This is a genomic window from Mycolicibacterium austroafricanum (assembly GCF_902705885.1).
Taxonomy (GTDB): Bacteria; Actinomycetota; Actinomycetes; order Mycobacteriales; family Mycobacteriaceae; genus Mycobacterium; species Mycobacterium vanbaalenii_A.
Window position 1 is genome coordinate 172200 of the sequence record NZ_CACSIP010000056.1, and the last position, 55252, is coordinate 227451.

Annotated in this window: 58 protein-coding genes and 2 tRNA genes (2 of these 60 only partly in view); 29 read left to right on the top strand and 31 right to left on the bottom strand. The window is 66.9% G+C overall.

The window, feature by feature from the left end; translation table 11 throughout:
• The 4 genes in view from BEMPMBAN_RS28965 to BEMPMBAN_RS28980 are tightly spaced (each overlapping or abutting the next) and all read left to right on the top strand, a layout consistent with a single transcriptional unit that may run on beyond the window.
• Positions 1-482 carry the final stretch of a phytanoyl-CoA dioxygenase family protein gene (locus tag BEMPMBAN_RS28965; protein ID WP_200846151.1) on the top strand. 682 nt of this gene lie to the left of the window's left edge, so only the last 482 of its 1164 coding nucleotides appear in the window; the start codon falls outside the window, past its left edge; its stop codon occupies positions 480-482.
• Positions 479-1507 (top strand): Gfo/Idh/MocA family protein, encoded by a 1029-nt coding sequence (locus BEMPMBAN_RS28970; protein WP_159234918.1) that lies wholly within the window; start codon positions 479-481, stop codon positions 1505-1507. The genes BEMPMBAN_RS28965 and BEMPMBAN_RS28970 overlap by 4 nt, the downstream gene beginning before the upstream one ends.
• Positions 1504-2376, top strand: coding sequence for a sugar phosphate isomerase/epimerase family protein (locus BEMPMBAN_RS28975; protein WP_234897757.1), 873 nt, complete (start codon positions 1504-1506; stop codon positions 2374-2376). The genes BEMPMBAN_RS28970 and BEMPMBAN_RS28975 overlap by 4 nt, the downstream gene beginning before the upstream one ends.
• Complete coding sequence (locus tag BEMPMBAN_RS28980; RefSeq protein ID WP_234897758.1) at positions 2373-3377, top strand: Gfo/Idh/MocA family protein; 1005 nt, start codon at positions 2373-2375, stop codon at positions 3375-3377. The genes BEMPMBAN_RS28975 and BEMPMBAN_RS28980 overlap by 4 nt, the downstream gene beginning before the upstream one ends.
• 242 nt (positions 3378-3619) lie before the next feature.
• Here the strand turns inward: BEMPMBAN_RS28980 and BEMPMBAN_RS28985 are convergent, their stop codons facing one another.
• The 4 genes from BEMPMBAN_RS28985 to BEMPMBAN_RS29000 all read right to left on the bottom strand — a co-directional run bounded on the left by BEMPMBAN_RS28985 (position 3620) and on the right by BEMPMBAN_RS29000 (position 7040).
• Positions 3620-4099, bottom strand: coding sequence for an SRPBCC family protein (locus tag BEMPMBAN_RS28985; protein ID WP_159234920.1), 480 nt, complete (start codon positions 4097-4099; stop codon positions 3620-3622).
• Positions 4100-4166: 67 nt separating this feature from the next.
• Positions 4167-4991 (bottom strand): ATP-binding cassette domain-containing protein, encoded by an 825-nt coding sequence (locus BEMPMBAN_RS28990; RefSeq protein ID WP_159234921.1) that lies wholly within the window; start codon positions 4989-4991, stop codon positions 4167-4169.
• Between the two features lie 4 nt (positions 4992-4995).
• Positions 4996-6054 (bottom strand): ABC transporter permease, encoded by a 1059-nt coding sequence (locus BEMPMBAN_RS28995; RefSeq protein WP_159234922.1) that lies wholly within the window; start codon positions 6052-6054, stop codon positions 4996-4998.
• Positions 6054-7040 (bottom strand): substrate-binding domain-containing protein, encoded by a 987-nt coding sequence (locus tag BEMPMBAN_RS29000; RefSeq protein WP_159234923.1) that lies wholly within the window; start codon positions 7038-7040, stop codon positions 6054-6056. Before BEMPMBAN_RS29000 ends, BEMPMBAN_RS28995 begins: the two co-directional genes overlap by 1 nt.
• Before the next feature lie 318 nt (positions 7041-7358).
• Between BEMPMBAN_RS29000 and BEMPMBAN_RS29005 the strand changes: the two genes are divergently transcribed.
• Positions 7359-8132, top strand: coding sequence for a TIM barrel protein (locus tag BEMPMBAN_RS29005; RefSeq protein WP_200846152.1), 774 nt, complete (start codon positions 7359-7361; stop codon positions 8130-8132).
• Between the two features lie 76 nt (positions 8133-8208).
• Here BEMPMBAN_RS29005 and BEMPMBAN_RS29010 read toward each other — a convergent pair whose 3' ends face one another.
• Entirely contained in the window at positions 8209-8982 is a 774-nt protein-coding gene (locus tag BEMPMBAN_RS29010) for a GntR family transcriptional regulator (RefSeq protein ID WP_272952258.1), read from the bottom strand.
• A 111-nt stretch (positions 8983-9093) separates the two neighbouring features.
• Between BEMPMBAN_RS29010 and iolC the strand changes: the two genes are divergently transcribed.
• The 6 genes from iolC to BEMPMBAN_RS29040 are packed head-to-tail and all read left to right on the top strand — an operon-like array spanning position 9094 to position 15020.
• The gene (gene iolC / locus BEMPMBAN_RS29015) at positions 9094-10092 is read left to right on the top strand and encodes a 5-dehydro-2-deoxygluconokinase (RefSeq protein ID WP_159234925.1); all 999 of its coding nucleotides are present in this window, start codon (positions 9094-9096) and stop codon (positions 10090-10092) included.
• The gene (locus BEMPMBAN_RS29020) at positions 10085-10969 is read left to right on the top strand and encodes a Cgl0159 family (beta/alpha)8-fold protein (protein ID WP_159234926.1); all 885 of its coding nucleotides are present in this window, start codon (positions 10085-10087) and stop codon (positions 10967-10969) included. Before iolC ends, BEMPMBAN_RS29020 begins: the two co-directional genes overlap by 8 nt.
• Complete coding sequence (gene iolB, locus BEMPMBAN_RS29025; protein WP_159234927.1) at positions 10966-11868, top strand: 5-deoxy-glucuronate isomerase; 903 nt, start codon at positions 10966-10968, stop codon at positions 11866-11868. The genes BEMPMBAN_RS29020 and iolB overlap by 4 nt, the downstream gene beginning before the upstream one ends.
• Positions 11869-11878: 10 nt before the next feature.
• Positions 11879-13828, top strand: a complete 1950-nt coding sequence (iolD, locus tag BEMPMBAN_RS29030; protein WP_159234928.1) for a 3D-(3,5/4)-trihydroxycyclohexane-1,2-dione acylhydrolase (decyclizing) — start codon at positions 11879-11881, stop codon at positions 13826-13828.
• Between the two features lie 2 nt (positions 13829-13830).
• Positions 13831-14844, top strand: coding sequence for a Gfo/Idh/MocA family protein (locus BEMPMBAN_RS29035; protein ID WP_159234929.1), 1014 nt, complete (start codon positions 13831-13833; stop codon positions 14842-14844).
• A gap of 29 nt (positions 14845-14873) precedes the next feature.
• On the top strand, positions 14874-15020 hold the full coding sequence (locus tag BEMPMBAN_RS29040; RefSeq protein ID WP_159234930.1) for a hypothetical protein: 147 nt from the start codon (positions 14874-14876) through the stop codon (positions 15018-15020).
• Between the two features lie 234 nt (positions 15021-15254).
• Here the strand turns inward: BEMPMBAN_RS29040 and trxA are convergent, their stop codons facing one another.
• Genes trxA through BEMPMBAN_RS29055 form a run of 3 tightly spaced genes read right to left on the bottom strand, consistent with a single transcriptional unit; the run spans position 15255 to position 18267 of the window.
• Positions 15255-15617 carry a thioredoxin gene (gene trxA, locus BEMPMBAN_RS29045; RefSeq protein WP_159234931.1) on the bottom strand — a complete coding sequence of 121 codons (363 nt, stop codon included), beginning with the start codon at positions 15615-15617 and terminating at the stop codon, positions 15255-15257.
• Positions 15618-15674: 57 nt separating this feature from the next.
• Positions 15675-16874, bottom strand: coding sequence for an NAD(P)/FAD-dependent oxidoreductase (locus BEMPMBAN_RS29050; protein WP_200846153.1), 1200 nt, complete (start codon positions 16872-16874; stop codon positions 15675-15677).
• 13 nt (positions 16875-16887) lie between these two features.
• Positions 16888-18267 (bottom strand): MBL fold metallo-hydrolase, encoded by a 1380-nt coding sequence (locus tag BEMPMBAN_RS29055; RefSeq protein ID WP_159234932.1) that lies wholly within the window; start codon positions 18265-18267, stop codon positions 16888-16890.
• A gap of 204 nt (positions 18268-18471) precedes the next feature.
• Between BEMPMBAN_RS29055 and BEMPMBAN_RS29060 the strand changes: the two genes are divergently transcribed.
• The 5 genes from BEMPMBAN_RS29060 (at position 18472) to BEMPMBAN_RS29080 (ending at position 21476) form a co-directional block, all read left to right on the top strand.
• Positions 18472-19065: a rhodanese-like domain-containing protein gene (locus tag BEMPMBAN_RS29060; protein ID WP_159234933.1), complete on the top strand. Its 594-nt coding sequence runs from the start codon at positions 18472-18474 to the stop codon at positions 19063-19065.
• A 5-nt stretch (positions 19066-19070) separates the two neighbouring features.
• The gene (locus BEMPMBAN_RS29065) at positions 19071-19970 is read left to right on the top strand and encodes a sulfite exporter TauE/SafE family protein (protein WP_159234934.1); all 900 of its coding nucleotides are present in this window, start codon (positions 19071-19073) and stop codon (positions 19968-19970) included.
• A 31-nt stretch (positions 19971-20001) separates the two neighbouring features.
• Positions 20002-20274, top strand: a complete 273-nt coding sequence (locus BEMPMBAN_RS29070) for a metal-sensitive transcriptional regulator (protein WP_159234935.1) — start codon at positions 20002-20004, stop codon at positions 20272-20274.
• Positions 20275-20394: 120 nt separating this feature from the next.
• Positions 20395-21144 carry a peroxiredoxin gene (locus tag BEMPMBAN_RS29075; protein WP_200846154.1) on the top strand — a complete coding sequence of 250 codons (750 nt, stop codon included), beginning with the start codon at positions 20395-20397 and terminating at the stop codon, positions 21142-21144.
• Positions 21144-21476, top strand: a complete 333-nt coding sequence (locus tag BEMPMBAN_RS29080) for a rhodanese-like domain-containing protein (RefSeq protein ID WP_159234936.1) — start codon at positions 21144-21146, stop codon at positions 21474-21476. The genes BEMPMBAN_RS29075 and BEMPMBAN_RS29080 overlap by 1 nt, the downstream gene beginning before the upstream one ends.
• Positions 21477-21540: 64 nt before the next feature.
• Here BEMPMBAN_RS29080 and BEMPMBAN_RS29085 read toward each other — a convergent pair whose 3' ends face one another.
• On the bottom strand, positions 21541-23715 hold the full coding sequence (locus tag BEMPMBAN_RS29085) for a glutamine synthetase III family protein (protein ID WP_159234937.1): 2175 nt from the start codon (positions 23713-23715) through the stop codon (positions 21541-21543).
• A 189-nt stretch (positions 23716-23904) separates the two neighbouring features.
• Here BEMPMBAN_RS29085 and BEMPMBAN_RS29090 point away from each other — a divergent pair, with 189 nt between their 5' ends.
• The 3 genes from BEMPMBAN_RS29090 to BEMPMBAN_RS29100 all read left to right on the top strand — a co-directional run bounded on the left by BEMPMBAN_RS29090 (position 23905) and on the right by BEMPMBAN_RS29100 (position 28266).
• Complete coding sequence (locus BEMPMBAN_RS29090; RefSeq protein ID WP_159234938.1) at positions 23905-26274, top strand: FdhF/YdeP family oxidoreductase; 2370 nt, start codon at positions 23905-23907, stop codon at positions 26272-26274.
• On the top strand, positions 26262-27086 hold the full coding sequence (fdhD, locus tag BEMPMBAN_RS29095; RefSeq protein ID WP_159234939.1) for a formate dehydrogenase accessory sulfurtransferase FdhD: 825 nt from the start codon (positions 26262-26264) through the stop codon (positions 27084-27086). Before BEMPMBAN_RS29090 ends, fdhD begins: the two co-directional genes overlap by 13 nt.
• A gap of 88 nt (positions 27087-27174) precedes the next feature.
• Entirely contained in the window at positions 27175-28266 is a 1092-nt protein-coding gene (locus BEMPMBAN_RS29100) for a glycosyltransferase (protein WP_159234940.1), read from the top strand.
• On the opposite strand, the gene clpX is transcribed toward BEMPMBAN_RS29100, so the two are convergent.
• Entirely contained in the window at positions 28263-29543 is a 1281-nt protein-coding gene (clpX, locus tag BEMPMBAN_RS29105; RefSeq protein ID WP_159234941.1) for an ATP-dependent Clp protease ATP-binding subunit ClpX, read from the bottom strand. The genes BEMPMBAN_RS29100 and clpX overlap by 4 nt on opposite strands.
• A gap of 328 nt (positions 29544-29871) precedes the next feature.
• Entirely contained in the window at positions 29872-30183 is a 312-nt protein-coding gene (locus tag BEMPMBAN_RS29110) for a hypothetical protein (RefSeq protein ID WP_200846155.1), read from the bottom strand.
• Positions 30184-30329: 146 nt separating this feature from the next.
• Here BEMPMBAN_RS29110 and BEMPMBAN_RS29115 point away from each other — a divergent pair, with 146 nt between their 5' ends.
• Positions 30330-30773: a TIGR03618 family F420-dependent PPOX class oxidoreductase gene (locus BEMPMBAN_RS29115; protein ID WP_159234943.1), complete on the top strand. Its 444-nt coding sequence runs from the start codon at positions 30330-30332 to the stop codon at positions 30771-30773.
• Between the two features lie 10 nt (positions 30774-30783).
• On the opposite strand, the gene clpP2 is transcribed toward BEMPMBAN_RS29115, so the two are convergent.
• The 4 genes from clpP2 to BEMPMBAN_RS29135 form a co-directional block, all read right to left on the bottom strand.
• Positions 30784-31449: an ATP-dependent CLP protease proteolytic subunit ClpP2 gene (gene clpP2 / locus BEMPMBAN_RS29120; protein ID WP_159234944.1), complete on the bottom strand. Its 666-nt coding sequence runs from the start codon at positions 31447-31449 to the stop codon at positions 30784-30786.
• Positions 31446-32030, bottom strand: a complete 585-nt coding sequence (locus tag BEMPMBAN_RS29125) for an ATP-dependent Clp protease proteolytic subunit (protein ID WP_200846164.1) — start codon at positions 32028-32030, stop codon at positions 31446-31448. Before BEMPMBAN_RS29125 ends, clpP2 begins: the two co-directional genes overlap by 4 nt.
• A 123-nt stretch (positions 32031-32153) precedes the next feature.
• Positions 32154-33608, bottom strand: coding sequence for a trigger factor (tig, locus tag BEMPMBAN_RS29130; protein ID WP_159234946.1), 1455 nt, complete (start codon positions 33606-33608; stop codon positions 32154-32156).
• Positions 33609-33646: 38 nt separating this feature from the next.
• Positions 33647-33723, bottom strand: a tRNA-Pro gene (locus tag BEMPMBAN_RS29135).
• 130 nt (positions 33724-33853) lie between these two features.
• On the opposite strand from BEMPMBAN_RS29135, the gene BEMPMBAN_RS29140 reads away from it, so the two are divergent.
• From BEMPMBAN_RS29140 to BEMPMBAN_RS29155, 4 genes are all read left to right on the top strand, one after another.
• Positions 33854-33927, top strand: a tRNA-Gly gene (locus tag BEMPMBAN_RS29140).
• Between the two features lie 568 nt (positions 33928-34495).
• Positions 34496-35752 carry an NRAMP family divalent metal transporter gene (locus tag BEMPMBAN_RS29145; RefSeq protein WP_159235000.1) on the top strand — a complete coding sequence of 419 codons (1257 nt, stop codon included), beginning with the start codon at positions 34496-34498 and terminating at the stop codon, positions 35750-35752.
• 186 nt (positions 35753-35938) lie between these two features.
• A complete protein-coding gene (locus BEMPMBAN_RS29150) occupies positions 35939-36250 on the top strand; it encodes a hypothetical protein (RefSeq protein WP_159234947.1) in 312 nt (103 codons plus the stop codon).
• Positions 36251-36357: 107 nt separating this feature from the next.
• Complete coding sequence (locus BEMPMBAN_RS29155; protein ID WP_159234948.1) at positions 36358-37146, top strand: DUF1542 domain-containing protein; 789 nt, start codon at positions 36358-36360, stop codon at positions 37144-37146.
• Positions 37147-37168: 22 nt separating this feature from the next.
• Here BEMPMBAN_RS29155 and BEMPMBAN_RS29160 read toward each other — a convergent pair whose 3' ends face one another.
• Both BEMPMBAN_RS29160 and atzF read right to left on the bottom strand, forming a co-directional pair.
• A complete protein-coding gene (locus BEMPMBAN_RS29160) occupies positions 37169-37963 on the bottom strand; it encodes an Fpg/Nei family DNA glycosylase (RefSeq protein ID WP_159234949.1) in 795 nt (264 codons plus the stop codon).
• 4 nt (positions 37964-37967) lie between these two features.
• Positions 37968-39632, bottom strand: a complete 1665-nt coding sequence (atzF, locus tag BEMPMBAN_RS29165; protein ID WP_159234950.1) for an allophanate hydrolase — start codon at positions 39630-39632, stop codon at positions 37968-37970.
• 127 nt (positions 39633-39759) lie between these two features.
• On the opposite strand from atzF, the gene BEMPMBAN_RS29170 reads away from it, so the two are divergent.
• Genes BEMPMBAN_RS29170 through BEMPMBAN_RS29180 form a run of 3 tightly spaced genes read left to right on the top strand, consistent with a single transcriptional unit; the run spans position 39760 to position 42472 of the window.
• A complete protein-coding gene (locus BEMPMBAN_RS29170; protein WP_234897760.1) occupies positions 39760-40776 on the top strand; it encodes an ABC transporter substrate-binding protein in 1017 nt (338 codons plus the stop codon).
• On the top strand, positions 40773-41645 hold the full coding sequence (locus BEMPMBAN_RS29175) for an ABC transporter permease (RefSeq protein ID WP_159234951.1): 873 nt from the start codon (positions 40773-40775) through the stop codon (positions 41643-41645). The genes BEMPMBAN_RS29170 and BEMPMBAN_RS29175 overlap by 4 nt, the downstream gene beginning before the upstream one ends.
• Before the next feature lie 26 nt (positions 41646-41671).
• On the top strand, positions 41672-42472 hold the full coding sequence (locus tag BEMPMBAN_RS29180; protein WP_159234952.1) for an ABC transporter ATP-binding protein: 801 nt from the start codon (positions 41672-41674) through the stop codon (positions 42470-42472).
• Between the two features lie 6 nt (positions 42473-42478).
• Here the strand turns inward: BEMPMBAN_RS29180 and BEMPMBAN_RS29185 are convergent, their stop codons facing one another.
• From BEMPMBAN_RS29185 to BEMPMBAN_RS29210, 6 genes are all read right to left on the bottom strand, one after another.
• Entirely contained in the window at positions 42479-43168 is a 690-nt protein-coding gene (locus BEMPMBAN_RS29185) for a GntR family transcriptional regulator (protein ID WP_159234953.1), read from the bottom strand.
• Positions 43169-43220: 52 nt separating this feature from the next.
• A complete protein-coding gene (locus BEMPMBAN_RS29190) occupies positions 43221-43694 on the bottom strand; it encodes a ribose-5-phosphate isomerase (protein ID WP_159234954.1) in 474 nt (157 codons plus the stop codon).
• 109 nt (positions 43695-43803) lie between these two features.
• Positions 43804-44763 carry an isopenicillin N synthase family dioxygenase gene (locus tag BEMPMBAN_RS29195; protein WP_159234955.1) on the bottom strand — a complete coding sequence of 320 codons (960 nt, stop codon included), beginning with the start codon at positions 44761-44763 and terminating at the stop codon, positions 43804-43806.
• A 9-nt stretch (positions 44764-44772) separates the two neighbouring features.
• A complete protein-coding gene (locus BEMPMBAN_RS29200; RefSeq protein ID WP_159234956.1) occupies positions 44773-45216 on the bottom strand; it encodes a nucleoside deaminase in 444 nt (147 codons plus the stop codon).
• Positions 45213-46607 carry a purine-cytosine permease family protein gene (locus BEMPMBAN_RS29205; protein WP_159234957.1) on the bottom strand — a complete coding sequence of 465 codons (1395 nt, stop codon included), beginning with the start codon at positions 46605-46607 and terminating at the stop codon, positions 45213-45215. Before BEMPMBAN_RS29205 ends, BEMPMBAN_RS29200 begins: the two co-directional genes overlap by 4 nt.
• A gap of 75 nt (positions 46608-46682) precedes the next feature.
• The gene (locus tag BEMPMBAN_RS29210; protein ID WP_159234958.1) at positions 46683-47303 is read right to left on the bottom strand and encodes a mycothiol-dependent nitroreductase Rv2466c family protein; all 621 of its coding nucleotides are present in this window, start codon (positions 47301-47303) and stop codon (positions 46683-46685) included.
• 101 nt (positions 47304-47404) lie between these two features.
• On the opposite strand from BEMPMBAN_RS29210, the gene pepN reads away from it, so the two are divergent.
• On the top strand, positions 47405-49990 hold the full coding sequence (gene pepN / locus BEMPMBAN_RS29215) for an aminopeptidase N (RefSeq protein WP_159234959.1): 2586 nt from the start codon (positions 47405-47407) through the stop codon (positions 49988-49990).
• Between the two features lie 89 nt (positions 49991-50079).
• Here the strand turns inward: pepN and BEMPMBAN_RS29220 are convergent, their stop codons facing one another.
• The 6 genes from BEMPMBAN_RS29220 to BEMPMBAN_RS29245 all read right to left on the bottom strand — a co-directional run bounded on the left by BEMPMBAN_RS29220 (position 50080) and on the right by BEMPMBAN_RS29245 (position 53683).
• On the bottom strand, positions 50080-50358 hold the full coding sequence (locus tag BEMPMBAN_RS29220; protein WP_159234960.1) for a hypothetical protein: 279 nt from the start codon (positions 50356-50358) through the stop codon (positions 50080-50082).
• A gap of 134 nt (positions 50359-50492) precedes the next feature.
• Positions 50493-50981 carry a hypothetical protein gene (locus tag BEMPMBAN_RS29225; protein WP_159234961.1) on the bottom strand — a complete coding sequence of 163 codons (489 nt, stop codon included), beginning with the start codon at positions 50979-50981 and terminating at the stop codon, positions 50493-50495.
• Positions 50978-52087, bottom strand: a complete 1110-nt coding sequence (locus BEMPMBAN_RS29230) for an EspA/EspE family type VII secretion system effector (RefSeq protein ID WP_234897761.1) — start codon at positions 52085-52087, stop codon at positions 50978-50980. Before BEMPMBAN_RS29230 ends, BEMPMBAN_RS29225 begins: the two co-directional genes overlap by 4 nt.
• Positions 52088-52301: 214 nt before the next feature.
• Positions 52302-52778 carry a DUF5130 domain-containing protein gene (locus tag BEMPMBAN_RS29235; RefSeq protein ID WP_159234963.1) on the bottom strand — a complete coding sequence of 159 codons (477 nt, stop codon included), beginning with the start codon at positions 52776-52778 and terminating at the stop codon, positions 52302-52304.
• Complete coding sequence (gene ctaJ, locus BEMPMBAN_RS29240) at positions 52765-52998, bottom strand: aa3-type cytochrome oxidase subunit CtaJ (RefSeq protein ID WP_234897762.1); 234 nt, start codon at positions 52996-52998, stop codon at positions 52765-52767. Before ctaJ ends, BEMPMBAN_RS29235 begins: the two co-directional genes overlap by 14 nt.
• 25 nt (positions 52999-53023) lie before the next feature.
• The gene (locus tag BEMPMBAN_RS29245) at positions 53024-53683 is read right to left on the bottom strand and encodes an HNH endonuclease (RefSeq protein ID WP_159234964.1); all 660 of its coding nucleotides are present in this window, start codon (positions 53681-53683) and stop codon (positions 53024-53026) included.
• A 175-nt stretch (positions 53684-53858) separates the two neighbouring features.
• Here BEMPMBAN_RS29245 and BEMPMBAN_RS29250 point away from each other — a divergent pair, with 175 nt between their 5' ends.
• Positions 53859-54272, top strand: a complete 414-nt coding sequence (locus tag BEMPMBAN_RS29250) for a globin (RefSeq protein ID WP_159234965.1) — start codon at positions 53859-53861, stop codon at positions 54270-54272.
• Positions 54273-54361: 89 nt separating this feature from the next.
• On the opposite strand, the gene BEMPMBAN_RS29255 is transcribed toward BEMPMBAN_RS29250, so the two are convergent.
• Both BEMPMBAN_RS29255 and BEMPMBAN_RS29260 read right to left on the bottom strand, forming a co-directional pair.
• A complete protein-coding gene (locus tag BEMPMBAN_RS29255; RefSeq protein WP_159234966.1) occupies positions 54362-55024 on the bottom strand; it encodes a DUF8185 domain-containing protein in 663 nt (220 codons plus the stop codon).
• Positions 55021-55252: the 3' portion of an acyl-CoA thioesterase gene (locus BEMPMBAN_RS29260; RefSeq protein ID WP_159234967.1), read on the bottom strand. The gene runs 188 nt beyond the window's last position; the window shows 232 of its 420 coding nt (coding positions 189-420); its start codon lies beyond the right edge, outside the window — the gene reads right to left on this strand; its stop codon occupies positions 55021-55023. The genes BEMPMBAN_RS29255 and BEMPMBAN_RS29260 overlap by 4 nt, the downstream gene beginning before the upstream one ends.

Genomic DNA, 55252 nt, shown 5'->3' on the forward strand with positions numbered 1-55252 from the left:
CGCAGCGTTTCGCCGGGGGCTACATCGCGTTCAACCGGCCCGAGTTCGTCGACTACTTCGCCCACCGCCACGTCCAGCTGCCGCTGCAGAAGGGTGACGCGGTGTTCTTCAACCCGGCGCTGTATCACGGTGCAGGCGCCAACATCTCGCCGAGAATCCGGCGCATCGCGAACCTACTGCAGATCTCCTCGCCGTTCGGACGGGCGATGGAGGCGCTGGATCGCACCGCGATGGTGCGTTCGGTCTACCCCGCCCTGCGGGCGATGCAGGCAGCCGGACGGTCTCACCGAGAGCTGGAGAACGTGGTGGTCGCCACCGCGGAGGGTTACGCCTTCCCCACCAACCTGGACAGCGATCAGCCGATCGGCAGCCTGGCACCGGCCAGCCAGGTGGACGTCGTGCTGGATGCGCTGGCCGACGACCTCCCCCCAGAGGACCTCGACGTCGCACTCGGCGACCAGAACGAACGGAGAATTCCATGACCACCCTCGGCCTCATCGGGCTCGGCCGCATCGGTGCGTTCCACGCCGAGACGCTGACCAACCTGCCGGATGTGTCCGGCCTGGTGATCACCGACGAACGGCTTGACGTCGTCAAGGAGGCGGCAGCGAAATACGGTGCCACACCGGCCGACTCGGTCGAGGAGCTACTGTCCTCGGGAGTCGACGGGGTGGTGGTCGCGGCGGCCACGCCGGCACACGCGGAGTTGACGCTGGCGGCCGTCGACCGCGGCCTGCCGACGTTCTGCGAGAAGCCGATCGCGGCCAGTGCCGCCGAGAGCGCCCGGGTGGCTGAGGTGATCGCCCGCTCGGGTGTTCCGGTGCAGGTGGGCTATCAGCGTCGCTTCGACACAGCGTTCGCCGCCGTCAAACGCGCGGTCGAGGACGGCTCGCTGGGCGCGCTGCATACCGTGCGCAGCACCACCATGGACCCCGCTCCCCCGCCGATGGACTACATCAAGGGCTCCGGCGGCATCTTCCGTGACTGCGCGGTTCACGATTTCGACGTGTTGTGCTGGATCACCGGGCAGAACGCCGTCGAGGTGTACGCCACCGGCAGCGTCCAGGGAGATCCGTTGTTCACCGAGTACGGCGACGTGGACACCGCCGCCATCGTGGTGCGGTTCGACGGCGGCGCGCTCGGAGTGGTGTCCGCGGCGCGGTACAACGGACGCGGGTATGACTGCCGACTCGAGGCCCACGGGTTCGACGACACGGTGGTCGCAGGTTGGGATCAGGGCGCTCCCGTTCGCAACGGCGACCCACGCTTCTCCTCTCCCAACGACTTCCCGACCGGACCACCACACCACTTCTTCATGGACCGCTTCACCGAGGCCTTCCGCACCGAGCTGAGCGGTTTCGTCGATGTGGTTCGGGGAGGGCCGAATCGGGGCGCCACCGTCGCCGATGCGGTCGAGGTGGCATGGATCGCCGAAGCCGCCACAGAGTCACTGCGCCGGGGCGTCCCGGTATCGCTCGAGTCGGTTCGAAAGGAGACACAGAAGTGAAGTTCGCAGGTGCACCGATCTCGTGGGGTGTGTGCGAGGTCCCCGGCTGGGGCCATCAGCTGACGCCGGAGCGGGTGCTGGCCGAGATGCGTGAGGTCGGCCTGTCGGCGACCGAGACAGGGCCGCAGGGGTTTCTGCCGTCGCAGCCCGAGGAGTTGACGACGCTGTTGGGCTCCTACGGACTCAGCTGTGTCGGATCGTTCGTCCCGGTGGTGCTGCATGACACCGCACACGATCCGGCGACCGACATCGCCGGGCCGCTCGAGTCGCTGGTGGCGTCTGCGGCGGATGTCCTCGTGCTCGCCGCGGCGACGGGGTCCGACGGGTACGACTCGCGCCCGACCCTCGACGATGCGCAGTGGTCCACGTTGTTGGGCAATCTGGACCGGCTGGCCGAGGCTGCCGCCGACCGCGGCATACTCGCGGTGCTGCATCCGCATGTCGGCACGATGGTCGAGAACCGTGCCGAAGTGCAACGCGTGCTGGACGGTTCGGCGATCCAGCTGTGTCTGGACACCGGACATCTGCTGATCGGCGGGACAGACCCGGTGCAGTTGGCACGAGACGTGCCGGGCCGGATCGCCCACGCCCACCTCAAGGATGTCGACGCGGCGATGGCCGCGCGGGTGCAGGCAGGTGAGCTGACCTACACCGACGCCGTACGTGACGGGATCTACACCCCGCTGGGCCGCGGCGACGTCGACATCGCCGGTCTGGTGACAGCGCTGCGCGCCAACGGCTACGACGGCTGGTTCGTCATGGAGCAGGACACCATCCTGGCCGGCGAACCCGCCGGCGAGGGCCCGATCGGCGACGTGCGCGCGAGTGTGGCCTACCTGCAGGACGTGTGCCGCGCGGTGGAGGTGTGAGCGCGGCTCCCGCAGCACGCCGACAGACCGGCGGCCTGCGAATCGGAGTGCTCGGCGCGTCCCGGATCGCCGAGTCGGCCATCGTCGGTCCGGCCAGGGAACTCGGTCACCGGCTGGTCGCAGTCGCGTCGCGTGACCCGTTGCGCGCCAAGGCGTTCGCCGACGCACACGGTGTGGAGCGGGTGCTGGCGTCGTACGGGGACGTGGTGAACGACCCCGAGGTCGACGTCGTCTACAACCCGTTGGCCAACGGGTTGCACGCACCGTGGAACCTGGCCGCAGTGGCTGCCGGGAAGCCGGTGCTGACCGAGAAGCCGTTCGCCCGGGACCGCGAGGAGGCACAGCGCGTGGCGGCGGCCGCAGACCAGGCTGGGGTGACGGTTCTGGAGGGGTTTCACTACCTGTTCCATCCCCTCACGCGTCGGGCCTTCGAACTCGCCGACGACGGATCCCTCGGTGAGCTGACCCATGTGGAGGTCCGGATGGGTATGCCGGCACCGCCGCCCGAGGATCCGCGGTGGTCGCTGGAGCTCGCCGGTGGCGCCCTGATGGATCTCGGCTGCTACGGCCTGCACGTCATGCGTCGGTTCGGCGCACCGAGAGTCGTCGGAGCCACGGCCGGACACTGCGAACACGCCGGCCCCGACGTCGATGCGCGGTGTGACGTGGAGCTGGAATTACCTGGCGGCGCCACCGGGTATTCGGCCAACTCGATGCTCGCCGACAAGCACTCGTTCACGCTGCGGATCGTCGGCACCCGCGGCGATGTGTTGGCGCACAACTTCATCAAGCCGCAGGACGACGACAGGCTCACCATCACCACCGAGGCCGGGACAACCGTCGAGCACCTCGGCAGCCGAGCGACCTACACGTATCAGCTCGAAGCCTTCGCCGCCCACGTCCAGCACGGCGCGCCGCTACCGCTCGACACCGCCGACGCCGTGGCCAACATGGGCCTCATCGACGACGCCTACCGGGCCGCGGGGATGAATCCCCGCTGAGCGTCGGCGGGCCGGTGGCTACCACGCGGCGAGTGAAACCGCGCCGCTCGTGCCAGCGCAGACGCAGCATCAACAGGTTGCGGTGCGCGCGCCAGCCTGCCGACAGCGGGTCACGCCATACCGGAACGGCAGGCGACTCGAAATCCCGATCCATGACCACCATTGTGCCGTGACCGGGCGGGGTCGGCCTGTCGACGCTGCGGACGATGCCGTGTCGAGACCGTGAACGTTGGCCTGCGGCCCTATGAAGCGTGCAGGTCGTATCGGTCGGCCAGCGAGGTCAAGGTGGACTCGATGCCCTCGGCGTTCTTCTTCTGCAAGCCGAGTAGTTCGATGACGATGGGCAGCTTGGCGGTGGAGTAGTCGAACGTCTCGGTCACCTTCGTGGTCGCGGGACTCACCTCGGCCAACTCCCAGCGCCAGCGGTGGCCGAGCGGATGTTGCCACTCGACGACCCGGTTCTCCTGCACCTCGGTGGCTGTCGAGGTGATCTTGTAGGGCAGGCCGTACTGCGTCATGCCGACGGTGAACTTGTCGCCCTCGGTGAGCCGGTCGGGACCCTTGACTTCGATGTCGCGCACCGTGCCGGACCCGTCGATCTCGGGATGGCGGTGAGGATCGACGATCATCGCGAAAATCTCCGCGATCGGGGCGCCGACCTGCACGCTGCGGCTGACGGTCTTCGGTCCTGCATCTTCGGTCTTCAGTGTTGACGGGGTCATTGGGGCTGCTATACCCGAATGCCCTGTCGGCCAATCGGCAGACAGGGCATTCGGCGCGCCGTTCCCGCTAGTTCTTGCCGCCCCGCAACTCGTGGGAGAGCGCCTCGAGCTCGTCACCGCCGGCCATCTGCTGTGTGAGGTGCTCGAGCGTGATCTCGTCGTAGGTGCAGTCCAGCTTCTGCCTGCCGCGGTTGAGCAGGACGAAGTGGTCACCGACCAGGTGCGCATGATGGGGGTTGTGGGTGATGAACACCACCCCGAACCCGGCCTCCTTGGCCGCGGTGATGTACTTCAGCACCACACCGGACTGCTTGACCCCCAACGCGGCCGTGGGCTCGTCGAGAATCAGTACCCGGGCCCCGAAGAACACGGCGCGTGCGATCGCGACACACTGCTTCTGACCGCCCGACAGCGAGCCGATCGGCACGTCGACGTCGGGCAGGTCGATACCCATCTTGGACAGTTCGGTCAGCGTCGTCGCCCGCATCGCGTCGGCGTCCAACGAGAACGGGAACGACTTCTTCCGGAGCTCCTGACCCAGGAAGAAGTTGCGCCACACCGGCATCAACGGCACGACGGCCAGGTTCTGGTACACCGTCGCGATGCCCTTCTCCAGCGCGTCCGCCGGTGAGCCGAACTTGGTCGGTTCGCCGTCGACGAGCAGTTCACCGTCGGTCTGCTGATGGAGCCCGGAGATGATCTTGATGAGCGTGGACTTTCCGGCACCGTTGTCACCGAGGATGCCGGTGACCTCGCCGGCGTGCACGCGCAGGCAGATGTCCTTGAGCGCGGTGATGTTGCCGTAGGACTTGCCGACGTTCTTCAGTTCGACAAGCGGCACGTTGCCGCCCGAAGGGGCGTCGCTGCTGGGTTTTTCGACTGTGGTGGTCACCGAGTCACCTCTTTGCTGCGTAGTTGCGGAAGGCATTGTTGGCGATCACCGCGAACAGCAGCATCGCGCCCAGGAAGAACTTGAACCAGTCGGGGTCCCAGCCTGCGTAGACGATGCCCTGGTTGGTCATACCGAAGATGAATGCGCCGATCGCGGCACCGATCGCTGTGCCGTAGCCGCCGGTCAGCAGACACCCGCCGATGACTGCGGCGATGATGTAGAAGAACTCGTTGCCGATGCCCTGGCCGGATTGCACGGTGTTGAACGAGAACAGCAGATGCATGCCGACGAACCAGGCGCAGAAACCGACGAACATGAACAGGCCGATCTTGACAGCCGTGACCGGAACACCCACGGCGCGTGCGCTTTCCTTGTCGCCACCCACCGCGAAGATCCAGTTGCCGATCTTGGTCTTGAACAGCACCCAGGTGGCGACGGCGGTGAAGACCAACCACCACACCACGGTGATGCGGATGCTCACGCCGAACACCGTGAACGACGAGGCGAACACCGCACGTGCCGAATCCCAGCCCTGCATGTCGCTGACGCTCTGGGTGGCGACCTGACCGGCGACCAACTTGGTGACGGCGAGGTTGATTCCGGCGAGCATGAAGAAGGTGCTCAGCGTGATCAAAAAGCTGGGGATCTTGGTCTTCATCACCAGGAAGCCGTTGAAGAATCCGACCGTCAATGCCAGGACCAGCGCCAACGCGGCGCCGACCCAGAGGTTCAGATGCAGGTTGTAGGCCAGCATCGACGCCGCCAGTGAACTGAACGTCACTGCCACACCGGTCGACAGATCGAACTCGCCGCCGATCATCAGCACGGCCACACCGCAGGCCATGATGCCGATGGTGGAACTGGCGTAGAGCACGGTGGCCAGCGAGGAGGCCTCGCGGAACGGTTCTGCCACGATCAGGAAGAGGACGAAGATCCCGATCGCGCCGATCGCCGCGCCCACCTCGGGACGGATCAGTAAGCGCTGCACCCGGTTACGTTCCTTGACCCGCTCGTCGCGAACCGCCTTGTGGGGCGCCACGTCCATCTCTGACTGGGTGGTCATCAGCGCGTTCCGTTCCTTGCGTATTCGGCCACCGCGTCGATGTTGGTCTGATCGATGAACGCCGGGCCGGTCAGCGTGGGCTGGCCTCCACCGAGCACGTTGCCGTTGCTCAGGTACAGCCACAGCGAGTCCACCGCGAGGTAGCCCTGCAGGTACGGCTGCTGGTCCACAGCCCACTGCACGTCCCCGGACTCGATGGCGCCGACCAACGCGGCGTTGGTGTCGAAGGTGCCGATCTTGGTTTCGCTGCCGGCCCTGTCCGCCGACTGAACCGCGGTGAGCGCAAACGGAGCACCGAGGGTGACGACGTAGTCGACGCTGGGATCCTGTTGCAGCTTGGCCGTGATCGTCGATTCCACCGACGGCATGTCCTTGCCGTTGACGTTGAGGACCTCGGTTGCCGGGAAGGTGTCTCGGACACCGGCGCAGCGCGCTTCCAGGTCCACATGCCCCTGTTCCTGGATGACACACAACGCCTTGGTCGCGCCCTCGGCTCGCAGTCGGTCACCGACCCCCTGTCCGGCGATGAAGCCGTCCTGACCGAAGTACTCCTTGACGCCCATCTCCTTCCAGGAATCCATGCCGGCGTTGAACGCCACGACCGGAATACCCTTCTCCGCAGCGGCATTCACCGCGGCCTGCATGGCATCGGGCTTGGCGAGCGTCACCGCGATGCCGTCGACCCCGCTGTCGATCGCGCTCTGCACCAGGTTGGCCTGGTTGGGCGCCTCCGGGTCGTTGGAGTACCGCAGTTCGATGTTGTCTTTCTTGGCGGCGGTCTCTGCGCCCTTGCGGACCAGGTCCCAGAAGGAGTCACCGGGCACCTCGTGGGTGATCATCGCGATCGTCATCCGGGGGGTGTCCACGGTTCCTCCGCCGGACCCGTCGCCGGATCCCTCTGGCGCTCCACCGGTCGAGGAACACGACACGATCCCCAACGCCAGGACGCCCGCTCCGGCCACCGCCGCGAGTCGCTTGAACGTCATTGTCTCTCCTTGTCCTCGAGATCGCCGCGACGCCTGCCGAACCACCCGGGTCCATGACGAGCGACACGCTTCTCTGGTGATGTAATACGCCTCACAGTGGAAAGTCAAGAGTTTGTCCTGACATTAGGACTGCAAGTCATTTGCGGGTTAGCATCGACGCAGATCACGGCACCGGCGGTTGAGCCGCGACACCGTCCGGCGATATCACCGCTGTGCACGAGATCGGCACGAACGGCCCACGGTACGGACCATTTCCAGCGCGAGAGCGGAGACACGCATGCCCCGACACATGGATCTGCCACTGACGGGGACACCCCGGTGAGCGCCTTTGAGCTCGCGGTGTCGTCGGAGATGGTCTTCACCGAGCTGCCGATACTCGACCGCGTCCGCCGCATCCACGACCTCGGCTTCGCGGTCGAGATCTGGAGTTGGCACGACAAGGATCTCGACGCGTTGGCCGCCACGGGCGCCACGTTCACGTCGATGACCGGTTATCTGCACGGCGACCTGATCGACCCGGCGTCCGCCGACGAGGTGATCCGCACCGCCGAGGCGAGCATCGAGGCCGCAAAGAGGCTGGGAGTGACCCGGCTCAACCTGCACACCGCCGAACTCGTCGACGGTCAGGCCGCCCGCCCTCGGCAACGCGCCACCGGCCAGATGTGGCTCACCGCGGCGCGCACGCTGGAGCGCATCGGCGAGCTCGGCGCCGCGGCCGGTGTGACGTTCTGCGTGGAGAACCTCAACACGGTCGTCGACCACCCCGGGGTGCCGCTGGCCCGCGCCAAGGACACCCTGGCGCTCGTCGAGGGCGTCGCGCACCCGAACGTGAAGATGATGCTGGACCTCTACCACGCCCAGATCGGCGAGGGAAACCTCATCGAGTTGGTGCGCCGCTGCGGCGACGCCATCGGCGAGATCCAGGTGGCCGACGTCCCGGGCCGCTGCGAGCCCGGCACCGGTGAGATCAACTACCCGGCGATCGCCGAAGCGTTGCGCGCCATGGGATATACGGGCACCGTCGGGCTGGAGGCGTGGGCGTCCGGCGACAGCGAGGCGGCGCTGCAGTCCTTCCGGGCCGCGTTCTCCTGACCCCCGCCGGAACGGTATTCCAAGCGGGAAATCTCGAAAAATCCTCGCCTGGAATAACGTTCCGGCGAGGGGTGGGCTAGCGGTCGACGAGCGTGGTGTCGAAGTAGTAGCGCGACGCCCGGTAGCAGTGGTTGCCGAACTCGACCGCCACTCCGGAGTCGTCGAACGCGGTGCGCGCCATCGTCAACAACGGAGCGTTGGGTTTCTCGTCGAGTAGCTGCGCCTCGCTGCGGGTGGCACCTCGGGCGCCGATCCGTTGACGCGCCAGCCGGATGTGCACGCCACGGGCCCGCATCGACTGGTACAGCCCGGTGCCCTCCAGTTCGTCCGCGCCGGGCGCGATCTCCACCGGCAGGTGATTGATCATCACAGCCAACGGCTCACCGTTGGCGCAGCGCAGACGCTGGATGGAGACCACCTCGCGGTCCTCGGCCAGGTTCAGCTCACGGGCGACCTCCTCGTCGGGCTTGCCGACGCGGTAGTCGAGCAGCCGGGTGGTGGGCTCCTGACCGGCACGTGCGAGATCGTCGAACAGACTGGTCAACTCGACGCGGCGGTGCACCGGATTCTGGACCACCTGGGTGCCGACGCCGCGCTTGCGCACCAGCAGTCCCTTGTCCACGAGTTCCTGGATGGCCCGCCTGGTCGTGGGACGCGACAAGGTGAGTCGCTTGGCGAGCGCGAGTTCGTTCTCGAAACGGTCGCCGGGCGCGAGTTCGCCCTCGCGGATGGCGGTCTCGATCGCCTGAGCGAGCTGATAGTAGAGAGGAACAGGGCTTGACCTGTCGAGCTCCACTGTCAGGGGCACGTCGCGCTCCGATCTCGAGGGGCCAGCCAAGGGTAGCTGCATCCTAGCATTTCATGATTGAAAGATAGAATGTCAGGACAAAATATTGACACCGTGTGGTGACGCGGGGCACAGTCTTCATCAGCCACCCACCTACCCGTCGGAGTGACTTTGATGACCAATCAGCCATATGACGTGCTCGCGATCGGGCGATGCGGCGTCGACGTGTACCCACTGCAGGTGGGTGTCGGCCTCGAGGATGTCGAGACCTTCGGAAAGTTCCTCGGCGGCAGCGCCGCGAACGTCACGGTGGCCGCCGCGCGCCTGGGCAATCGTGCCGCGCTGATCTCCGGCGTCGGCGACGACCCGTTCGGACGGTTCGTGCGTGCCGAACTCACCCGCCTCGGCGTGGACAACCGCTACGTCACCACCCACGGACAGTTCCCGACGCCGGTGACGTTTTGCGAGATCTTCCCTCCCGATGACTTTCCGCTCTACTTCTACCGCAAGCCCAGCGCCCCCGATCTGCAGATCAGCACGCAGGACGTCGACGCCGACGCAGTGCGCTCGGCGCGACTGTTCTGGGCGACGGTCACCGGCCTGTCCGAGGAACCAAGTCGCACGGCGCATTTCGCGGCATGGGCGGCGCGCGATGAGCGCTTGCGCGAAGAGAATGGGCAGAGCCGCAGTCCACTGACGGTCCTCGATCTGGACTACCGGCCGATGTTCTGGGCGTCGCCGGCCGCCGCGACCGAGCAGGTGCAGCGCGCCCTGACCCACGTCACCGTCGCCGTCGGCAACCGCGAGGAGTGCGAGATCGCCGTCGGCGAATCGAACCCGCACAAAGCCGCCGATGCGCTGCTCGACCTCGGCGTCGAGTTGGCGATCGTCAAGCAGGGCCCCCGAGGTGTGCTCGGTAAGAGCCGGCAATCCTCGGTCACCGTGGCGCCCAACGAGGTTGACGTCGTCAACGGCCTCGGGGCCGGGGATGCGTTCGGCGGCAGCCTGTGCCATGGCCTGCTCAACGGGTGGCCCCTGGAGAAGACCCTTCGTTACGCCAATGCCGCCGGGGCCATCGTGGCCGGCAGGCTCGAGTGCTCGACCGCCATGCCGACCTCCGCAGAGGTGGCCGAGCTGGCAGAGCAGACCGCACTGGGAGCCGTCAATGTCTGACACCGCGCTGTGCAGTGACTATTCCGCCATCACCGATCTGCGCTCCGGCGATCCGGGCGCTGTCGCCCGCGCGTGGGAGAACCGCACCACCCGCCCGACGGTGCGCGGCGACGGACGGCTGATGATCGTCGCCGCCGACCACCCGGCCCGCGGTGCGCTCAGTGTCGGCTCACGACCGACCGCGATGAACAGCCGCACCGACCTGCTGGACCGGCTACGCGCGGCCCTGGCCGAACCCGGCGTGGACGGGGTGCTGGCCACCGCCGACATCCTGGACGATCTGCTGCTGCTGGGCGCGCTCGAGGACAAGGTGGTGTTCTCCTCCTTCAACCGCGGCGGGCTCGCCGGATCGTCGTTCGAGCTCGACGACCGGATGACCGGCGCCACTGCGGCCTCCACTGCCGCCGCGAAGATGAACGGCGGAAAGATGCTGTGCCGCATCGATCTCGACGATCCCGGCACGGTGACCACGCTGGCGTCGTGCGCGCAGGCCGTCGACGCGCTCGCCGCCCACGGTCTGATCGCGATGCTGGAACCCTTCATGTCCTCCCGGGTCGACGGCAAGGTGCGCAACGACCTGAGTCCCGACGCGGTGATCAAGTCGGTGCATATCAGCCAGGGACTGGGGGCCACGTCGGCCTACACCTGGATGAAGCTGCCGGTGGTTCCTGAGATGGACCGGGTGATGGATGCGACGACCATGCCCACCCTGTTGCTCGGCGGCGATCCGACCGATCCCGACGAGGCGTTCGCGAACTGGGAGAAGGCGCTCGCGCTGCCGTCGGTGCGTGGCCTGATCGTCGGCCGGACGCTGCTGTACCCATCCGACGACGACGTGAGCTCGGCCGTCGCCACCGCGGTGTCGCTGGTCCGATGAACAGCGACCTCTACATTCCGGCGGGCAGCGCCTCCGCACCGTTCACCGTCGCCATCACCCCGCAGGATGCCGGGTGGGCGGAGTCGTCGCTGCACGTCGTCGACCTCGGCGACGGTCAGGATCTTTCCCTGCACACCGGCGACGACGAGGTGATGATCCTGCCTCTGGCAGGTGGCGCTGCCGTCGAGTGCGCCGGCAAGTCGTTCGAACTGAGCCCGCGCGCTTCGGTCTTCGACGGTCCGGCCGACATGGTCTATCTCGGGATCGACCAGTCCTACACGCTGTCGGGTCGCGGCCGGATCGCGATCTGCGGCGCGCGGGCCACTCGGGCGGGGCGGCGCTTCCCCAATCGCCGGGTCGCAGCCGCCGATGTGGCGGTCGAACTGCGCGGCGCGGGCAACTGCAGCCGCCAGGTGCACAACTTCGGCACCGCGACGGCGTTCGAGGCGGACTCACTGATCGCGTGCGAGGTCATCACCCCCGGCGGCAACTGGTCGAGCTACCCCGCGCACAAACACGACGAGAACACCGACGTGGAAACCCAGCTCGAGGAGATCTACTACTTCGAGATCGCCGACAGCCCCGTCGGCACACCGGGTTTCGGATACCACCGGGTGTACGGCACGCCGGAGCGTCCCATCGAGGTCCTCGAGGAGGTCCGTACCGGCGACGCTGTGCTGGTCCCGCACGGCTACCACGGGCCCTCCATCGCCGCACCGGGTCACCACATGTACTACCTGAACGTGATGGCCGGCTCCGGGCCCGACCGCGCCTGGCTCATCTGCGACGATCCCCGGCACACCTGGCTGCGCGGCAGCTGGGAACACGAGGAGATCGACCCGCGTCTGCCCTTCCCTGCTTCCTCCGCGACTCGACCGCCGGCTGCGCCGGCTGGATAGGAGCCCGACCATGGTTTCCACCGCTCCGAAGTCGACCGAGAAACTCGTCGACACCGAACCGACCGTGCGTCTGACCGTGGCCCAGGCCACCGTCCGGTTTCTGGCCAACCAGTACGTCGAGCGTGACGGTGAGCGGCACAAGTTCTTCGCCGGGTGCCTCGGCATCTTCGGTCACGGCAACGTGGCGGGCGTGGGCCAGGCGCTGCTGCAGGACGAACTAGAGGCGCACGAGGCCGGCGTCGAGCCCGGACTGAAATACGTCCTGGGCCGCAACGAGCAGGCCATGGTGCACACCGCTGTGGCTTACGCCCGCCAGCAGGACCGCCTGCAGGCATGGGCGGTCACCGCGAGCGTCGGTCCCGGGGCGACGAACATGCTCACCGGAGCGGCGCTGGCGACCATCAATCGTCTCCCGGTATTGCTGCTTCCCGCAGACACATTCGCCACGCGGGTGAGTTCGCCGGTGCTGCAGGAACTGGAGCTCCCCTCCAGCGGCGACGTCACCGTCAACGACGCGTTCAAGCCGCTGTCCCGCTACTTTGACCGGGTGTGGCGCCCCGAGCAACTCCCGGCCGCGTTGTTGGGCGCGATGCGAGTCCTGACCGACCCCGTCGAGACAGGGGCAGCGACCGTCGCCCTGCCGCAGGATGTGCAGGCCGAGGCGTTCGACTGGCCCGAAAGTCTGTTCGCCCAAAGAACCTGGCACATTGCCCGCCCGCTGCCGGAGCGTTCGGTGATCGCCCGCGCGGCCGAGATCATCCGCTCGGCCACCAAGCCGCTGATCGTGGCCGGTGGCGGCGTCATCTACTCCGGCGCCAGTGACGTTCTGGCCGATGTGGCGGCACGCACCGGAATCCCGGTGTGCGAGAGCCAGGCCGGCAAGGGGTCGCTGCTGCACGAGCACCCGCAGAGCGTCGGCGCCGTCGGCTCCACCGGCACCACCGCCGCCAACGCGCTGGCCAGCGAGGCCGATGTCATCATCGGCATCGGCACCCGGTACAGCGATTTCACGTCGGCGTCGCGGACCGCGTTCAACAATCCCGACGTCCGATTCGTCAACATCAATGTGGCGTCGCTGGACTCGGTCAAGCAGGGTGGTATCAGCGTGGTGTCGGACGCACGCGAGGCGCTCGAGGCGCTGGACTCGGCTCTGGCCGGTTACACGGTCAGCGATGGATATCGCGCCCGGGTCAGCGAATTGACGATCGAGTGGAACGACACCGTCTCTCAGGTCTACCGCACCGAAGACGGCGGCGCGCTCAACCAGAACCAGGTGATCGGGCTCGTCAACACGCTGTCCGATCCGCGCGACGTGGTGGTGTGCGCTGCCGGATCGATGCCCGGGGACCTGCACAAGATGTGGCGGACGCGGGACCGCAAGGGCTACCACGTCGAGTACGGGTACTCCTGCATGGGCTATGAGATCGCCGGTGGCATCGGGGTGCGGATGGCGGCCCCGGACCGCGACGTGTTCATCATGGTCGGCGACGGGTCCTATCTGATGATGGCCACCGAGCTGGCGACCGCGGTGCAGGAAGGCGTCAAGGTCATCCCCGTGCTGGTGCAGAACCACGGCTTCGCGTCCATCGGCGGGCTGTCGGAATCGTTGGGCTCACAACGGTTCGGCACGGCCTACCGCTACCGCGGCGAGGACGGCCGCCTCGACGACGGCAGGCTCCCGGTCGATCTCGCCGCCAACGCCGCCAGCCTGGGTGCAGACGTCATCCGCGTGTCGACGGCCGCCGAGTTCTCCGATGCGGTGAAGGTGGCCAAGTCAGCCGATCGCACCACGGTGATCTACGTCGAGACCGACCCGTTGATCTACGCGCCCGACAGCCGATCCTGGTGGGACGTCCCGGTCAGCGAGGTGTCGACACTGGCGTCCACGCAGTCGGCGTATGCGCGCTACGCGGACTGGAAGAAGGTCCAACGACCGCTGATCAACCCGTCGGATCGCTGACCATGCACAGCAGCACAGATCTCAGGGTCGCCGTACTGGGTGTCGGCGTGATGGGCGCCGACCACGTCGCCCGGATCACCTCGCGGATCTCCGGCGCCCGGGTGAGCGTCGTCAACGACTACATCACCGAGAAGGCCGAGCAGATCGCCGCCCAGATCGACGGTTGCCGTGCGGTGCCCGATCCGCTCGAGGCGATCGCCGATGCACAGGTGGATGCCGTGCTGCTGGCCACCCCCGGTGCGGTCCACCTGGAGCAACTGCTGGCCTGCCTGGAGCACGGCAAGCCGGTCCTGTGCGAAAAGCCCTTGACTACAGACGTTTCGACGTCGCTGGACATCGTCCGCCGCGAGGCCGGGCTGGAGCGGCCGTTGATCCAGGTCGGGTTCATGCGTCGCTTCGACGACGAGTACATGCACCTGAAGGCGCTGCTCGACGGTGGTGAGCTGGGTCGGCCGCTGCTCATGCACTGCGTGCACCGCAACGCCAGTGTGCCGTCTTACTTCGACAGCTCGTTGATCGTCAAGGACTCGCTGGTGCACGAGGTCGACGTGACTCGATTTTTGTTCGACGAGGAGATCGCGAGCGTGCAGATCATCAAACCGTTCTCGAATCCCGCGGCGCCGGAAGGCGTCATCGATCCTCAGATCGCGGTCCTGAGGACCGCCTCGGGAAAGCATGTCGACGTCGAACTCTTTGTCACCACCGGCGTGGCCTACGAGGTTCGCACCGAAGTGGTTGGCGAGAAGGGCAGCGCGATCATCGGCCTGGACATCGGACTGATCCGTAAATCTGCCCCGGCCACCTGGGGCGGGCAGGTGACGCCCGGTTTCCGTGAACGCTTCGGCCGCGCTTACGACACCCAGATCCAGCGCTGGGTGGACGCCGTCCGGGGCGGGACCAACGTCGACGGCCCCACTGCCTGGGACGGTTACGCGGCCGCCGCGGTGTGCGCCGCGGGCGTCGAGTCCCTCGAGTCCGGGCTGCCCGTCGAGGTGCAACTCGCAGAACGTCCCTGACCGAAACATCATTCAGAAAGATGAAACCGATGACGAACACGATTTCCCATTGGGTCGCCCACGGCACCGGCGGCGTCAACTTCTACACCCGCCAAATAGCCATCACCCAACGCTGGCTCGACCCCAGCTCACGCACCTCCGGCGGCATCAACCTCGGCTTCCCCCAAAACCAGTAGCCCACTGGGCAACGAACGGTTCACCGCCGAGCAGTCAGCGACGCCACCAGGACCTCGCAACACGGGCACGTGGCTGCGGTGCGGAATCCCGCCCGCAGGTGCATTGCTGCGCTGCGGGCACCGAACGCATCACCTCGTCGACGTGTCGGCCGCACCCGGCCCAGCCAGTCTTTCCACACTTGGGACACTTCTCGGGGTAGCACATGGATTCTCCTGGAGTGAAAAGAGATTCGGTCAGGATGTCGCGGCGGCGATTTTGGCGCGTACGTCGTCCATGTCGAGCGCCTTCACCCTGGTGATGAGGTCCTCGAGCGCCGCGGCCGGCATCGCTCCCGGCTGGCGGTAAACGAGGATGCCGTCACGGAACGCCATGATCGTCGGGATCGCCTGGATGTCCAGATCCGCGCCAATCTGTTGCTGGGCTTCGGTGTCGACTTTGGCGTGTACCACGTCGGGGTGTGACTGCGAGGAGCGCTCGAAGACCGGGGCGAAGGCGCGGCACGGGCCACACCATGACGCCCAGAAGTCGACGAGCACGATGGGATTCTCGTCGATGGTGGTCTCGAAGTCGGCGGTGGTCAGGTTGCTGATTGTCATTGTGTTTCCTTTCTCGGTATGTCGTTCTCGGTATGTCTTTGTGTGACAGTTGATTTCTCAGGCGCGGCCCTTGAGCATCAGGTTCCAGTACATGAACGGCAGCCCGTACTTTTTGAGGTACCAGTACGCCCGGTGCGGTGTGGTCGGGTTGAGCAGCGGGATCGACGGTTCCAGGTTCAGGTCGTAGTCGAACTCGGCGAGCAGCATCGCGTGCGAGGATGTGACGATCGGGCACGACGAGTACCCGTTGTACGACGCGCGCAGCGGCTGCTTTTTCAGGTACGCGTCGATGTTGTCGACCACCACCGGGGCCTGTTTGCGGATCGCGGCACCGGTTTTGGAGTTCGGCGATGATCCGGCGTCGCCGAGGCTGAATACGTTGGGGTAGCGCACGTGCTGCATGGTGTGCTTGTCGATGTCGACGTATCCCCCAGCGTCGCCGGTCGACAGCGGGCTGGACTTGATCCAGTCCGGCGCCGACTGCCGAGGTACCGCATGCAACACGTCGTAGGACAGCATGGTGTCGGTCCCGCCGGCGGCGACGCTGGTGATGGCGACTTTGTGTGCCGCCGCGTCGACGGAGGTCACCTCCGCGTTGGTGTGCACGGTGATGCCGTAATCGGCGATGACTTTGTCGAGGCTGTCGGCGATCGCCGCAATCCCGAACGGTCGCGCCCCCGGCATGACGAGGTGGACGTCGATGTCGTCGAGCACCCCCTGGGACCGCCAGTAATCCGACGCCAGGTAGGCGATCTTCTGCGGAGCGCCGGCACACTTGATCGCGCCCGAGGGAACCGTGAACACCGCGGTACCCGAACGCATGTCCCGGATGTAGTCCCAGGTGCGCGGGGCCAGGTCGAACCGGTAGTTCGACGACACCCCGTCACGACCCAGGGCATCCTCGAGGCCCTCGGTGCTGTTCCAGTCGAGCTGGATGCCCGGGCAGACCACGAGCACGTCGTAGGCGTAGGTCGCCCCGTCGGCGCAGCTGACTGTGTTGTTGTCCGGGTCGACGGCCGTCGCGGCGTTCTTGATCCATCGCACCCCCTTCGGCATCACCGAGGCTTCCGGCCGTGCGGTCGTCGAGGCCTTGGCCTGACCGCCGCCGACCAGGGTCCACAGCGGCTGGTAGTAGTGCGTGTCCGAGGGGTCGATGACGGCGACGTCGTCGTGCCCCTTGTGCAGCAGGCGTGCGGCGACGGTGATTCCAGCGGTGCCCCCGCCGACGATGACGACCCGGTGTTTCGCGGTGATCATGATGCCCTTTCGCTCAGGCGTTCTGGTGGGTGTCTTCCCAGGCGCCGTAGCCGCCCAGGATGTCGCTGACATCGGCGAAGCCGTTCTGCCGCAGCAGACTCGCGGCCACCGAGGACCGGTAACCACCGGCGCAGTACACGACCGTCGGTTTGGCCGGGTCCAGTTCGTTCAGCCGACTCGGCAGCTGACCCACCGGGATCGCGATCGCGTTCGGGATGGTTCCCGCCGCCACCTCACCCGGGTTTCGCACATCGACGACCTGCAGGTCGTTCAGTTCTGCTGCACGCTCGTCGAATGCTCTGGCGGTCAGGCGAGATGCGATCTGGACGTCACCTTGGTGGGTGAACATCACCTCGAACGGCCGGTCCAGATAGCCGATGACCCGGTCGAAACCGATTCGGGCAAGCCGGTTCTTACCTTCCAGCTCCTGCCCCGGCTCGGTGAAGAGCACGATGTCGACGTCTGATGGCAGGACCGACCCGGCGAACTCGGCATAGCGACCCTCGAGCCCGACGTTGACCGCGTCACGCAGATGACCCTGGGCGAACTCCTCAGGGGTGCGCCCATCGACCAGCACCGCGCCGCGGTCGACCGCCTCGCGGACCTGCTCATAGGTCATCGGCGTGGGCATCTTGGTCTCGTCGAGCAACTCACGATCCTTACGGTTGAGGATCGCGTCATACACGAAGTACCCCGGTGCCGGCGGCTGCCCTTCGGTGACGAGGTCCATGAAGGTGGCCTTGTCGGGCGCCCGCAGCGCGTAGTTGGTTTCCTTCTGCTCCCCCATCGTCGACCACAGGTCGGTGGACAGGTTCTTCCCGCATGCCGAGCCCGCACCGTGGGCCGGGTACACCCGGGTCGCATCCGGCAGCGTCATCAGCTTGGTGTGCAGCGAGTCATAAAGCTTGTCGGCCAACTCCTCACGAGTGAACCCGATCGAAGCCAGCAGATCCGGCCGGCCCACATCGCCGATGAACAACGCATCACCGGTCAGGACACCGTAGGGAACGTCGTCACCGGGATGCTCGTAGACCACAATGCTCAACGATTCGGGTGTGTGGCCCGGGGTATGGCGGAACTCCAACATCACCTCACCGAGCGAATAGCGTTCTCCATCAGCGACGCCCATCGACTCGAACTCGGTCTCAGCGACCGAGGAGTACACGATCTTCGCGCCGGTCGCCTTAGCCAACTCCAGATGACCCGACAAGAAATCGGCGTGGAAATGGGTCTCGATCACCAGCTCGATCGTGTAACCGAACTCCCTGGCATCAGCCAGATACTCAGCCACATCACGCTGCGGATCAACAACCACCGCACGCCCAGTCGTCTCGTCAGCAATCAGATACGACGCATGAGACAGGCAATCCAAGTAGTACTGAATGAACTTCATCGCTCTCTTCTCTCTGTTGATGCGGTGGTCATGCCATCTTCGCATATACCCCTATGGGTATAACATACACCCCCCGGGGTATCTAGCCGCACACTTGACAATACCGGTGGGGGTATGTCTAGCATGAGTACGAACATACCCCCGGTGGTATCAGAGCTCTAGAGGCTTTGGTCACCGTCGGCCCTCCTGGAAAGGACCACTGATATGACCGCGCCAGCCATCATCGATTCGCAGAACCTCAGCGACCTGCTCGGCTCGACCACCCCGCCGCGGGTGCTCGACGTCCGCACCCCGGGCGAGTTCGAAACCGCCCACATCGCCGGGGCGTACAACGTGCCGCTGGATCTGCTGCGCGAACACCGCGACGAGATCATCAAACACCTCGACGAGGACGTCGTGCTGGTCTGCCGCTCCGGTCAACGCGCCGCCCAAGCAGAGGAAACCCTGCGCACCGCCGGCCTGGGCAACGTGCACATCCTCGACGGCGGCATCACCGCCTGGGAAACCCGGGGCTTCGCGGTCAACCGCGGCGCACCACGTTGGGACCTCGAGCGCCAAGTCCGCCTCGTCGCCGGCTCGATCGTGCTCTCCAGCATCCTGGCCAGCATCGCCCTACCCAAAGCCAAATGGGTGGCCGCCGCGATCGGCGGCGGACTGACCTTCGCCTCGGTGACCAACACCTGCGCGATGGGCATGGCACTGTCCAAGCTGCCCTACAACCGCGGCGCCACCTGCGACGCCCCCACCATCGTGTCCCAACTCGTCGGATCTGCCCCCACCGACCCGAAAGCCCGGTAGCGACCATGATCGCGCTGACCATCGGGCTGGCCGTCTTCGTCGGCATCGCCCTCGGGCTCCTCGGCGGCGGCGGCTCCATCCTCACCGTCCCGCTGCTGGCCTACGTCGCCGGCATGGACGCCAAACAAGCCATCGCCACCTCACTGCTCGTCGTCGGCGCCACCAGCGCCATCGGCGCCATCTCCCACGCCCGAGCCGGCCGCGTCCAATGGCGCACCGGCCTGATCTTCGGCGCCGCCGGCATGGCCGGCGCCTACGCCGGCGGCATCCTCGCCCGCTACATCCCCGGAACCGTGCTACTCATCGGCTTCGCCGTAATGATGATCGCCACCGCCATCGCCATGCTGCGCGGCCGCAGGAATGCCGAGACCTCCGAAGGCGAACATCGGCTGCCGATACCCAAAATCATCGCCGAAGGCCTGGTGGTCGGCCTGGTCACCGGCCTGGTCGGCGCCGGCGGCGGCTTCCTCGTCGTCCCCGCCCTCGCACTACTCGGCGGACTACCCATGCCCCTCGCCGTCGGCACCTCACTAATCGTCATCGCCATGAAATCCTTCGCCGGCCTCGCCGGATACCTCACCAGCGTCCACATCAACTGGACCCTCGCCCTAGCCGTCACCACCGCCGCCGTCCTCGGCGCCCTCATCGGCTCCCGCCTCACCGCACTCATCAACCCCGACGCCCTACGCAAAACCTTCGGCTGGTTCGTCCTGGCCATGTCCTCAGTCATCCTCGCCCAAGAAATCCACCCCGCCGTCGGAATCACCGCCGCAGCCCTCACCGCCACCGCAGCCGGGCTGCACCTAGCCTGCACCCGAAAAAACATCTGCCCACTGCGCCGACTGACACCCGGCCGGCGGGAGCCCGCGGCCACCGGTCAACCCGCCACACACACCACCTCATGACCATTCGACGCAAAGAAAAGGAGGATCCGACATGGCCGCTGACCAGATCGCCGAAGCCGAGGTACTGAACCGGTTGCGGCGCGCCCAGGGACAACTGGCCGGCGTGATCTCGATGATCGAACAGGGCCGCGACTGCAAGGACGTGGTCACGCAGCTGGCCGCGGTGTCGAAGGCGCTGGACCGCGCCGGGTTCAAGATCGTCGCCACCGGGATGCGGGAATGCGCCACCGGCGCCGCCGCCACCGGCGACCATACGCCGATGACCGAGGCCGAGCTTGAAAAGCTCTTCCTCGCACTGTCGTAACCCCGCTAGGCAGCGCTGCGATCGACCTCCTCCTTCACGCCGAACTTTGGGACCCCGACCAAGGTGGGACAGCCCTGAGAGACTCCACCCCACCACTAAGAGAAAGCGAAATGAATCACTATGACAATCAACGAGATTCCCACCCCGACCACGAACTCGACCGCCGTAACGGGCATGCCGCGCATCGGCGACCCAGCGCCGGCCTTCACCGCCGTGACGACCCAGGGTGACATCAACTTCCCTGCCGACTACGCCGGGAAGTGGGTCGTCTTCTTCTCTCATCCTGCCGACTTCACCCCGGTCTGCACCAGCGAGTTCATGACGTTTGCGTCGATGCAGCAGGAGTTCGCGGCCTACAACACCGAGCTGGTCGGCCTCTCAGTCGACGGGCTGTACAGCCACATCGCCTGGCTGCGAACCATCAAGGACAAGATCACCTTCCGGGGTATGAAGGACGTCGAGGTCACCTTCCCGCTCATCGAGGACATCTCGATGAAGATCGCCGAGATGTACGGGATGATCATGCCCGGCGAGGACTCCACCAAGGCGGTACGCGCGGTGTTCGTCATCGACCCGGAGGGCAAAATCCGCACGGTCATCTACTACCCACTGAGTCTCGGCCGCAACTTCGACGAGTTGCTTCGCGTCGTCAAGGCACTGCAGACCGCCGACCACTTCTCGGTCGCGACACCGGCCGACTGGCGACCCGGCGACTCGGTCATCGTTCCCCCTGCCGGCTCCTGCGGCACCGCCAAGGAACGCATGGACGGCCACGACGAGGGCGTCAAGTGTGAAGACTGGTTCTTCTGCACCAAAGAGATCGCTGCCGCCGACATCGAGTCTGCGATCCGCGTGAGAGGCAAGGCGTGATGGACGTATTGGAAATCGATCCGAACGGGGCGATGGGGCTTGTCGACGAGTCCGGCGCCACCCTGCTCGACGTCCGCGAGGACGACGAGTGGACCGCCGGACACGCTCCCGGTGCAGTCCACGTGCGGCTTGGTCAACTCGATCCGCGCACCTTCGACGCCACCGTGCCGGTTGTCGCGGTGTGCCGTTCGGGCAACAGATCTGGTTCAGCGGCAAGAAAACTCGCGGCCGCCGGTGTCACTGTCTACAACCTGGTCGGCGGCATGAAGGCGTGGCGGAAGGCCGGGAGACCAGTGATCCGCGACGACGGTACGGCCGGCACGGTTCTCTGATCGCCAACGACAGCGCCGGCGCCCCCGTGATCCGAGGGCGCCGGCGTCGGTGAAGCGATGGCAATCAGAGGATGTAGAGCATCTCCTGGTAGGTCGGCAGCGGCCACAGATCGTCGGCGACAACGCCTTCCAACGCGTCGGCTGCGGTGCGCACCGCGTCCATCAGCGGCAGCAGGCTCTGCGCGTGAGCGGCTTCCTCGCCGGCCGAGTCGCCACCGTGCACACCCGTCGCCGTTTTGAGTGCGCTCAGCGCACTCGTCAGCTCCGAGATGGGCGCGGAGATCGCCGACAACATCGTCATGTCCGGTTCGATGCCGGCTGCCTTCAACGTCGCCACGTTCTGCGCCAGCTCGGTCTGGTAGCGAATCGCCGCGGGAAGGACCACCGTCGACCCCACCTCGAGGGTCAGCTTCGCCTCGACGGCCACGGTCAGCGCGTACATCTCGTACCGGACCTCCACCCGGCTCTGCAGCTCACGCGCGCTGAACACGCCGTACTTCTCGAACACCTCGATCGCCTCGGGCTTCACCAGCTCCGGAATGGCGTCGAGTGTGGTCTTGAGGTTCGGCAGCCCACGTTCGGCGGCCTCGATCTGCCAGTTCTCCGAGTAGCCGTCCCCGTTGAACACCACCGCGCCGTGCTCGGTGATGATCTCGGTGAGCAGCTTCTGCACCGACATGTCGAAGTCCTCGCCTGATTCGGCGGCACTCTCCAGCCAGGTCGCCATGTAGTCCAGCGAGTCGGCCATGATCGTGTTCAGAATGATCATCGGCACGTTGATGGTCTGCCCGGAGCCCGGCGCACGGAACTCGAAGCGGTTGCCGGTGAACGCGAACGGGCTGGTGCGGTTGCGGTCGCCCGGGTCGGTCGGCAGCACCGGAAGCGTGTCGACACCGATCATCATGCTGCCCTTGCCCTTGGACGACGTCGCAGCACCCTTGGCGATCTGCTCGAACACATCGGCGAGCTGGTCGCCGAGGAAGATCGAGATGATGGCCGGCGGGGCCTCGTTGGCGCCGAGGCGGTGGTCGTTGGTAGCCGAGGCCACCGACACCCGCAGCAGACCCGAGAACTTGTGCACGGCACGGATGACGGCTGCGCAGAAGACCAGGAACTGGGCGTTCTCATGCGGGGTGTCGCCGGGCACCAGCAGGCTGCCGAACTGCGCGTTGCCGAGCGAGAAGTTGACGTGCTTGCCCGATCCGTTGACGCCGGCGAACGGCTTCTCGTGGAACAGGCATTCCATGCCGTGCTTCTTGGCGATGGTCTTGAACATGGTCATCAACAGCTGCTGATGGTCGGCGGCGATGTTGGCACGCTCGAACATCGGGGCGATCTCGAACTGCCCGGGGGCGACCTCGTTGTGCCGGGTCTTGGCCGGGATGCCGAGCTTGAACAGCTCACGCTCGGTGTCCATCATGAAGGCCAGCACCCGGTCGGGGATGGCGCCGAAGTAGTGGTCGTCGAACTCCTGGCCCTTGGGCGGCTTGCAGCCGAACAGGGTGCGGCCGGCGTTGATCAGATCCGGACGGGCCAGGAAGAAGTGCCGGTCGACCAGGAAGTACTCCTGCTCGGGGCCGCAGAAGGACACGATGTTGTCAAAATCCTTGTGCCCGAACAGCTTCAGGATGCGTTCGGCCTGGGCGCCCATGGCCTGCTGGCTGCGCAGCAACGGCGTCTTGTAGTCCAGCGCCTCACCGGTCATCGACACGAAGACCGTCGGGATGCACAGCGTGTTGCCGTTCGGGTTCTCCAGGATGTACGCCGGGCTGGTGACATCCCAGCCGGTGTAACCCCGGGCCTCGAAGGTGCTGCGCAGGCCGCCGGAGGGGAAGCTCGAGGCATCGGGCTCACCCTGAATCAGGGTCTTGCCGGCGAATTCGGCGAGCGTGGTGCCGTCGCCCACCGGATCGAGGAAGCTGTCGTGCTTCTCAGCGGTAAGCCCCGTCATCGGGTAGAAGACGTGCGCGTAGTGGGTGGCACCCTTCGACAGCGCCCAGTCCTTCATCACCGAGGCGACCGAGTCGGCGATCGCCGGATCCAGCTTGGCGCCCTTCTCCATCGTCGCGACCATGGACTTGTAGACCGACTTGGGCAGCCGCAACCGCATCTCGGCCAGCGTGAAGACGTTGGCACCGAAGATCTCGCCGGGGGCCTCTCCGGGATCGAAACTGATGGGGGGAGGCACATACGCCTCGACGCTGTTGATCGCCTGCAGGCGTACCGCATTTCCGCTCAATGGACTTCCTATCACCGCTGGTGTCCGCGCGTGGCTTGACGGACAGTTGACCGGCCCACAGTAGGGAGGGCGCGTTCCGGGATTGTTACGTCAGCGTCAACGGGGTGATTCGGTCGTTACGGTCGTTGCCGTGCGTGGTTCCGGCTTGCGGCCGCGGAGCCGGCGACGGCAGCGCCTACGCTGGGTTTCATGGGTCTACGGCTGCGCAGGGGGCGAGGGGGCACCCGCGACATCGAGGCGGATTACGACGAGCGCACGACGGTGGTCACCGGCCAGGAGCAGGAGGCGGCCGGAGTCAAGGCCGTGCTGGTGTCGCTGCAGCGTGGGCTCGAGTCGATGGGCCCGCTGCGGACGGCGCTGTCGCTGTTCAGGCTGAACCAGCGCAAGGGGTTCGACTGCCCGGGCTGCGCGTGGCCGGAGGAACCCGGGGGTCGCAAGTTCGCCGAGTTCTGCGAGAACGGGGCCAAGGCGGTCGCCGAGGAGGCCACCAAGCGGGTGGTCACGCCCGAGTTCTTCGCCCGCCACTCGATTGCCGACCTGGAGGGGCGTCCGGAGTACTGGCTGAGCCAGCAGGGCCGACTCACCCACCCGATGGTGCTGCGGCCCGGCGACGACCATTACCGCGAGATCGGCTGGCCCGAGGCGTTCCGGTTGATCGCCGACGAACTGCGGGCGCTCGACGACCCGAACGAGGCGGTGTTCTACACCTCCGGTCGCACCAGCAATGAGGCGGCGTTTCTCTACCAGCTGCTGGTGCGCAGCTTCGGCACCAACAACCTGCCGGACTGTTCGAACATGTGCCACGAGTCCTCGGGAGCCTCGCTGGTCGAGTCGATCGGTATCGGCAAGGGGTCGGTGACCGTCGAAGACGTGGCGGGCGCGGACCTCATCGTGATCGCCGGACAGAATCCGGGCACCAACCATCCGCGGATGCTGTCGGTGCTGGAGAAGGCAAAAGCCAACGGCGCGAAGATCATCGCCGTCAACCCACTGCCCGAGGCCGGCCTGATCCGGTTCAAGGACCCGCAGAAAGTCCACGGGGTCATCGGCCACGGCGTCGCGATCGCCGACGAGTTCGTCCAGATTCGCCTCGGCGGCGACATGGCGTTGTTCGCCGGGGTGGCCCGGCTGCTGCTGGAGGCCGATGACCGCAGCCCGGGAAGCGTCGTCGACCGCGATTTCATCAACACCTACTGCGCCGGCTTCGAGGAGTACGAAGCGCAGGCGCGGGCCGTGGACCTCGACACCGTGCTGGAGGCCACCGGCATCTCGCGTACCCAGCTGGAACGGGTGGCCGCGATGTTCGCCGCATCAGAACGCACCGTGGCGTGCTGGGCGATGGGCCTGACCCAGCACCGCCACGCGGTGCCGATGATCTCCGAGATCAGCAACGTATTGCTGATGCGCGGCATGATCGGCAAACCCGGCGCGGGCCTGTGCCCGGTGCGCGGACATTCCAACGTTCAGGGCGACCGCACGATGGGCATCTGGGAGAAGATGCCCGAGACGTTCCTGGCCGCGTTGGACTCCCACTTCGGCATCAGCAGCCCACGCGAGCACGGCGTGGACACGGTCGACGCGATCCGGGCGATGCGCGACGGCCGGGCCAAGGTCTTCATGGGTATGGGGGGCAACTTCGCGCTCGCGACGCCGGACACCGCCGTCACCGAGGCGGCACTGCGGGCCTGCGCGCTGACGGTGCAGGTGTCGACGAAGCTGAACCGCAGCCACGTCGTGCACGGCCGGACCGCCCTCATCCTGCCCTCTCTGGGCCGTACCGACCGTGACCTGCAGAACGGTGTGAAACAGCAGGTTTCGGTGGAGGATTCGATGTCGATGGTGCATCTGTCCCGCGGCAGCCTGCACCCGCCCGGCGACCAGGTGAGCAGCGAGGTGGCGATCGTCTGCCAGCTCGCGCGTGAACTGCTCGGCCCCGGACACCCGGTGCCGTGGGAGCGGTTCACCAACGACTACGACACCATTCGCGACGCGATCGCCGCGGTGGTCCCCGGATGTGCCGACTACAACGCCAAGGTGCGGGCACCCGACGGCTTCCAGCTGCCGCACGGCCCCCGCGACTCACGCGAATTTCCCACCAGCACAGGCAAAGCCAACTTCGCGGTCAACCCACTGGAATGGGTGCCGGTCCCCGCCGGCCGGCTGGTCCTGCAGACGCTGCGCAGTCACGACCAGTACAACACCACGATCTACGGCCTGTCGGATCGCTACCGCGGCGTGGAGGGCGGCCGTCGGGTGGTGTTCGTCAACCCGGCCGACATCGCGTCGTTCGGGCTCGCCGACGGTGACCGGGTGGACCTGGTGTCGGAGTTCACCGTGGACGGCGAGTTGCAGGAGCGTCGCGCCAAGGACTTCCGGGTGGTGTCGTATTCGACGCCGGTCGGCAACGCCGCGGCCTACTACCCGGAGACGAACTCCCTGGTCGCCCTCGACCACGTCGCCGCCAAGTCGAACACCCCGGTGTCGAAAGCCGTGGTCATCCGACTCGAAAAAGCCAGTGCCCCATCTGATCTGGTGAGTGGGTCCTCATGGGCAGAGTGACGGCGCGCCGACGGGCGCGGCACGTGACGGCCGACGACGTGGTGGCCCGGCCCGAGACGCTGGTGGTCGAGGAGCCGTTGGAGATTCGGGTCAACGGGGTGCCGTTGACCGTGACGATGCGTACTCCCGGCTCCGATGTCGAGTTGGCGCAGGGGTTTCTGCTCACCGAGGGTGTGGTGTCCCGGCGCGAGGACATCCTGTCGGTGCGGTACTGCCGCGGCGCGGACGAAGACGGTCTCAACTCCTACAACGTGCTCGACGTGACGCTGGCGCCGGACGTGCCCGCGCCGGACGTCGATCCCACCCGGAACTTCTACACGACGTCGTCGTGCGGCGTGTGCGGGAAAGCGTCACTGGAGGCGGTCCGCCTGATCAGCAAGCACGGCCCCGGTGACGACCCGGCGACGGTGCGGGCAGAGACGTTGTCGGCATTGCCGGGCAAGCTACGCGACGCGCAGAAGGTGTTCGCTGCGACCGGCGGTCTGCACGGTGCGGCACTGTTCGGCTGCGACGGCAGCGTGTTGGTGGTGCGCGAGGACATCGGCAGGCACAACGCCGTCGACAAGGTGATCGGCTGGGCGCTGGAGCAGCGTCGGGTGCCGCTGAGCGCCACCGTGCTGCTGGTCAGCGGGCGGGCGTCGTTCGAGCTGACCCAGAAGGCGGTGATGGCCGGCATCCCGATGCTCGCCGCGGTGTCCGCGCCGTCCTCTCTGGCCGTCGACCTGGCCAGCCAGTCCGGGCTGACGCTGGTGGCCTTCCTGCGGGGTGACTCGATGAACGTCTACACCAGGCCCGACCGCGTGAAGAACTGACCGAAAACCGGCCCCTACCTGCAATCTCCATGCATTCTCCAGACAAACTCCATGCACCGCCATCCGCTGATGCCCGAGCATCGACAGCATGCCCGAGATCCTGGTCGCCACGCTGTCGTCGGCCGGCCGCGCCGAACCGCTGTTCAGCGTCGCCGGCGATCTCGTGGGCCGCGGGCACCGGGTCACCGTGATGACCGGCGTCGCGCACGCGGAGTCGGTGCGGCAGCTCGGGGCTCGTCTGCATCCGTTGCCGGCGACAGCCGATGGCGAGCCATCGTCGCACACCGCAGGGGCGGGACCCGATGACTTCTCCCGTCGGCTGCCCTGCCAGACGGTCGAATTCCGCAGGGCGCTCGGCGAACGGCGTTACGACGTCGTCATCATGGACTACGGACTGTCCGGGATCGTCCCGCTGCTGTCCGGCGCCGCAACTGCTGTGCCGCCGGTGCTGTGCTACACCCCCACCCCGGCCGTTCCGGCGCAGCTTCTCGAGGTCGGAGCCCTCTTCGACCGGCTGATCGTCCCGACGGTACCGAGCTTCGAGTACCCGCACAATGACCTGCCTGCAAGCCTGCGATTCGTCGGAGTGGTGCGGCCGCGACCGCCGGACGGGTTCGTGCCCCCGGCGTGGTGGGCCGAACTCGACGGCGCCCGGCCGGTCGTGCACGTCACCCAGGGCACCGACAACGGTGATCTGTCCCAGCTCGTCGAACCCTGCATCAGCGCGCTCGCCGACAGCGACGTGACGGTGGTGGTCAGCACCGGCGGTCGTGACCCCGGCGCGTTGGGCATCCCCCTACCGGCCAATGCGTTCGTCGCCGAGCATCTCCCGCAGGATCTGCTGCTTCCGAAAGTCGACGTCCTGGTGACCGACGGTGGCTATGCCACTGTGCAGCCCGCCTTGGCGGCGGGGGTGCCCATCGTCGTCGCGGGCAGCACCGGGGACCGCGCTGAGGTCGCCGCCCGGGTGGCCTGGTCGGGCACCGGGATCAATCTGCAGACAGGTACACCGTCACCGGCGGCGATCGCAGCGGCCGTTCAGCGGATCCGCAGCGAGGCCGGGTTCCTGCGCAACGCCCGCAGGTTGGAGGCGGACTTCGCCCGCCGCGACGGGGTCGCAGAGATCGCGGCCCTGGTCGACGAGGTCGTCGGGGAACGCGCGCAGCGGTGGGCGAACTAGGCGCTCTTCTCGCGCCGCTCCGAGCGTGACGCCTTACGCGGGACGATCGTCGGAAGGACGTTGTCCTCCACAGTCTCCTTGGTGACGACCACCTTGGCGACGTCATCGCGGCTGGGGATGTCGTACATCACCGGCAGCAGGACTTCCTCCATGATCGCGCGCAGCCCGCGAGCGCCGGTGCCGCGGTGGATCGCCTGATCGGCGATGGCGTCCAACGCGTCCTCGGCGAACTCCAGTTCCACACCGTCCATGTCGAACAGTCGCGTGTACTGCTTCACCAGTGCGTTCTTGGGCTCGGACAGGATCTTGACCAGTGATTCCTTGTCCAAGTTGGTCACCGAGGCCACGACGGGAAGCCGCCCGATGAACTCGGGGATGAGCCCGAACTTGATCAGGTCTTCAGGCATGACCTCGGCGAAGTGGTCCTGGGTGTCGATCTCGGCCTTGGAGTGCACCTCGGCGCCGAAGCCCAGACCGCGCTTGCCGACGCGGTCGGAGACGATCTTCTCCAGCCCGGCGAACGCACCCGCCACGATGAACAGCACGTTGGTGGTGTCGATCTGGATGAACTCCTGGTGCGGGTGCTTGCGGCCGCCCTGCGGAGGAACCGAGGCCTGCGTGCCCTCGAGGATCTTCAGCAGCGCCTGCTGCACGCCCTCGCCGGAGACGTCGCGGGTGATCGACGGGTTTTCGCTCTTGCGGGCGATCTTGTCGACCTCGTCGATGTAGATGATGCCGGTCTCGGCGCGCTTGACGTCGTAGTCGGCGGCCTGGATCAGCTTGAGCAGGATGTTCTCGACGTCCTCGCCGACGTAGCCGGCCTCGGTGAGGGCCGTCGCATCGGCGATGGCGAACGGCACGTTGAGCATCTTGGCCAGCGTCTGCGCCAGGTAGGTCTTGCCGCAGCCGGTGGGGCCGAGCATCAGGATGTTGGACTTGGACAGCTCAACCGGCTCGGCGCGGGAGTCCCGCATCTTCTCGCCGGCCTGGATGCGCTTGTAGTGGTTGTAGACGGCCACGGCCAGCGTCCGCTTGGCGGTGTCCTGACCGATCACGTAGCCCTCGAGGAAGTCGCGGATCTCGACGGGCTTGGGCAGTTCGTCGAGCTTGACGTCGTCAGCGTCGGCGAGTTCCTCTTCGATGATCTCGTTGCACAGGTCGATGCACTCGTCGCAGATGTAGACGCCCGGACCCGCGATGAGCTTCTTCACCTGCTTTTGACTCTTGCCGCAGAACGAGCACTTGAGCAGGTCACCGCCGTCTCCAATGCGTGCCATGGTGCTGGTGTCCCACTTCCTGTCGGCAGTCGTTGATCAATCTGTTCGGTGCGTGGCACCGGGCGTTATCCCGACGCTACCCGCTTGTTCCGGCACCGTGCGACTGATAAAGCCGAATCGCGCCGGTGGTATTCACGTGTGGTTGCGCCAACATATCGCCTGATGCGCCCCGCATGGCCGCGAAGACGACACCGTGTCTCTGGCGTGTCGCCGCCGTTACCGCTCCGGGAGCCGTCCGCGACCAGACGTCCGGGTCCCGGAGCAGTGCCCGAGGGCACCGTTCACGATACCGGCCTGGGCGCGGGACCCGCCGGTCCCTGCTGCCGCGTCAGCGACGACCGGGCCCTATCGGGCCGGGACCCACCGGACCGGGCCCCACCGGACCGGGACCGACCGGACCCACCACTCCCCCGACGCCGACCGGGCCCACCGGACCGACGATCGGATTCGGGGGGTTCAGGTACACATTCACGTCGTAGTAGAGGCACTGGGCCGAGTAGACGTCCCAGTACATTCCGACCGGACAGACCACGTCATCGGCAGCGCTGACCGCGGGTGAGGCGATCTGCGTCATCACCATTGCGACCGTCGACGCAGCCAACGCGATCCTGACGGCGCCAGGCCGTATCCCCACCCTCATCGGGTTCCCCCTGCTGCCGAAGCATCTTTGCAGTCATCGACGAACGTCACGACTGTACGGACAGCGTGCCACGGTCAACGGCGCAGCGACACCGATCGGCGCATTTGCCGCCCGCCGGTGCCGGGGCGCTGTCGTACCCTGCGACCATGACCTCACTCGACGAAGCTTTCGGCCTGGCCAGGAATGACAACGGCCTGGCTGTGGTGTCGACGCTGCGCGCCGATCAGACCATCCAATCGTCGTTGATCAACGCCGGACCGCTGCCGCACCCGGCGACCGGTCAACCGACGCTGGGTTTCGTCACCTACGGCAAGGTCAAACTGGCCAACCTGCGGGCCCGCCCCCAGATCGCGGTGACTTTCCGGCAGGGGTGGCAGTGGGCCACCGTCGAGGGGCGAGCCGAGCTGGCCGGGCCCGACGATCCGCAGCCCTGGCTCGGTTCGGACGACACGCTGGCGCGTCTGCTGCGCGACATCTTCACCGCAGCGGGCGGGACGCACGACGACTGGGACGCTTACGACCGGACGATGCGCGAGCAGCGCCGCACCGGCGTGCTCGTCGTCCCGACGCGGATCTACAGCAACGGCTGAACGCCGTCGCTCAGGCGGTCTGCGCCGACAGCTTGCGGTACTCCAGCACGGTGTCGATGATTCCGTACTCCTTGGCCTGCTCGGCGGTCAGGATCTTGTCCCGATCGGTGTCCTTGCGGATCACCTCGGCCGACTTGCCGGTGTGCCGGGCCAGGGTGACTTCCATCAGGGTGCGCATCCGCTCGATCTCGGCGGCCTGGATCTCCAGGTCGGAGAACTGCCCCTGGATGACGCCGCCCAGCGAAGGCTGGTGGATCAGGATGCGGGCGTTCGGGAGCGCGAGGCGCTTGCCGGGGGTGCCGGCAGCCAGCAGCACCGCGGCCGCCGAGGCGGCCTGGCCCAGGCACACGGTCTGGATGTCGGCGCGCACGTACTGCATGGTGTCGTAGATCGCCATCAGCGACGTGAACGAGCCGCCGGGTGAGTTGATGTACATCGTGATGTCGCGGTCGGGGTCGAGCGACTCCAGCACCAGCAGCTGCGCCATGATGTCGTTCGCCGAGGCGTCGTCGACCTGCACGCCGAGGAAGATGATCCGCTCCTCGAACAGCTTGTTGTACGGGTTCGACTCTTTGACACCGAAGCTGGAGTGCTCGATGAACGACGGCAGGATGTAGCGGGCCTGCGGTTGCTCCGCGGCGGTGCCGTGAGGTGTGCTCAGTCGCGGGTCGGTCATGAGTTCGCTCCGTTGACGTTGGTGCTGGTGATGATGTGATCGACGAAGCCGTACTCGAGGGCTTCCTGAGCGGTGAACCAACGGTCGCGGTCGGAGTCGGCCTCGATACGCTCCATCGTCTGCCCGGTGAACTCCGCGTTCAGCCGGAACATCTCCTTCTTGATCGATGCGAACTGCTCCGCCTGGATCGCGATGTCCGCGGCCCCGCCGGTGATGCCGCCCAGCGGCTGGTGCATCAGGATGCGGGCGTGCGGCAACGCGTATCGCTTGCCTTTGGTGCCCGCGGCGAGCAGGAACTCACCCATCGAGGCGGCCATGCCCATCGCGTAAGTCGCCACGTCGCAGGGGGCGAGCACCATCGTGTCGTAGATCGCCATGCCGGCGCTGATCGAGCCGCCGGGAGAGTTGATGTAGAGGTTGATGTCCTTGGTCGGATCCTCGGCCGACAGCAGAAGGATCTGCGCGCACAGCCGATTCGCGATGTCGTCGTCGACCTGGGAACCCAGGAAGATGATCCGCTCGGACAACAGCCGCTCATACACGGAGTCGACAAGGTTGAGGCCCTGGGAGGCGCCACGCATGTCAGTCACGAATGGATACCTGCTTTCTATGTGTACTTCCGACGCGGTGACCGGTCTTACGAATGACACTAACCAACCCGCGCGGCCGGGGAGTCCCCAGACCGTGCGCGTTCGCTCAGAGCGTCACTTCGAGTCGTCGGCCTCGGGGGCGTCCTCGGCAGTGTCGGCGTCTTCGGCACTGCCCGCCTCATCACTGGTTTCCACGGTGTCGTCGGCCGCCTCGACGGCCTCGTCGCCCGCCTCGGCAGCCTGCTCGCCGGAGGGGCCGAAGAACTCGGTGGTGTCGATCTCGGTGCCGTCGGTGTCGGTGACGGTGGCACCGTGCACCACCGCCGCGACGGTCAGGCCGCGGCGGACGTCGGCGAACATCGCCGGCAGCTGGTTGTTCTGCTGCAGCATCTGCAGCAGCTGTTGGGGCTCGACGCCGTACTGACGAGACATCAACACCAGACGCTCGGTCAGATCGTTCTGGCCGACCTGGATGTCGAGCTTGTCGGCGATGGCATCCATCAGCAGCTGGGTCTTGATGGCCTTCTCGGCGTTGGTGCGGTTGTCGGCGTCGAACTCCTCGCGGGTGCTGCCCTGCTCCTTGAGCGACTCCTCGAACTTCGCCTCGTCGTGGTCCAGCCCGTGGATGGCGTTGTGCAGGGTGTCGTCGACCTGTGCCTGCACCACCTTCTCCGGCAGCGGCACCTCGACCAGCTCGAGCAGCTCCTCGATCGCCTTGTCGCGGATCTGCTCGGCCTGCTGGACCCGCTTGCCCCGGGCGACCTGCTCGCGCAGGTCGCTGCGCAACTCCTCGATGGTGTCGAACTCGCTTGCCAGCTGCGCGAATTCGTCGTCGAGCTCGGGCAGCTCACGCACCTTGATCGACTTGACGGTGACGCTCACCTGCGCCTCCCGGCCGGCGTGCTCACCGGCGACCAGCGTGGTGGTGAAGTCGCGGCTCTCGTCCTCCGTGAGGCCGATGATGGCCTCGTCCAGGCCGTCGATCAGCTCACCGGAGCCGACCTCGTGGGACAGCCCCTCGGTGGCGGCCTCGGGGACGTCCTGACCGTCGACCGTCGCCGACAGGTCGATCGACACGAAGTCACCGTCCTCGGCGGCACGCTCGACGCCGGTCAGGGTGCCGAACCGCTTCTGCAGGTTCTCCAGCTCGGTGGCGACGTCCTCGTCGCTGACGCTGATCGGGTCCACGGTGATCTTCAGCGTGGCCAGGTCGGGCAGGTCGATCTCGGGACGGACGTCCACCTCGGCGGTGAACACCAGCTCCTCGTTGTCCTCGAGCTTGGTGATCTCGATCTCGGGCTGGCCGATGGGCTGCAGCGACGACGACGTCACGGCCTCGCTGTAGCGGCCGGGCAGCGCGTCGTTGACGACCTGCTCGATCACCGCGCCGCGGCCGACGCGGGCTTCGAGCAGCTTGCGCGGAGCCTTCCCGGGCCGGAAACCGGGCAGCCGGATCTGCTTGGCCAGCTGCTTGAACGCCTTGTCGATCTCGGGTTCGAGCTCGGTGAAGGGCACCTCCACGTTGATGCGAACCCGGGTCGGGCTCAACTTCTCGACGGTGCTCTTCACGTTGCGTACTCCTCTATTGCCGTTCGGGTGGGTGGTGCTGGTCGGGGTGACAGGATTTGAACCTGCGGCCTTCCGCTCCCAAAGCGGATGCGCTACCAAGCTGCGCTACACCCCGGTCGTCGCTGGCGTCGCGCAGCGCCGGACCACCGGCGATACTACGGCCTGACCAGACAAAGCCTTCAATTGGATTTGAGTTGGGCGGGGCCGGTACAGTCTGCCGGTACTGTCCTCTATGTGCAGCACATGCGGGCGTAGCTCAATGGTAGAGCCCTAGTCTTCCAAACTAGCTACGCGGGTTCGATTCCCGTCGCCCGCTCCAAGCCCCCCCGCGGCGGGTCGCTGCGCCCGACGTCTCTCATCGGCGGGTGCGTTCCCGCCTGTCGGGAGTCCTTCCGCAACTCAGATCCCGGTGCACAACGACACGAATGGGATGGGCGCGCAGATCCCATTGGAGAAGCCCGGCGTCGGGTCGCCGTTCCACGGCGGCGGTGGTGGCGGTGGAACCGGTGCTGCCACACACGTGTTAGTGGGCGGGTCGTACACCGTCCCGACACCGCATTCAGTAGCCTGCGCCACGGCGGGACCAACCACCGTCACGAACGCGGCCGCTGCGAAACACGCCACCCATGCGGTTGCGATTCGACGAACCTTGCCCACCTGAGGCCTCCCCGGGACGTTCCCCGATCCTGGCCTGACCCGAATCTGCGCCCTGCCCAAGCCACTGTCACCAAACCAACGCTCGTCCCAATCCTGGAGTTACCCGCGCAGGGACGCGTTGCGAGGATTCGGTGACGCGCCGCTCGGGTAGTCGGCAACCGGACGACGGGGTCCTCGACGAGGTGGGCACCTCCACCACCGAAACGCCGGTTCGGACCAGGGGAAACGACATGGCAACTCCCGAACGCTCGGCACCTGACCCCGCGACCGTCTCCGACGACGAAGCTTCGAGTCAGAAGTCCTCGAAGGCGACCAGAACCGCGCTCTTGGGTGCGATGTTCCTGATGGCGACCAGCGCCGTCGGCCCCGGGTTCATCACCCAGACCACCGATTTCACCGTCAGGCTCGGGTCCGCCTTCGCGTTCGCGATCGTCGCGTCGATCATCATCGACTTCGCGGTTCAGCTCAACGTGTGGCGCGTCATCGGGGTGTCCGGGATCCGGGCCCACGAACTGGGCAACCGGGTGCTTCCCGGTGTCGGGTACGCGCTCGCCGCGCTGGTGGTGGTCGGTGGGCTGGTGTTCAACATCGGCAACACCAGCGGCGCCGGTCTCGGCACGGACGCGATGTTCGGCCTCGATCCACGCATCGGCGGCGCGATCTCGGCGCTCATCGCCATCGGGGTGTTCCTGAGCAAGCGCGCCGGGGTGGGGCTGGACCGGATCGTGGTGGTTCTCGGCGCCGGGATGATCATCATGACCGCCTACACCGCGATCGTGTCGCGGCCACCGCTCGGTGAGGCGCTACGCAACGCGGTCCTGCCCGAGTCGATCAACTTCCTCGCGATCACGACGATCGTCGGCGGCACGGTGGGCGGCTACATCACCTACGCGGGCGCGCACCGCCTCCTCGACACCGGGGTCACCGGGCCGGACAACGTCGGCCGAATCACCAGCACCTCGCTGTACGGCATCATCGTCACCGGCGTCATGCGCACGCTGCTGTTCCTGGCGATCCTCGGGGTGACGGCCGGTGGTGCCGCCCTCGCCGACGACAATCCCACCGCCTCGGCGTTCGAAGCCGCGCTCGGCGCGGCCGGCGGAGTGTTCTTCGGCGTCATCCTGTGGGCCGCCTCCATCACCTCGGTGATCGGTGCCGCGTACACGTCGGTGTCGTTCCTCACCACCTCCGGCACCACGCGGCGCCGCCAGAACATCCTGACGGTGGGCTTCATCGCCCTCAGCGCAGCGTTGTTCGTGATTCTCGGCGCCGCGCCGGTAACGCTGCTGATCTTCGCGGGCGCCTTCAACGGCCTCATCCTGCCGATCGGATTCACCGTGGTGGTGTGGGTGGCCTGGATGCGCCGCGACCTGATGCACGGCTACCACTACCCGATGTGGCTCAAGCTGGTGGCCGTCGCCGTCTGGCTGCTGACGCTGTATCTGGGCTGGATGTCGTTGAGCGGCCTTTCGGAGCTGTGGAGCTGAGCCGACCGACCCAGGGGGGCAGATGAATCGCCACACCGTTCCCGCGGACACGGCAGCGGTCTGCCCCTCGGACGCGCGGCGCCGGTTCCGGGAAGGACTGGTGACACAGCGCGCTGCAAGTGCCGTGAGTGCCCTGCTGCGGGGCGCACGACCAGCCCCGCTCCACGATCTCCACACGATCTCCATGTGAACTCCAAGCCCGTAGGCGCGGCGTGCAAGACGCTGGTCGACATGAGCGAATACACCGAAACCTTGTCCAGGCCGGCCCGCGCGCCCGAGCGCGCAGCTACCCCTGCCGAGCCCGTGTTCATCAGTGTCGCCGAAGTGCTGCTCGGCAGCGTCGCGGCTGACTCCACAGTGGGCGCTCGTCCCGCCGGCGCGCCGCACGACTGGTGGACGAGACGGGCCGCACGACGGGCTCACCGGCGACGGGCGGCGCGACGCCGGCCGGACTACTTCGAGCACGCGGCGATGGCTCGGGAGATGCACCGGCTGTGACCGGAGCCGAAAATCACATCCTGTTCCAGACGCGATCGGGGCCGGGGTATACGCCACCGCCGGTCGACCAGCGGGACGAGGTCCCACCTGTCGGTACGCTGTGAGCCATGGAAGGCGCACTGCTCGTTCTGCTCCTGCTGGTCGTCGCGGCGATCGGGGCCGGGGTGTACGCCACCGCCAAGGCCTCGAACAAGCGCAGAGCCGCATCACTGGACGACGCGAAGGCCGACGCCCGCCGTGTCATCGAGCGGCTGGGCGGTCAGGTGTTCGCCCTCTCCGGCACCGACAACGCCTCCAAGCAGGCCCTCGCCGATGCGTCCGAGCGCTACACCGCGGCGTCTTCTCAGATCGACCAGGCCGCCACCGCGCGCCAGGCCGAACTGGCCAAGGAAAGCGCGATGGAAGGGCTGTACTACGTCCGGGCGGCCCGCATCGCGATGGACATGGACCCCGGACCTGAACTGGAGTCGCTGTCGGGTCAGCGGACCGCCGGCACCGTCACCGAGGACCGCCGCGTGCAGTTCGAGGGACGTGAGATCGAGGCCTCACCGGTGCCCTCCCAGCGCACCCCCAACTACTACCCGGGCGGACGGGTCGCGGGCCGCCCGGTGCCGGCAGGCTGGTACTCCGAACCGTGGTGGAAGCCCGCGCTGGTCGCGGGCGCATGGGGCATGGGCTCGGTGCTGTTGTTCAGTGCGATGTTCTCCGGCATGAGTGGCGTCGGCTACGACGCCCAGGCGTTCGAGAACGGTTACGGAGACGGGTACGGCGACGGCCTCGCCGCCGGCCAGGACGGTGGCGGCTTCGACGGCGGCGGCGACACCGGCGGCGGCTGGGACACCGGCGGAGGCGACTGGGGCGGCGGCGATTTCGGCGGCGACTTCGGCGGGTTCTAGCACTCGAGGCGCACCGACGGCGTCAGCTCTGACAGGTGGGGCACCAGAACAGGTTGCGCCCCTCCAACACCGTGGTCCGGACACCCGTCCCACACACCCGGCACGGTTCGGCGGCGCGGCGGTAGACGTACGTTCGCGGTCGACCCTGCCGGTATGACGGTGCGCCACCGTCGTGTTCGGGCCGCACGACGATGATCTTGCCTCTGCGCACCCCGACCTTCATCAGCGCCACGAGGTCGGTCCACATCGCGTCGAATTCGTCGGCGGTGATCGTCGTACCCGGGCGCAGCGGGTCGATCCGGTGGCGGTAGAGCAGCTCACTCCGGTACACGTTGCCGACGCCGGCCATCACCGCCTGATCCATCAGCAGCGCGCCGATAGGCCTACGGGACTTGCTGATTCGCCGCCAAGCGAGCTCCGCGTCGGCGTCAGCGCGCAACGGGTCCGGCCCGAGCTTGGCGATCACGTCTGCGATCTCGGGCTCTTCGATCACCTCGCACACCGTCGGCCCCCGCAGGTCGGTGCCGTACTCGGCGCCCAGCATCCGCATGCGCACCTGTCCGACCGGTAACGGTAGCGGCACGGGCTTTTCGGTGAATGTTCCGTACAGCCCGAGGTGCACATGCACCACCCGCCCGCCCTCGTAATGGTGGAACAGATGCTTGCCCCAAGCGGTCGCCTTCTTCAGGACGTGTCCGCTGACCATCGCGGCGCCGGCTTCGAATCGCCCCTGCGGGCTGGAGACCACCACGGGCGCACGGCCGAAGCGACGCTGGTGCTGCCGGGCCAGCCGGTGCAGGGTGTGACCTTCGGGCATGTCGTCAAGTCTGGCGTACCGCTCCAGCGGCCAGGGCATTGGCCCAGCCGCCGTACCGGCTGATGTCAGCCCCGCGGGCGGACCCGTCACAGCCGAACGCGGTACGCCATGAGCCATCCTCGAACTCGACCTTGCCCAGCTGCATCGGCGCGGGTAGTGCGGCCAAGAATCTTCCCAGCGACGCCGGCGACAACAGCCATCGATGGCCGGCCAGGGCGGCACCCGCGGCGTCGTCCGACACTCGGGTGACCGCGGGTTTCGCGGGGGTCGTCGGGAGAACGGTCATCCGGTATCGGGGCGCGGTGGTGATCTCACCGACAAAGCGGGCACCCAGGTCGGTGAGCTGATGCGCCAGCGGGCCGCCGAACAGATGGGCGCCGAACACCACCAACTCCACATGGTCGGCCACCGCCTGTGGCCAGGCGTCCGCCGGTGGCGCGCCATCGTGGAGCAGCCCGGCGATGTCGAGGGCGACGGCGTCTTCGAAGGCCCGCGCCAGCACGGTCACGCCGAACTGGGCATCACCTGCCGTGCCCGCCGGCACCGCCACGGCGCACATGTCGAACAAGTTGCAGAAGTTCGTATAGGTGCCCATCCGGGAGTTGACGCCGACCGGGTCGGCGGTCACCTCGGAGATGCGGGGATGCATCGGCGCGGTCGGGAGGAGAAGCGCGTCCGCGTCCTCGATCACGGCCATGGCCGCCGTGCGCAGCCGCGCCACTTCGGCGCGGTCGCGCACCAGTACGTGCGCAGGGATATCCCTGGCCGCACTGACGATGGCTTTGACGGTCGGGTCCAACGAAGCGCCGGGGTGTGCGTCGACGAACTCACCCACGGCGGCATAACGTTCGCTCACCAAAGCGCCGTCGTAGAGAAGTTTGGCAGCGGCCAGGAACGGCGCGATGTCCACGCTGACGGTCCGGGCGCCGGCCGCGACGAGTCGCTCCACCGCCCTGTCGAACGCTGCACGCCACTGCCGATCCAGCTCTGGAAGCTCGTTCGGTACCGCCACCACGGGAGCGGCCGGCGCAGATAGTACGGTGTCGGCGGGCCAAACTCGGGCAGCCGCCCGCTCGGCCATGACCGCCATCGCGCGACCGGCCAAGTCCACACTGGTGGCGAATATCGTTATGCAGTCATAGGATTCGCATGCGGGTACCACTCCGGCCGTACTCACCACTCCTACGGTGGGCTTTATCGCGACCAGGCCCTGCAGCGCAGCAGGTATCCGCCCGGAGCCGGCGGTATCCGTGCCGATCGCGATATCGACGGCTCCGGTAGCCACCGCGACCGCTGATCCCGAACTTGAACCACCACTTATGAATTCAGGTCGCCGACTGTCCGGCACCACGCCATAGGGCGATCGGGTGCCGACGAGACCGGTGGCGAACTGATCCAGGTTGGTCTTGCCGACGACCACCGCCCCTGCCTCACGCAGCGCTGCCACTGCGGGCGCGTCCCGTTCCGGCAGATAGGCGAATTGCGGGCAGCCGGCCGTGGTGGGCAGGCCTGCGACATCGACGTTGTCCTTGACCGCCACCCGCATGCCGGCGAGGGCCCCTTCACCACAACGGCTTTCGGCCAACTCGGCAGCCACTTGCGCGTCCGGCCTTCGGCTTATCCACACTGTCATCGAAATCACCCAATCTGTTGTGCGCCGAGGAAGCATTGTCAGTAACCGGGACGTAACACAGTTCACCATCTGGCAACGCGACCGTAGTGCCTGTCGAACCTGCATCCGCCATCGTATACATGGCAGTACACCACAATGTATACCGACTCAGCGACAGGCAACCATGTCACCAATTCCACGTCACCGGCTCCGATTCAGCGCCTTGGCGATCCTGCTGATGCTGGTGACAGCAATCGCCGGATGCTCCACCATCGACTCCACCTTCACCCCCACCGCTGGCGAAGACGGCCAGCGGGTCTTCCGGGTGGGCACGTTGCGCGGCCAGCCCCACCTGTTCATGCCGTTCTTCTACCAACAGTTTCTGGACGACAACACTCAGGCCGAAGTGCTGGTGTTCGACTCATCGCCGGACGTGAAGAACGCGCTGGTGTCCGGCCAGCTCGACGCGGCGGTGATGGGCGTCCCGGCCATGCTGGCCGGAGCCGCCGCCGAGCAGGACGTCCGACTCATCGCGTCGTCTGCCGACGGCGGTTCGGCCATCGTCGGACGACCCGAGATCGCCGACGTGACCGACCTGCGCGGCAAGCGTGTCGGCTACCCGATCGGCTCCTCCCAGGAGGTGATCCTGCGCTCGACGCTCACCCAGTCCGGCATCGACCCCGACCGCGAGCTGATACTGGTGAACCTGGCGTTCTCCGATATGGCTAACGCCTACGCCAGTGGGCAGATCGACGCCTTCTCTTCCGCGGAGATCGGCCCGTCGCTGGCCAAGCTGAACGGCGCCCACGATGTGGTGTCGCCGTATGACACCCCGATCGGGAAGGTCAATATCGGCCTGGCCGCCACCCAGCGCACCATCGACGCCGACCCCGACTTGGTGCAGACGATCGTCAACGCGCACTCCGACGCCGTCGCGTTCATGGACACCCACCGCGACGAATGGCGGGATCGTGTCGTCGGCGAGTTCGGACTCGATCCCGCGGTCGCCGCGGGCGCGATCGCCAACACCTGGCCGCGGGCCGACCTGTCCGGCGAGTACGTCTCCCAGGTCGACGCGCTCGCGCGCGAGATGTTCGCCCTCGACCAACTGCCGGCCCAACCCGAAATGTCCACGTTCGTCGACAACACCTTCGTCGAGTCGGCGTCCACCACCGTCGAGCCCGCGGAGGACCAGAAATGACCGCCACCACAGAAGCTCCCTCCGCCCTGGCGGCGGCGCCGGAGACGAAGACCACGCGGTCGCCGTCCCGGCTTGCCAAGCACGCCAAGAGCGTGCTGTTCGCGGTGGCACTGCCACTGGTTCTGGTGGGGCTGTGGGCGCTGGCCGTGCGGGGCCAGTGGAACCTTCCGCTGGGCATCGACATGCGATTTGTGCCCTCCCCCTGGGCGGCGCTGGTCCGGACGTGGGACCTGGCGTTCGGATCCAGCGAGGCCACCAGCGGGACGCTGTGGCGACACACCGCGGCCAGCACCCTGCGGGTGGCCAACGGATTTCTCATCGCCGCTGTGCTGGCCGTGCCGTTGGGTCTGGTGATGGGACGGATCCGGTTCATCATGAATCTGTTCGACTCGACAGTAAGCCTGCTGCGACCCATCCCGGTCACCGCGTGGGCGCCGTTGGCGCTCTTGCTCATTGGGTTCGGTGATCGCTCGACGATCTTCCTGATCCTGCTCGCGGCCTTCTTCCCCATCCTCATCAACACGATCGCCGGTGCGGCCAACGTGTCGCCACGGCTTCTCGAGGCCGCGGCCATGCTCGGCACCCCGGCCTGGAAGTCGTTCTTCACGGTGGTGCTGCCCAGCTCGATGCAGTCGATCACCTCGGGACTGCGGGTGGGTCTCGGGTTGTCCTGGGTGGTGCTCGTGGTCGGCGAAACCGTCGGCATTCGAACGGGTCTCGGCGCTCTGATCACCCAAGCCCGGGACATGAGCCGCACCGACATCATCATCGCCGGCATGGTGGTCATCGGCATCGCCGGACTGTTGAGCGACCGACTGCTCACCCTCTGCCTTCGACTGGCCACGCGTGGCCGGCCGGGCCTGGTCTGACACCAACGACACGAAGCGAGAATCACATGACCACTAGTGCGACAGCTCTGGGCGCGCCGATCACGATTGCGGGCCTGACCAAGACCTTCCCGTCGGAGGCCGGCCCGGTCACCGCGCTGGCCGGCCTCGATCTGGACATCGCGGCCGGTGAATTCATCGCCGTCGTCGGAGCCAGCGGATGCGGCAAGTCCACCCTGCTGCGCATGCTGGCCGGGTTCGAGCTGCCCACATCAGGAATCCTCGAGGTGGGCGGGAATACCGTGACAGCCCCCGGCCCGGATCGCGGCGTGGTGTTCCAGGACTACGGACTGTTCCCATGGCTCACCGTGCTGGAGAACGTGGCCTACGGACCACGCCAGAACGGTTCGTCGCGCAAAGACGCCGCCGAACGAGCGGAGCGCTTCATCGAGTTGGTCGGTCTCACCCGGGTGTCGCAGCGATTCCCCAGCCAGCTCTCCGGCGGCATGCAGCAGCGGGTCGCCATCGCCCGGGTGTTGTGCAACGAGCCGGCGTTGATGCTGATGGATGAACCGTTTGGCGCACTGGATGCGTTGACCCGTGGCTCGATGCAACGCGAGCTCGAACGCATCCACCACGAGATGGGCACCACCACAGTGTTCGTCACCCACAGCGTCGAAGAGGCGGTGTACTTGGCTGACCGGGTGATTGTGATGGCGGGCGGGATCTCGCACGGCACGCCCGGCCATATCGAGGCGGTCGTGCCCATCGAACTGGACCGGTCACGCGACGTCAACGCCGCACAGTTCACTGACTACCGGCGTCGCATCAGCGGCCTCATCATCCAGCACGAGAACGACGACGAGTAGCCGCGCTTAGTCCCGCAGGGCCATGACGACGTCGAACATCGCCATGGCCTCGCGGGCCCGCGCGATCACCACTCGGCGAGAACCCTCGATGTGCGCGTGCAGCAGCCCGCGGGCGTCGCGCAGATCCCCGTCGAGCACCCGCTCGGTGATATCGATGTGCTCGTCGATCGTCGCCAGCACCCGGTCTTCGGTGAGGTAGTCGAACATCCGCATCGGCCGGATCCGGGCGTTCACCGATTCCAGGGCCGTCACCAATGCCTCATTTCCCGACGAGGACAGCAGCCGCAGGTGAAACTGCTCGTCCTCCTTGACGATCCCGGCGTCCGGAACTGGCGGCGTCTTACGGAACTCGCGCCATCTCTCCAGTTCGGGTTCGAGGATGCTCGGGTCGTGGCGGCGGCCGTCAGCGTCCTCGAGTCGCTGTATTCCTCGCAGCTCCAAGGTGATTCGTAGTTCGTAGAGATCTTCGAGATCATCCACGCGGGGCCGGTAGGGGTAGAAACCGCGATCGCGGCGTTCGATGAGCCCGTCGGAGAGCAGGCGAGCCAACGCTTCACGCACCGGGGTTCGCGACACCTGGTAGCGCTCCGCGAGGGTGTTCTCGGCGAGCCGGTCGGTGGGCCTCAAACGTCCCCACATCAGGTCGTCGCGCAGCGCCACGAAGACGCGATCTGCCAGGCTTCCGCTATCGCTCATACGCCTCTCACCACCGTGTATCCAGCAGTGTATACGAGGCGGTATGCCCGGTTCAGGCGCCGGGCACCGGCGGTGCGACGTGGGTGCGCTCGAATTCGGCGAGGATGTCGATCCGGCGCTGATGACGCGGCGCCTCTGACCACTTGGTGGCCAGGAATGCGTCCACGATCGCCAACGCCTCGTCGGTGGTGTGCATCCGGCCGCCGATGCCGATCAGTTGTGCGTTGTTGTGCTCGCGGGCCAGCGACGCGGTCGTCGTGCTCCACGCCAGGGCGCATCGGGCACCGGGCACCTTGTTGGCCGCGATCTGCTCTCCGTTGCCGGAGCCGCCGAGCACGATGCCCAGGCTGCCCGGGTCAGCCACCGTCTTCTCTGCCGCGGCGATGCAGAACGCCGGGTAGTCGTCTTCGGCGTCGTAGCTGAAGGCACCACAGTCGACCGGTTCGTGCCCGGCAGCCTTCAGATGCTCGATGATGACCTGCTTGAGCTCTAGTCCGGCGTGGTCGGCCCCGAGGTAGACGCGCATGCGGACACCCTACATTCGCCCTCTGCCCCGCGGGCGCGCGCGCTTGTGCAGCACCACGCCGCCAGATGTGGGCATTCTCGTCACGCTCGCGGGGCGCGACATCTGCGTGTCAGCCCACGGTGATGGCGTCGAGCCGCTCCTTGATGAACGCCGCCGACGTGACCGGGCGCAAGCCGGACACCTTGCCGACGGGCGGCTCGAGCGGTGTGACGACCGCGTCGTGGTTGGCCTCGTAGAAATAGATGAGCGACACCAGATCTTCTTCTGGGGCATGCGGCTGCGGCGGCAGCACCCGATGCCGGCCCGAGGGCCAGCGCCGCCCGCTCCAGTACTCCAGGAGATCGCCGATGTTCACCGTCAGGGCGTCGGGGTCATAGGGCGCGTCCTGCCAACCCGCCTCCTCGGAGTACACCTGCAACCCGCCGGCGCCCGGCTCACGGTCCAGGATGGTGACCGTCCCGAAGTCGGTGTGCGGTCCGATGCGGAACTGACCGGGTTCCGGCTCGCCCACCACGCTGACCGGTGGATAGTGATTGATGTTCATCGTCCACGTCGGCATGCTCGCCATCGCCGTGAACGGATTCACGGGCAGACCGAGCGCGTGCGCGAACAACGCCAGCAGTTCGTCGGCAACGGACCGCATCCGGGCGGTGTACTCGGTCACCAACCGCTCCAGTGAGGGCACCTCGGCCGGCCAGACGTTGGGCGCGAACCAGACCCGGTCGACGTCGACGTCGCCCGTCGCGGTCTCGGCGCCCAGGCTGAAGCTCTCCTTGAGGTCCGGCGGGGTCTCCGTGCCCTCGGCATAGGCGTTGGCCTCCGCCCCGGGGGCCAGCCAGCCGTGTCCACCCACGGCGACCGAGTAGCCGGCCTTGACGTGCTCCGGCTGGGCGAAGAACTCGCGAGCTGCAGCCCGAACGCCACTCGTCAGCGCCGGGCCCACCCCGTGACCGCGGACCAGGATGAAACCCGCGCGTTGCAGACCCGCGTCCACCTCGGCTGCAAGCTCGTCTGCCCGACGCCCCCCTTCGCGCCAACGTGAAAGATCGATGGTTGCAATGGCATTCACCGACCAACCTCACTCACCGATGTCCTCCGCCCACAGGTCCGGGTTGGTCGCGATGAACTCCCGCATCAGCGTTACACAACGATCGTCGTCGAGCAGGGTGACCGACACCCCGTTCTCGGCCAGCCAATCGTGACCGCCGGTGAAGGTCCGGCTCTCTCCGATCACCACGGCGCCGATGTTGAACTGCCGGACCAACCCGCTGCAATACCAGCAGGGCGAGAGCGTGGTCACCATCACCGTCGACCGGTAACCGCGCTGTCGGCCGGCGTCGCGGAACGCGTCGGTCTCGGCGTGGATGGACGGATCGTCGAGTTGGACGCGCCGGTTGTGTCCACGGCCGAGCACGGCACCCTCCGCCGAGAACAGCGCGGCGCCGATCGGGATACCGCCTTCTGACAACCCTTTTCGCGCCTCCTCGACGGCGACGTCGAGCATGTCGAGTGCAGAGCTCATACCTTCTCGGCGGCGATCTTGGAGCGACACAGAAGCAAGTATGCCGCCCCGGCGAGCAGGAACCCGACAAAGAAAGTCACATCGCCGAGTTCGGGCACCGCGGCCGCGACCGCGCCGACGAGCAACTCCTGGTTGGCGAACAGCCCCACCGACACCACCAGCCCGATCACGAACGCGGCCAACCCTCCCCAGTTGACGTACGCGCGATCGTAGAGCAGATGCGCGACCGGTCGGCCGCGGCGCAGGTACTGGTCGGCGAACACCACGCCCAACCACGGTCCCACCCAGTAGGCGATGATCAGCAGGAACGCCTCGTAGCTGTGTGCGGCGTCGGGCAACGCCCACCACGCCACCAGGAATCCGGCCACCCCGAAGAACACCGTAACCACTGCCCGTGCCACGTGCGCGGGCAGCTTGATCCCGATGGTGACGAAGGCCATCGCACCGGAGTAGACGTTGATCGCGTTGGCGGCGACCGCGCCGACGGCGATGGCCAGCAGCGTCGCCTTCGCCAGCGGCGAGGCCAGTTCGGCGGTGAACGACCCCGTCGGGTCCGCCAGCGTGGCCTCCCCGGTCGTCACCGACGCCGCACCCACTACCTCGAGCACCACGCATGCAGTGAAAAGGCCTGCAGCGGCGAAAAACCCGGTGCGCGCGGGTGAGACCGCGGCCGGCAGGTACCGGGTGAAATCCGCAGCGTACGGGGTCCAGCCGGCCGCGTACCCGAACGAGGTGCCGACGGTGAGCAGGAACCCGCCCATCCCGCCGACCCCTTCGGCGCTGGGCGCAGTGTTACCGATGTCGGCGTGCGCGAAGATCGCCACCGACGCCGCGACGAACACGACGGCCAGCACCGGGAACGAGTACCGCTCGAACGCCTGCACCAGGTTGTGCCCGAAGAACGCCAGCGCAGTCTGTGCCAGCACGATCACGATCAGCCCGACCAGCGGAGCGAACCCGAACAGCGTCGACAGCGCGAACGCACCGCTGACACTGTTGGTGGCGAACCAGCCGACGCCGGCGGTCACCGACATCAGCACCGCGGGCACGGCATTGCCCTTGAACCCGAACGGCAGTCGGCCCAAGACCATTTGGGGCACACCGTGCAGCGGTCCACGTGCCGACAGGAAGAAGTGTGCGACCGCACCGAGCCCGGTTCCGATGACGATGCCGAGGACCGCCTGCCAGAACGTCATGCCGAACGCGAGCACTGCGAGCATCCCGACGAAGATCGTCGCGAACTCGAGATTGGGTGAGGTCCAGGTCCAGAACAGCTGCCGGGGCTCACCGTGGCGGTCGGCCTCGGCGATGTATTCGTTGCCGCCGGGTTCTACTGCGACGATCCGGTCACGGTAGGCGCCCTCGGTGCGGTCGGCGACAGTCATCGCCATACCGTCACCCCCGAAGGGGCGCTGCGCAACTCGAGTCAACAACGCGGAAACATTTGCCCGCCGCGGAGTGACCGGTCAGTCGAAACTGGGGTCCTCGGTGCGACTCCGCTTCAGCTCCCAGAAGTGCGGGTAGGACGCGAAGGTCACCGACGCGTCCCACAACTTGCCCGCCTCCTCGCCCCGCGGGATCCGCGACAACACCGGCCCGAAGAACGCCACGCCGTTGACGTGGATGGTCGGCGTGCCCACATCGTCGCCGACCGCGTCCATGCCGGCATGGTGGCTTTCGCGCAGCGCGGCGTCGTAGTCCGTGGATGTCGCCGCCTCTGCCAGCTCGGCCGGAAGCCCGGCCTCTTCGAGGGACTCCTTGATCACCTGACTGAAATCACTGTCGAAGTCCCGATAGCTGTTGTTGTGGATCCGCGTCCCCATCGCGGTGTAGAGCGGTCCGAGCACGTCGGCGCCTTTGGCCTGCTCGGCGGCGATCGCGACCCGCACCGGACCCCATGCCGTCTTCATCGCTTCGCGGTACTCCTCGGGCAGGTCCCTGCCCTCGTTGAGCACCGCCAGGCTCATCACGTGGAACCGGACGTCTATGTCGCGGACCTTCTCCACCTCCAGGATCCAGCGCGAGGTGATCCAACACCACGGGCACAGCGGGTCGAACCAGAAATCGGCGCGGGCCTTCTCTGACATATGTGGTCCTCTCCTCGATGACGAAGCTGTGACAGACGTCCCCACGGCACAACCACTGACACTCGACCTGTCTTCCCGTGTTCAGGCTAGTGTTGACGAGCGTGGCCCTTCCTAATCTGACCCGCGACCAGGCTGCCGAGCGCGCCGCCCTCGTCACCGTGGACAGCTATCACATCGCCCTGGATCTCACCGACGGCGCCGGCAAGCCCGGCGAGCGCACGTTCCGTTCGCTGACCACCGTCGAGTTCGACGCACTCGCCGGCGCAGACACCTACATCGACCTCGCCGCGGAGCAGATCCGCAGCGCCACGCTCAACGGCACGGAGGTCGACGTCTCGGGCTACGACGAGTCCACCGGCATCCTGCTCACCGGCCTGGCCGAACGCAACGTCCTGGTGGTGGACGCGGACTGCCGCTACTCGAACACCGGGGAAGGCCTGCACCGCTTCGTCGACCCCGTCGACGACGAGGTCTACCTGTATTCGCAGTTCGAAACCGCCGACGCCAAGCGGATGTTCGCCTGCTTCGACCAGCCCGATCTCAAGGCTGTCTTCCACGTCACCGTCACCGCTGCGGCGCACTGGGAGGTCATCTCCAACGGCGCCACCGTCACCGCCCAGCAGCTCGGCGGGGCCAGGCGGCACACCTTCGCGGCCACCCCGCGGATGAGCACCTATCTGGTCGCGCTGATCGCCGGACCGTACGCGCGCTGGGATGACGTGTACTCCGATGCTCACGGCGAGATCCCGCTCGGCCTCTTCTGCCGCAAGTCCCTGGCCGAGTACATGGACCACGACCGGCTGTTCACCGAGACCAAGCAGGGATTCGCCTTCTACCACGACAACTTCGGCACTCCGTACGCCTTCGGCAAGTACGACCAGCTGTTCGTCCCGGAGTTCAACGCCGGGGCGATGGAGAACGCCGGGGCCGTGACCTTCCTCGAGGACTACGTCTTCCGGTCGAAGGTGACGCGGGCATCCTACGAACGGCGGGCCGAAACAGTCCTGCACGAGATGGCCCACATGTGGTTCGGCGATCTGGTGACCATGCAGTGGTGGGACGATCTGTGGCTCAACGAGTCGTTCGCGACGTTCGCCTCGGTGCTGTGCCAGGCCGAGGCCACCGAGTACAAGCAGGCCTGGACAACGTTCGCCAACGTCGAGAAATCCTGGGCGTATCGCCAGGATCAGCTGCCGTCCACCCATCCGGTGGCCGCCGACATCCCCGACCTGCACGCCGTCGAGGTGAACTTCGACGGCATCACCTACGCCAAGGGTGCCAGCGTGCTCAAGCAGCTGGTCGCCTACGTCGGCCTAGAGTCGTTTCTCGCCGGGCTGCGGGACTACTTCCGCGACCACGCGTTCGGCAACGCGACGTTCGGTGATCTGCTTGGCGCGTTGGAGAAGTCGTCGGGCCGCGACCTGTCGGGCTGGGGCCGGCAGTGGCTCAAGACCACGGGGCTGAACACGTTGCGTCCGGACTTCGACGTCGACGACGACGGTAGGTTCACCCGGTTCGCCATCGATCAGGGCGGCGCCAAACCGGGTGCGGGTGAGACGCGGGTGCACCGTCTGGCGGTCGGCGTCTACGACCAGGACGAGTCGGGCAAGTTGGTGCGGGTGCACCGCGAGGAGCTCGACGTCGAAGGCGAGACCACCGAAGTCCCGGCACTGCAGGGTGTTTCGCGGGGGAAGATGGTCCTGGTCAACGACGATGACCTGACCTACTGCTCACTGCGGTTGGATCCGGAGTCGTTGCAGACAGTGCTGACCCGCATCGCCGACATCGCCGAGCCGCTCCCCCGCACCCTGGCGTGGTCGGCGGCGTGGGAGATGACCCGCGACGCCGAGCTACGCGCCCGTGACTTCGTCGCACTCGTGATGAGCGGGTTGCATGCCGAGTCCGAGGTGGGAGTGGCACAGCGCCTGATCCTGCAGGCTCAGACGGCGCTGAGTTCCTACGCCGACCCGGGCTGGGCGGCCGCCAACGGCTGGCCCGCCTTCGGCGACGCGCTGCTGGACCTGGCGCGCGAGTCGGCACCCGGTTCGGACCACCAGCTGGCGTTCGTCAACGCGCTGTGCACCTCGGTGCTCTCCCCCAACCATGTCGCGGTGCTGTCGACGCTGCTGGACAACGAGCCCGCAGCGGTGAACATGGCGGGTCTGGTGCTCGACACCGACCTGCGGTGGCGCATCGTGACCGCGCTGGCCGCCAGCGGCAACCTCGATGCCGGCGGCCCGGAGACCCCGTTCATCGATGCCGAGGCCAAGAACGATCCCACCGCCGCCGGGCGTCGCCAAGCCGCCGCCGCCGCGGCCGCGCGGCCACAGGCATCGGTCAAGGAGTCCGCCTGGCAGCAGGTCGTCGAGGATGACACGCTGGCCAACATCACGGCGCGGGCCATCATCGGCGGGTTCGTCCGGCCTGGTCAGGGCGAGCTGCTGGCACCGTTCCGGGCGAAGTACTTCGAGACCATCTCCGGTGTGTGGGAGCGGCGTTCGAGCGAGGTCGCCCAGACCGTCGTCATCGGGTTGTACCCGTCGTGGGACATCAGCCAGGACGCGTTGGACGCCGCCGACCGGTTCCTCGCCGACCCCGACGTACCGCCGGCACTTCGCAGGTTGGTCCTGGAGGGTCGTGCAGGGGTCGAACGTTCGCTGCGAGCAAGGGAATTCGACGCGGGCTAGTTTCCTTCCGCGCGAGCGCGCGGGTCTGCACGGCGACACGCCGCTCAGCAGTGTGCGTGAACGCGCGCTCGTCGGCGCCGAGGGTCGGCTCAATGCCCGGCCGGCCAGGCGTCCGGGCAGGTGCGCCGCAATGCAGCAGCCGTTCCGTAGATGGCATCCCCCGCCTCGAGGACCCGGTTGCGATCCTCGATGACCCCGGCCGGTGCTGTCGCACCGCGACGCTGGAGATCCGCCAACAGGCCGAATCCGTCCGCCCAGGTGTTCAGCTCGTCCCGCACCTGCGAGCCCGATACCGACTGCGCGGCCGCTCGCACCCTGTCGGCAAATCGCGCTGTGACGAGGCCGCCCACGGCGTCTCGCCCGTCCATGGCCAGGAACTCTGGGACGAGGCCGGCGACGACATCACAATCAGTCGAGCTCGCCGATCCCGACTCACCGCCACATGACGTCGTTGTCACGGGGAACGCGGCACAACAAATCAGCGCGATCAGTCGGGATGCCCTCACTGTTGCGCCGAGGGCATGTTCGGGCAGAGTTCGCCGAGGGCGCCTGCGGCCTCATCTATCGGCCTGGCTATCTCGAGCATCTCCTCGATCGTCTCCGGCGGTTCCGGGCTACTAGCGTCCACGCGTTCGGACATCGCCAACCGGTCGGCCGCGTCCGCCCAATCGGTGAGGTGCTGCTCGATCTCGGGTGTCGAAACGGAATCAGCCGCGGTATGAACCAGCATCGCCATCTCGGTGTACTGCTCGACAATCGATTGTGGATCACTCGGCAACGTGGCGCCCTGAGTCGGAGTCAACGATTCTGCTGCAGCCTGCCATTGGCGGGCAGCACCTTCCACCACCGCACAGTCCGCCTCTCTCTCCGCGGACGCTGGCTCAGGGATGAGCCACATGACCACCAGGATGGCCGCCACAGTGGCAACCGCGGCACTCGCGATCCATATCCAGCGCACCCGTGCGGACCTCTGCGGCTCGGTGGAGTTCATCGCGACCGTGACACCGTAGGTCGATCAGGGTCGAGTTCGAGAACGCTGCCCGACGGATCCGGGACGTAGAGGGTGAGTCGTGGATTGTCCGCCTGCAGCCGGTAGATGTCCTTGATGTCAATAGGATCCCAGTCGTTGAACCCCTTCGTGAACGGCATCTTGCTCTCGAAGTGGTATAGGTGTTCCGCCTCGATGTCGTGGGTGATCCACTGCGCCTGATACCAGGACCCGTCACGTTGTACCCAGCGCACATGGCCGGCGCCGTTGTTGAATCCCTCCCCGGTCACCCGGAACCGGTAAGCCTCCTTCACGACTACGGGCGGACCTTCACCCCAACCATTGGGCGGTGGTGAGACGACGTCCTGCAGTGCCGTGGTACCCCCCACCACCGGCGGATCGATACTGCGATGCCAGGGCGCCGGCGCCGGGATCGGCCCCATCGGAGGGCCACCGTTCGGGCCCGGTGGGTAGGCCTGGCCGAGCTCCCATCGGCCGCCGCCGGGCGCGGAATCGGGCGGCGGCGGCGGATCGAACGGGTAGGCCCATGGCGAGTTCTCGTCGCCGACGGCAGTGACGGGACCGTCACCGGCCGCAGTTTCGTCTCCGGTCCCGAGTTTCAGCTCACCGCCCAGCGCCTGGTATTCGGAGCCGATGCCGTGAATGCGTCCGGCGATCCTGGCCATATCCGTGTGCGAACGTTGCAAGATCTCGACGACCTCACCGCTGCCTTTGCTCACCACCGGGTAGAGCATCCGCTCGCCCTGCGGGGTCTGCGGCACCGTCGCGGCGGCGTTCGTCACCCACTCACGCACCGAGTCGAGGTCACGCCGCCCCGCGGCCACCACCGCAGCCGACCTGTCGACCTCAGCGCGTAAACGTCGATCGAGATGCGCCGCTCCCCCGAGAACACCCGCGTGCCGGTTGCTGGCGACCGCGTAGGCGTCCGACGCCGGGCCCTGCCAACGTTCTCCGGGCTTGGCGGCCCGCATCTCGGACTGCAACCGCAACAGCGTCGCACTCTCGTCGAACGCGGATCCGTCCTGCGGAAGGCCCTCGCCGAAGGTGGCGCGCGCCTTGGTCCATACCGCCATGAATGCGTCGAGCACGCCCAATGCTCGAACCTCCCCTCACCGGCTCGCAGTCCAGTTTAAGGTCGCCGAGATACCGGTCCGCGCACCAACTACGTCACCGTCGAGAGCTACGTCGCCGTCGAGAGCTACGTCGCCGTCGAGAGCTACGTCGCCGTCGAAAGTGAAGCCACGGTCGCGATCCCCGGGTGAATCACAGCCCGGAACGCTATTTCGCGGCGGAGGTCGAGCGTCAGTGTGGCGAGACGCCGGCCGAGAGCACCCGCACGCCGCTGATCAGCCCGTCGATCAGGTTGCCCTCTTTGAATGAGGCGGCGGCGGCAGACACTCCGAGCGGGGCGGTCTCCTCGATGCCGCGGCCCTTGACCTGTGACCCGTAGACCACCTCGATGGCCTTCTGGTCCGGCGACACCGCAAGCAGCACCGCGTTGTCGGGGGTCGGCACCTTGGCCAGCAGCTCACGCGCGGTGGCCGCGGTGTCCGCGCCGAGGTCACCGATGTAGACCGCAAAGCGCGCCCGGGCGGCGCGCGAACCGAACTTCAGCGCGTTGTCGAGGATCACCAGGTCCTTCGTCGGAAACGGGTAGTGCACCGACAGCTCGCCCGGTTCGGTGACACCCGAGAGGCGTCCGCTGGACGTGACGGCGTAGCCGTAGGGCAGCTCAGCCAGTTCTTTCGACCCGACGGTCGCGACGTCACCACTTGCCACTTGCGCCACCTCCCACTGTCAGATGTGCATCGTGGCCACCGTGGCCGTGATCGGCCGGTTCTTCGGCAGCCCACAGGATCGGGGCGTGCGTCCACTTCTCCGACATATCGAAGGTCGCGGGATGCGGCCCCTTCTTGGTGAAGATGAACAGGGACAGGATCAACGTCAGCGCCAGCGGAACCAGCACGAAGCTGGCGTGAATCAGTGCGGTCGTGTTCACACCGAAACCGTAACTCACGGCCCGGTCAGGCCGCGCCCTCACCCAGGTATCTCACCCACGCCGGGTCGAGTTCCTTGATGCTGGAGAGCAACCGCCAATGTTGCCCCTTGGGCGGCAGCGGAGTGGTGTGCAACTTCCATCCCAGCTCGGTCAGCAACCGGTCGGCTTTGCGATGGTTGCATGCCGAACACGCGGCGACGCAGTTCTCCCACGAATGGGCGCCGCCGCGGCTGCGGGGGATGACGTGGTCGACGGTGTCGGCCTTGGCCCCGCAGTATGCGCATCGGAACCTGTCGCGGTGCATCAGCGCCGCCCGGGTCATCGGAACTCGAGCGCGGTAGGGGACCCGGACGAACGTGCGAAGACGGATCACCGACGGGACCACGATCGTCCGCGTGGCCGAGTGGACGACCGGACCCTGCGGGTCGTCGTGCACCACGTCGGCCTTACCGCACATCAGCATGATCACGGCGCGACGCATGGGCAACGCCGTGAGCGGCTCGTAGGTGGAATTCAACAGCAGCACCCGCCGACGACCCCAGATCGACGCCTCGGGAACGGTGCCGGCGTGGACCTCACCTGGGCCGACGCTGTGCAGCGCACGCGTGGCAGTGCTTGTTGTCGACCCGGATGAGCCGACCGCGGACCGGTGCCGGTGGCCGCGACCGTTCTTGCGCTGAGCCATACGTCCTCCGACGGACAGTCCACCATGGATCACCCCGGACCGCACGGCAATTCTCGACGTGTTCGCTGGTCAGTCGATGAACATCGGGTGACCGGCACCTTCTGCGGACGTTCGGGCAGCTGCCCAGAAGCGTCCGAAGCCGGGCCGTCGGCGGTGATGGCCCACAATGGACACGATGGGCGTGCAAGAGAATCCAGTCGAGAAGCAGCAGTCGTTCTACGACGCGGTCGGTGGCCATGCGACCTTCCACGCCATCGTGGCGAAGTTCTACGAACTGGTGCGGGAGGACGAGATCCTGCGTCCGCTCTATCCGGAGGAAGATCTCGACGGCGCCGAAGAACGGCTGCGGATGTTTCTCGAGCAGTACTGGGGCGGACCTCGCACCTACTCCGACCAACGGGGCCATCCGCGGCTCCGGATGCGTCATGCACCGTTTCGGATCGGTTACCTCGAACGTGACGCGTGGTTGCGGTGTATGCACACCGCGGTGGCCGAGATCGACTCCGAGACGCTCGACGACACCCACCGCCAGGAGTTGATCGGCTATCTGGAGATGGCGGCGCAGTCGATGGTCAACTCACCGTTCTGACGTCGCCACCCCCCGCCGGAACGGTATTCCAGCAGGCGTTCTCTCACATTTTCGCTGCTGGAATACCGTTCCGGCGCAAAGGGGGGCGGTCAGCGCAGGACCACGGCCGGGTCGCCGCGACGGCGGTAGACGGTGCCGAACCGTGCGTCGATACGAAGCCAGGAGGGCATCGCCCGTACCCGCACCACCTCGTCGGCGCCGACCGACTCCGGCGTCTGCGGCAGAAAGCCCATCGCGGTCAGGGCGAACACGCACCGCATCGGGATCCCGAGGCTCTCCCCGCCGGCAGTGACGGCGACGACCTCCTGATCCAACAGCGACGCAGGCGGGCCGTGCGCGCTGGAATGTTCCTTGGCCAGATCCACCCCCTGCTGGGCCAGGTCCAGGACCGCCCGTGCAGGCACGTCGTCGAGATGAACGAAGCCGGTGTCCGGCGGCAGAACTCCCCGCCAGGCTGAGTCCATCCCGAAACCCGGGTCGACATATCCGTCGTCGCCGTCCATGGCCGCCAGCCCCGACAGCAGTGCGTCTGCCCCCGCGCAGAGATCGGCGGGCCGCACCCGGCCGCCCACCACCCTGCTGGCCAGCACATCAAACCCGGTGGCGACCCAGGCGACGATCACTCCGCCCGGACGTTCCCGCAGCCGGACCACTGTCGCCTCGTCGAGTCGCCGCGCGCGCTCGGTGAAGGTCGACAGATCGTCGCGGTGGCTACTGCCGCCGAGCCAGACACCCCGCTCTGCGCCGATCATCGCGTCCAGCGTTGCAGGTACTGCCGCTGTGGCTCCGAGAGTCGTTGCAGTCGTTGTTCCTCGATGTGCACCGCGGCCAGTTGGGTCTCGGCGATGACGGCGGGTTTGGAGTCGGGCGGCGCGCCGACCGAGCGCACCTCGTAGCCCATCGTGAAGTCCACGGCCCTGACCCGCTTCGACCACATCGTGACCTGCAGTGGGGAATCGACGAGCCGGAGTTGACCTTTG

Bases quoted from the DNA above. Each gene is read 5' to 3' on its own strand.
- BEMPMBAN_RS28970 (WP_159234918.1), top strand. From the start codon at position 479: ATGACCACCCTCGGCCTCATCGGGCTCGGCCGCATCGGTGCGTTCCAC.
- BEMPMBAN_RS29020 (WP_159234926.1), top strand. From the start codon at position 10,085: ATGTCTGACACCGCGCTGTGCAGTGACTATTCCGCCATCACCGATCTG.
- BEMPMBAN_RS29000 (WP_159234923.1), bottom strand. From the start codon at position 7,040: ATGACGTTCAAGCGACTCGCGGCGGTGGCCGGAGCGGGCGTCCTGGCG.
- BEMPMBAN_RS29200 (WP_159234956.1), bottom strand. From the start codon at position 45,216: ATGAGCTCTGCACTCGACATGCTCGACGTCGCCGTCGAGGAGGCGCGA.
- BEMPMBAN_RS29175 (WP_159234951.1), top strand. From the start codon at position 40,773: ATGACCGCCACCACAGAAGCTCCCTCCGCCCTGGCGGCGGCGCCGGAG.
- trxA (WP_159234931.1), bottom strand. From the start codon at position 15,617: ATGACAATCAGCAACCTGACCACCGCCGACTTCGAGACCACCATCGAC.
- BEMPMBAN_RS29155 (WP_159234948.1), top strand. From the start codon at position 36,358: ATGGAAGGCGCACTGCTCGTTCTGCTCCTGCTGGTCGTCGCGGCGATC.
- BEMPMBAN_RS29115 (WP_159234943.1), top strand. From the start codon at position 30,330: ATGACCTCACTCGACGAAGCTTTCGGCCTGGCCAGGAATGACAACGGC.
- BEMPMBAN_RS29080 (WP_159234936.1), top strand. From the start codon at position 21,144: ATGGACGTATTGGAAATCGATCCGAACGGGGCGATGGGGCTTGTCGAC.
- clpX (WP_159234941.1), bottom strand. From the start codon at position 29,543: ATGGCACGCATTGGAGACGGCGGTGACCTGCTCAAGTGCTCGTTCTGC.
- BEMPMBAN_RS28985 (WP_159234920.1), bottom strand. From the start codon at position 4,099: ATGACCCCGTCAACACTGAAGACCGAAGATGCAGGACCGAAGACCGTC.
- iolC (WP_159234925.1), top strand. From the start codon at position 9,094: ATGACCAATCAGCCATATGACGTGCTCGCGATCGGGCGATGCGGCGTC.
- BEMPMBAN_RS29220 (WP_159234960.1), bottom strand. From the start codon at position 50,358: ATGGACGGGCGAGACGCCGTGGGCGGCCTCGTCACAGCGCGATTTGCC.
- iolD (WP_159234928.1), top strand. From the start codon at position 11,879: ATGGTTTCCACCGCTCCGAAGTCGACCGAGAAACTCGTCGACACCGAA.
- BEMPMBAN_RS29110 (WP_200846155.1), bottom strand. From the start codon at position 30,183: ATGAGGGTGGGGATACGGCCTGGCGCCGTCAGGATCGCGTTGGCTGCG.
- BEMPMBAN_RS29225 (WP_159234961.1), bottom strand. From the start codon at position 50,981: ATGAACTCCACCGAGCCGCAGAGGTCCGCACGGGTGCGCTGGATATGG.
- BEMPMBAN_RS28995 (WP_159234922.1), bottom strand. From the start codon at position 6,054: ATGACCACCCAGTCAGAGATGGACGTGGCGCCCCACAAGGCGGTTCGC.
- atzF (WP_159234950.1), bottom strand. From the start codon at position 39,632: ATGCTTCCTCGGCGCACAACAGATTGGGTGATTTCGATGACAGTGTGG.
- BEMPMBAN_RS29210 (WP_159234958.1), bottom strand. From the start codon at position 47,303: ATGTCAGAGAAGGCCCGCGCCGATTTCTGGTTCGACCCGCTGTGCCCG.
- BEMPMBAN_RS29145 (WP_159235000.1), top strand. From the start codon at position 34,496: ATGGCAACTCCCGAACGCTCGGCACCTGACCCCGCGACCGTCTCCGAC.
- BEMPMBAN_RS29255 (WP_159234966.1), bottom strand. From the start codon at position 55,024: ATGATCGGCGCAGAGCGGGGTGTCTGGCTCGGCGGCAGTAGCCACCGC.
- BEMPMBAN_RS29125 (WP_200846164.1), bottom strand. From the start codon at position 32,030: ATGCGTGGCGCCTCCCAGGGCCTCAACCTTGTCGACTCCGTGTATGAG.
- BEMPMBAN_RS29050 (WP_200846153.1), bottom strand. From the start codon at position 16,874: ATGATCACCGCGAAACACCGGGTCGTCATCGTCGGCGGGGGCACCGCT.
- BEMPMBAN_RS29185 (WP_159234953.1), bottom strand. From the start codon at position 43,168: ATGAGCGATAGCGGAAGCCTGGCAGATCGCGTCTTCGTGGCGCTGCGC.
- BEMPMBAN_RS29065 (WP_159234934.1), top strand. From the start codon at position 19,071: ATGATCGCGCTGACCATCGGGCTGGCCGTCTTCGTCGGCATCGCCCTC.
- fdhD (WP_159234939.1), top strand. From the start codon at position 26,262: ATGGGCAGAGTGACGGCGCGCCGACGGGCGCGGCACGTGACGGCCGAC.
- BEMPMBAN_RS29010 (WP_272952258.1), bottom strand. From the start codon at position 8,982: ATGCAGCTACCCTTGGCTGGCCCCTCGAGATCGGAGCGCGACGTGCCC.
- BEMPMBAN_RS29040 (WP_159234930.1), top strand. From the start codon at position 14,874: ATGACGAACACGATTTCCCATTGGGTCGCCCACGGCACCGGCGGCGTC.
- clpP2 (WP_159234944.1), bottom strand. From the start codon at position 31,449: ATGACCGACCCGCGACTGAGCACACCTCACGGCACCGCCGCGGAGCAA.
- BEMPMBAN_RS29090 (WP_159234938.1), top strand. From the start codon at position 23,905: ATGGGTCTACGGCTGCGCAGGGGGCGAGGGGGCACCCGCGACATCGAG.
- BEMPMBAN_RS29170 (WP_234897760.1), top strand. From the start codon at position 39,760: ATGTCACCAATTCCACGTCACCGGCTCCGATTCAGCGCCTTGGCGATC.
- iolB (WP_159234927.1), top strand. From the start codon at position 10,966: ATGAACAGCGACCTCTACATTCCGGCGGGCAGCGCCTCCGCACCGTTC.
- BEMPMBAN_RS29100 (WP_159234940.1), top strand. From the start codon at position 27,175: ATGCCCGAGATCCTGGTCGCCACGCTGTCGTCGGCCGGCCGCGCCGAA.
- BEMPMBAN_RS29180 (WP_159234952.1), top strand. From the start codon at position 41,672: ATGACCACTAGTGCGACAGCTCTGGGCGCGCCGATCACGATTGCGGGC.
- BEMPMBAN_RS29060 (WP_159234933.1), top strand. From the start codon at position 18,472: ATGACCGCGCCAGCCATCATCGATTCGCAGAACCTCAGCGACCTGCTC.
- BEMPMBAN_RS29205 (WP_159234957.1), bottom strand. From the start codon at position 46,607: ATGGCGATGACTGTCGCCGACCGCACCGAGGGCGCCTACCGTGACCGG.
- BEMPMBAN_RS29070 (WP_159234935.1), top strand. From the start codon at position 20,002: ATGGCCGCTGACCAGATCGCCGAAGCCGAGGTACTGAACCGGTTGCGG.
- BEMPMBAN_RS29245 (WP_159234964.1), bottom strand. From the start codon at position 53,683: ATGGCTCAGCGCAAGAACGGTCGCGGCCACCGGCACCGGTCCGCGGTC.
- BEMPMBAN_RS29055 (WP_159234932.1), bottom strand. From the start codon at position 18,267: ATGAAGTTCATTCAGTACTACTTGGATTGCCTGTCTCATGCGTCGTAT.
- BEMPMBAN_RS29250 (WP_159234965.1), top strand. From the start codon at position 53,859: ATGGGCGTGCAAGAGAATCCAGTCGAGAAGCAGCAGTCGTTCTACGAC.
- BEMPMBAN_RS29035 (WP_159234929.1), top strand. From the start codon at position 13,831: ATGCACAGCAGCACAGATCTCAGGGTCGCCGTACTGGGTGTCGGCGTG.
- BEMPMBAN_RS29160 (WP_159234949.1), bottom strand. From the start codon at position 37,963: ATGCCCGAAGGTCACACCCTGCACCGGCTGGCCCGGCAGCACCAGCGT.
- BEMPMBAN_RS29190 (WP_159234954.1), bottom strand. From the start codon at position 43,694: ATGCGCGTCTACCTCGGGGCCGACCACGCCGGACTAGAGCTCAAGCAG.
- BEMPMBAN_RS29075 (WP_200846154.1), top strand. From the start codon at position 20,395: ATGACAATCAACGAGATTCCCACCCCGACCACGAACTCGACCGCCGTA.